The sequence below is a fragment of the Bacillus sp. N12A5 genome (assembly GCF_026790125.1).
Lineage (GTDB): Bacteria > Bacillota > Bacilli > Bacillales > Bacillaceae > Bacillus.
In genome coordinates this window covers 1-57,671 of record NZ_JALAMR010000008.1, presented here as the reverse complement: position 1 = coordinate 57,671, position 57,671 = coordinate 1, and the positions used below count along the sequence as shown (strand labels likewise).

The window sequence follows — 57,671 nt, the reverse complement described above, 5'->3', positions numbered from 1 at the left end:
CATTATATGTGAACACATGATCGGTAAGCTTGATGCATTAGATTCATTTTTCACCCAGTGACATTGACCTAGTCACTTATTAAGCTTATACAATATTCTTCCGTTCATATGTTCAATCTCTGTTCTTATTTTTAGTGTATACGAGGACAAGCCCGAATGACAAACAACAAACTGCGCTTGCTTGAATCAGAACATGTGTTGTGCTACGGTTACTGTAGAATTCATTAAAAAAAGGGGAATACCAGGCTTTCGCGCAGTTAGCAGACAGCCTAAGGGGGATTTATATGGCTAGTTTTCAATCATTTGGAGTACAAGGACAGATGGAAGTCATCAAAAAAGCGCTTGATCACGCGCGGGTCGGTGTGGTGATTACGGATCCCGCACTTGAGGACAACCCTATTGTCTACGTCAATCAAGGCTTTGTTCAAATGACCGGCTTTGAAGCTGAGGAGATTTTAGGAAAGAACTGCCGCTTCTTACAGGGGAAACACACAGACCCCGCTGAAGTATCCAACATCAGAACCGCACTGCAAAATAAAGAGCCGGTTACTGCACAGATCCAAAACTACAAAAAAGACGGAACAATGTTCTGGAATGAATTAAATATTGATCCGCTCGAGATCGAAGGCAAGACCTATTTTGTTGGAATTCAAAAAGACATCACCCAGCAAAAAGAGTATGAAAAGCTTCTAGAGGATTCCCTCACTGAAATAACTGCACTTTCAACGCCGATTGTCCCGATTCGCAACGGCATTTCGGCTCTTCCGCTGATCGGCAACCTGACAGAGGAACGATTTAATTCCATCGTCTGCACATTGACGAATATCTTATCAACATCCAAGGACGATTATTTAATCATTGATTTATCAGGATTGGCACAAGTAAATGAACAAACCGCCGACCAGATTTTCAAGCTGAGCCATTTGCTGAAATTGACCGGAACTGAACTAATCATTACCGGCATTAAGCCTGAATTAGCCATGAAAATGAATAAACTGGATGCCAATTTTTCATCGCTGAAAACATATTCAAATGTAAAGGATGCCGTTAACGTGCTCCCGATAATGTAAAAAGATCCCGCTCATCCGGCGGGATCTTTTATTATGAAGACATTGATGCCTGCTTATTTGTTTCTTTAGCCGCTTTTATCCGTTTGTCATAGAAAAGCGTTGTGGCAATACTGATCATCAGCAAAACCAAAAGAGATAAAACAAGTGCACGGATGCCGTAATGGTCGACAAGCACCCCTCCGAACAGCGGACCAATCATTCTGCCGCCTGTCGCCGCGCTGTTGACAAAGCCTTGATAAAATCCTTCTTTCCCTTTGGGGGCAAGCTGGTTGGCAATCGTCGGCACCGCAGGCCAAACAAGCATTTCCCCGATGGTCAGAATCACCATCGCAGCCAGAAACATGGGAAATTGCTTTGCCGTCAGCAGCATGCAGTAAGACACAATAAAAATGATAAAACCGATGACCATTTGCGCTTTCAGGGACTCCGCCCATTTTTTCACCACAAAGCTGACAAGCGGCTGGCCAAGCACAATTAAAATTCCGTTAACCGTCCACAGCACACTGTATAAGGAAAGAGAGATTCCAATGCTTTGTGTGTACGAAGCAATCGTGGTAGACCACTGAGAATAGGCCAGCCATCCAAGCACATAGCCGCTGCTTAATATAATGAGTGCAGCAAATTTTGCTTTGCTGTTTACAGCATCATAATCAAGCACAGACGTTTGAGACGCATCCTTCGTCTGAATATTTCGAAATCCGAAATATACGATAAAGAAAAAGACCAGATACAAAGCAGCATTCGCCAAAAATACATATGAAAACGAGAATGACGCCACGACACCGCCAAGCGCTGAACCGACCGCCACACCCGCATTTTGCGCGACATAAATCGCATTAAATGCCTTCCTTCCGCCTTCAGGCCATACCGATCCCGCCATTGCGTAGCTGGCCGGAAAAACAACACCAGAACCAAAGCCCACAATCGTCAGCAGTATAATATAGGCCGGCCAATCATGAAAAAAGACAAGGCCCATCAAGCTTGCCAACGTAATCGCAATCCCAAGCATAATCGATTTAAAGCCGCCGATTTTATCAAACAAAAAACCGCCGCATAAGTTTCCAGCCACACTGGCACCTGAATTCAGCATGAGGACAAGCCCCGCTACGGTTAATGACTTTCCTAAATGATTGTGGATATAAATCGTATTCAGCGGCCATAAAAAAGAAGCACCCGTCACATTAATAAACATTCCAATAATTAAAATTTTAAGAGCACGCGGCATACTCATCCCCCTTTCTTCCCTAAAAAAGCTCATGAAAAAAACGAAACCTAAAACGGCTCCGTACAAATCCAGTTATCATAGCACATTCATTCTATCTGTCTAGTTCACATTTTTCAACTGATGAGCGTGAAAAAATCTAACAAATATTGTTCGCAAAATGTAAAATAAAGAGAAAAAGGGGTAATTTCATGGAAATGATTTTAGCATTCTTAGGTTTTTTTGCATGTCTCATTTCGCTTGGCTACGGATTGTATCACCTGGTCAGATTTGTACTGAAAAAGGAAAAACGTTTCTCCAAGAGACTCTTTTGGACGCTTTTCATAGGAGGCCTCGTGCTGCTCTTCACCGGAGCAGGATTGTCAGAACCTGATACTGCCGCAGCAAATGCTGAGAAGAAATATTCAGCACTAAACGCCGAATATAAAAGTCTCTCAAAAGAGCATGAAGAACTTGAAAAAGAATATAAATCTGTCAGATCTGAAGCAAAGAAATTGAAAGACGATCCAGAAGATCAAGACAAGCTTAACAAGCTTGAAAAAGAAAATAGCGAACTTAAAAAGACTCAGAAATCATTAAAAGCTGAAATTAAAGAGCTTCAAGAAAAGCAAAAACAGCTCAAAGAAGATACAAAAACGATAAAAGCTGAAAATGAAACACTCCAACAAGATAAAACAAAGCTTGAAAAGCAATTAAAAGAGGCGAAAAGCCAAACTGCCAATTCTCATGAAGACACTGGAAGTTCTTCAAGCAATACCTATAAAAATGATGAAGCCAAAACAGCTGACACAGCAGAAGGCTGTAATATCAAAGGAAGCAAAAACGGCATCTACCACACGCCGGGCAGTACATACTATGACCGGACAACCGACCCGGCTGAAATGTTTTGTTCAGTTGAAGAAGCTGAGGCAGCAGGTTACCGAGCGCCAAAACGATAAACAAAAAGCTCCAGAATCTCTGGAGCTTTTGCATTTTACAACGAAGATTTAATAACCTTCTTATAATAAACAACTGACAGAAAACCAAAAATCGAATAGAGCGCAGTATATAACACCATCACCACGATCATCGGCGTCCACACCTCTGATCCGAATAAGAACCAGCCGGATTGGACGGCGAAGTAGCTGTGGAAAAGGCCGACAACCAGCGGAATGCCAAAGTTGTACATTTGTTTGATGCGTATCCCCTTTATCAGGTCCCCCTGCGTAAAACCAAGTTTTCTCAAAATCGTATAATTCGGTTTCTCATCTTCACTTTCACCCATTTGTTTAAAATAAAGGATACATCCTGATGTAATCAAGAACGTTAGTCCTAAGAAGCCGACGATGAACATCACGAGACCAAACAGAGATTTTTGCGCAATGCTTGTATCCATTCTTGATAAATGCTCGTTTTTCTTGTTCACCTGTTGAAAAAGCTCATTTGCTTTTTCAAGCTGGTCTTCATGCTTCACATTGATGCCAATAAATTCAGATTGCGCGAGCTGAATGCGGGGGTCTTTATCTTGGTTCAGCCGCTTAAACAAGCTGTCATCCACAATGACAGCGGGCATGCCCCCGCTTGTAAACGTGTAGGATACAAGAAACTCTTCTCTTAATCCTTTATAGTGTAATGGTTGCGTCTCATGCTTGCTTTTGACTTTGATCACACCCGAGTCTTTGAAAACCATTATTTTTTGCAGCAAGTCGGTGTATCCTGAGAAAACGGCATCTCCAGCCTCCACATCGACTCCTTTTACTTCTTTGTCGCTGACAACAGCAAGCTGCATGTTGCTAGGATCCCCCTGCATCTCTTTCGGAGTTCCATCCATGATATTTGCAATGTCAACATTTGCTTGCAGGACAGGGGTCACTTTTTTTACAAATGGGATGTTACGATCAATCAAACTGCTCTCAAATCGTTTGGCATCATTCTCATTCATGAATGAAAAATCAGCCGCTACATTTTGTTCAGCCGTTTTTTCTGCCGAGTAATACGAAATATAAGCGAGCGATAACAGCCCGATAGCGAGTGCTGAAACGGTTGTAATAATCGTCAGCAGCAACGCGTTCGATTTCATTCTGAACATGATTGATGACAGTGACAGGACCTCGGAAATATTTAAATAGCCGCCCTTGCTTTTTCGAATGATGTTCGAGATAAACGTAACCGATCCTCTATAAAAGAGAAACGTCCCGATTATTACGGTGCCCAGGATGAAGCTCATCGCAGCAAACAGTTCATTAATGGTCTTAAATTTTCCGCCGAACAGCTCAGAAGACACATAGTATCCTGTCAAAATCAGCACAATGCCTAAAGCGCCGACCAGCATCTGAAAAAATGATATTCTCTTCACTTTATCTTCAGTAGAAGACGCCACTTTAAACAAAGATAAAATACTCTGGTTTTTGATAAACGTATAATTCATGATCATAATCAAAAGATAAATGCCGCAGAACACAATGATCGTTTGGATCAAGGCTTGCCCGGAAAAATGCAGTTTCGCATCAGCTTCGACATCCACAATTTTGAACAGAATCATCAGGACAAGCTTCGATATCGAAAACCCAGCTACTACCCCGATCGCTAAAGAACCGAAATACAGCATGATATTTTCTGCACTTAAGATGCGAAAGATTTTATGCTTCGTCATTCCGATTAATTGAAACAATCCGATTTCTTTACTCCGTCTCTTAATAAAAATGGTATTGGCATATAAAATGAAGATCGCCACTACAGCGACAAGCAAAATCGAGGCGGTTTTAATGGCTGCGGCTCCCTTGATTGAAGCCTTCACTTCGTTAATCGCAGGGTCATATTGCAGTGTGACAAAAGCGAAATAAAGCGCCACGCTAAAGATGAGCGCAAACACATACAGATAGTAATTCCGAAGATTTTTTTTCAGATTTCGCAGGATGAGCTGATTAATGTTCATGCTGCACCCCGCCTAACACGCCTTGCGTTTTCATGATATCCTGGAAAAACGTCTGCCTGTCTTGCCCCCCTTTATTCAGCTGCGTATACATGAGCCCATCCTTAATAAAAATGACTCTGCCGCAGTAGCTGGCCGCGACAGGATCATGGGTGACCATAATAATCGTGGCGTTGCGTTTTTGATTGAGTTGGCTCAGCTTGTTTAATAGATCGGAGGCCGATTTTGAATCAAGCGCGCCGGTCGGTTCATCAGCGAAGATAATGCTCGGGTCATGAATAAACGCTCTCCCGGCCGATGTTCTCTGCTTCTGGCCGCCGGAAATTTCATTCGGATACTTATCCCGCAATTCATAAATTCCCAGTTCCTTTGCAACTTCCTCAAACTTGCGATTGGCTTCTTTTTTTGATAGTTTCGTGATCGATAAAGGCAGAAGAATATTCTCTTTCACGGTCAATGTGTCTAACAAATTGTAGTCTTGAAAGATAAAGCCTAAATGCTGTTTTCTAAATTCAGCGAGCTGCTTTTCCTTCATAGAAGTCATTTCGTTTCCGTTAATGTTGATTGTTCCGTGACTGACCTGATCAATCGAAGACAGTACGTTAAGCAAGGTGGTTTTGCCAGAACCGGAGGCACCCATAATACTGACGAATTCACCCTTTTCAATGTGTATATCGATGCCCTTCAGCACTTCTTGTTTATTCAGCTTGTTACCATAGCTTTTTCGAATTTTATTCGCTTCTAAAATTATCATTTCCGCAGTCTCCTTTGTATTGGATAATGTTATTATAAAAAGGATTGCCGGGCTTTTCCTTCGATTAGGCGAACAAAAAAGAAAAGCATGTGACATTTTCGTCACACGCTTATGACACGTTCGAATTGATTCCGCTTTGGGAAGGTTAAAGTAAAAACTGTCCCCGCACCGAACTCCGATTGCACATCAATATGGATCAATAACGGCTTCGCTGCTTTTTTCGCGAGGTACAGCCCCATGCCAGTGGACGCTTGATCATGGTGGTTCGTTGTGGATGTAAATCCTTTATCAAAAATACGCGGCATATCTTTTGGCGCAATGCCCCTGCCGAAGTCTCTCACTTCGAGGTGCGTCCGCTCTCCTTTTTGAAAGCTTTTGATTTCAATTTCAGAAGCTTCACTGTATTTCACTGCGTTTGTCAGCAGCTGCCTGATGATAAACGCCAGCCATTTTGCATCGCTCAGCACTTCCTCAGCCTCCAGCTGAATATCAAAGCCGATCCCTTTTTGAATACACCACGATTGTAAGTCTTTAATCTCCTTGAAAATCAAAGTCCGTAGCTTGATACATTCTACAGACAGATCATTTCCAATAAATGACATGCGTTTTTGATGAAGCTGCTGATCAAGAAGCAGGTGAATACGAAGCCATTCATATGACAGCTGGGATTTTAACGCTTGATCTTCCATTCTGTCGATGAGTAAATGCATTGCTGTTAATGGGGTTTTGACCTCATGAATCCATGCCAGCAGCTCATCTTTTTCATTTTCTAATGCCAAGCGATGCCGGGCTGCGGTTTGCTTCAAGTGTTCCGTTTGCCCGGTAATGCTGCTTTCAACCATTGATTCAAACGGCGTTTCCGGTTCATTTATTGCTGTCACATCAAGATTGTTTTCCCATGTTTTCAGGCTTTTATAAAACGCCGTTTCTTTCCGATAACGAAGCCAAAGGAATATCGTAAAAAATAAAACACACAAATATACCATATAGAGAACATTTTCAAATGAAATGGAGGGATCAACAAAAGCAATGAACAACATCAAAACCTGCTGAAACAAAAATGCGGCAATCCAGCTACGCCTTTCGGTAAGGAATGCTTTAATCATAGAAATGGTCCTTTTCCTTCGCCATGTAGCCTTGGCCGACCTTTGTCTCGATATATGCGCCAAGCTGCAGGTCATCCAGTTTTTTTCGCAGGCGATTGACATTGACAGTCAACGTATTATCACTCACAAAACGCTCATCATTCCACAAGCTTCTAATCAGCTCTTCCCGGCTGACAATCTTGTTTTTATGTTCTATCAATTGTTTTAAAATGAACATTTCATTTTTCGTCAGTTCAACAGAGCCCTTGTCATTGCTGACGAGGTTCTGCTCTGCGTCTATGGCAGCCCCGCACCATGTTTTGATCGTGCTCGGCTCCGTATTATAATGATGCACACGCCGGAAAATCGCTTGGATTTTCGCAATCAGCACATCAAAGTGAAATGGCTTTTGAATAAAGTCATCTGCTCCGAGCTGCATAGACATCACCATATCCGCAGGATGATCACGGGAGGATAAAAAGAGAATCGGAACATTTGACCGTGAGCGGATCAGCCGGCACCAATGAAAGCCGTCAAATTTAGGCAGCTGTACATCGATAATGACACAATCAGGCTTAACCGCCGCAAATTCCTGCAGCACTTGACTGAAATCCTGAATGCCGTATACATCATAGGACCATCCCGTTAAACGATCCTTCATTTCATGAAACAGCGATTCATCATCTTCAATCAGCAAAAGTTTAAACAATCGACTCACCGCACTTTTTCCTTTTTTATCAAGTGTATAGCAAAACGCCATTATGCGCTATAGAGAAAGCCGGCTGTCTCAGCCGGCTCGTACACATTATAATTCTCTTCTCAACGCTGTCAGCACGTTGGTTTTGGTTGCTTTTCTTGCCGGGTTCATGCCGGAAATGACTGCAACCCCTCCGCAAATCACAACGGCTATGATGACAAGGCTGACCGGGATGTAGGAGAAAGTGTAATTCAAATCGCCTGCATCGCCCCCGCTTGTCGCCGCAAGAATCATCGGAACAGCCAGGTTAACAAGGTAGCTTACGCCGTAAGAAATGATAATCCCAATCACACAGCCTAAAATCCCGATATACGCGCTCTCCATTAGGAACATTCGGCGAATGATAGACGGACTCGCCCCAATCGCTTTCATGATGCCGATCTCTTGCGTTCTTTCTGTAACCGCCATCGTCATTGTGTTAAAAATGCCGATCGCTGAGATGATAACCGCGATACATCCGACGAAGATCAGTCCGATTTTGAAGACCATGAAGAAGGTGTTAGCTCCCTCAAGCTCGGTAGTCACTGAAGTAACATAGTAACCGTCATCTGTTAGATCATTTGTCAGCTGTTCCACATTCTCAAATTTATCAGCAAATACGCCAATGTTTGTTTCAACATTCCCGCCTTCGAAGTCCAAAAATTCCGAAAAGTCTTTTTTGAATTGATCACTGATGAAGATGTTTGAGTCCTCCATCCAATCTTGAGATGGTTTTTTTGTAATACCGACAATTTTAAAGTCATATGTTTTTGTTTTTGTAACATCCCCTGTTTTAGGATCTGTCTTCGATACACTTAGTTCAATTGTTTTGTTCAGAATATCTTTCGTATAGCCCTTTGGTTCTTTTATATCTTCTGGATTTCCTTTTGCTTCTTCGATTTTTTTGTTATATTCTTCCGATTCTTTTTTCGTCAATAATCTCTTTGCGAAGTCGTATCCTACTACGATTTCATTTTCCGACTTTGCGACTCTACCCTTTTCCAATTCCATATTGGCCTTTAATTCATCATTCATATTGGTAAAGATGAGATTAGAGCTTTCATTTGTTCGATTGCCTAACGTAGCTTTGTTTGGTTCATATACTTGCGTTCTTTCTACAACTGACCTTACGTGATCATACTTCTCTAAATCAGCTTTTTTAATCGGCTTGTCCCCTTCCTTGCCCATTACACTGACTTTTGTTACAATCTGCTGGCTCATTGTCATATCTGTAATCGTCTTTTGAATCCCAAATCCAACCGACGACAGCACGACCAAAAACGCACACGCCATTGTTGTCGCCAGAATCGTCATAAAGACGCGAAGCCTGTTTTTCTTCATATTTCTTCTGATAAAATGGACCTGATCCTTAAACCTCAACGGTAATTCCCCCTTTTAGCACACCATCATGAAGCTGAAATTTTGAATGCCCGATAGAAGCGACTTCATCATCGTGAGTAATGATCACAAATGTAATGCCACGCTCGCGATTCAGCTGCTGGATCAATTCCAGCACTTCATGTTCCGTTTCTGAATCAAGGCTTCCCGTCGGCTCATCCGCTAAGATAATCGAAGGATTTAAAATCAACGCCCGGGCAATACTGACACGCTGCTGCTGGCCGCCTGACAGTTCATTCGGATAATGAGCGGCGTGATTTTCCAGACCGACGCGTTTCAGCATATCCTGCACCTTTTGCTTTCGCTCGGACGGTTTGATCCCTTTTAACGCCAGCGGCATTTCAACATTCTCATACGTCGTTAACCCCGGGATGAGCTGAAAGCTTTGGAAAATAAAGCCGAAATGGTCAAGGCGAAACTGCGCCCATTCCTTTTCATTAAACCCCGTAACATCAGTGCCATTAATGACAATCCGCCCTTTTGTCGGCGATATGTAGCCTGATATTAAATTCAAAAGCGTTGATTTACCTGATCCGCTTCGTCCGACAATACAGGCGATTTCCCCTTTCGCCACACGTAATGAAACATCCTTCAATACTGGAACTTCATTCTCACGGCCCTTTTTCCCGATCTTGAAAGAATGGTCAATATGCTGAACATCTATCATATGTTCTCTCTCCCTTACAACTGTTTTATTTTTTTATAAATCGCAAAATAACTAATGAAGAAACCAATCAAGGCACCTGCAGCCATGCCAAGGAGATAGCCGGCAAAGCTCTCGCTTGCAGAAAATCCAAAGTAGCCAAAGCCCAAGATTCCTATGATAACTACGATGATCTGCACCGGACGGTCAAGCGGCTTCCATAAGAAGAAATACCCGTTTCTTTCATTAGAAAGCTTGACAAAACTTATATAGCCGATGACGTAGAAGATGATAGTCATGATAGCCGGAATCACTAAATAATATGGTGAATTCTCAGCCCATTTCGAGTCTACATAAATTATCGGAATGAAATACTGCACCCATTTGGGTACTGGACCATGGATAAAATCGATTGACACGCCCAAAAGGATCTCGAGGTTGATCGCAGGCAGGCTGATGAGTAAAAACGGCGAAATGGCTACGGTAAATGAGACTAGAAGCTGTGCGAAACTATTGCCTGTCAAAGCTCCTCCGGCCATAACCAAAGAATAAGCCAGTATGCTAACAATGATCATTCCCAAGCTGTAGTTGTGAAAATAAACGGCCTGATCAGGCTTTAAAAACAAAATTAGCAAAACAGATAAAACATAACCTATGAGCTGCGGGATCACAATCACCATTCCGCCGGTGAGAAACTTCGCATGAAATATCTGCCCCCGTGTATAAGGAAGGCTTAATGTAAAGTCAAAGTAGCCCTTGCTTCGTTCAATCCCAAGCTGGCTGACCGCCAAAACCACACCCCAAATCCAAAATACTGAGATAAATGTGCTGTTTAAATAATCAACGCTGAATACGCAGGGGCCGACCCAATTTTCTTTTCCAGTGACACAGCCTTGATAGATGAGATACATATTTAAAATCGATAAAGGATTACCCAATATAAAAACCCAAATGGTAATTGCTAAGGCGACTTTATTCTGCCGCCATTCTTTATAAAGCAGTCCGGAATCCGGCAACTCACTTCCCTCCAAACCTAAGGCATTTCTTACACTTTTGTTTTCTTATAAATAGAGAAGTAGCTCACAAAGAATCCAGCCACTGCCCCAATGATCATTCCCATAATATAACCAATAATGGAATGTCCGGTAGAGTATCCAAATAAACCAAACCCAAGAATGCCGAAAGCCATAACCAGAATTTGCACCGGACGATCTAATTTATTCCATAAGAAAAAGTGTCCGTTTCGTTCACTTGGATGCTTTTTGAAGCTTATTAAGCCAATCAAGTAAAATAGAATGCTCATTACAGCTGGAATCAATAAAATATATTTACTGTCAGACAGCCATCCATTTTCAACGTAACTAATCGGTACTAGATAAGTTAAATTGCTTACCAGGGAGACATATGCCTCAGGGGAAGGAAACATTTCCCATATATTCACACCAAAAACAACTTCAAAGTTCCCAACCGGCAATGCAACAATTAAATATGGCAATGCCGCAGTAGCAAATGCCGTTAATAACTGGGCAAAAGCATTTCCAGTTAACGCTCCGGCAGCCATCAACAAACAATAAGCCATAAAACTAATCACAATTACTCCAACGCTGCTGTGCTCAAAAAAGTAGACGTGTTCAGGGTTATAGACAAGAATCAGCAGCCATGCAAGTAAAAAGCCAATCAATTGTGACAGCACAATCACAAAACCGCCCAGCCAAAATTTCGTCTGAAAAATTTGGCTTCTGTTATATGGGAGGCTTAATATAAAATCCATCGTGCCTTTCAAACGTTCCATTCCCAGGAAGCAGACCGCCAAAATGACACCTGGCACCCAGTTGATATCTATCAGATTGCTTACGTTATAATTCACAATAAAATCACAATATTGCGGGTCTTGATGAGCCAGGCACCCTTGATAAGACAAATACGTATTAACGATAGAAAGCGGATTTGCCAGCACTAAAAACACAATACTTAACAAAAGCATCACTTGATTCTGCTTCCACTCTCGATAGAGAAGGCCTCGGTCTACCATCTCCGCTTCCCTCCAAACTTCGCAATGAACACTTCTTCCAAGTTGACAGGAAGCTCATTCCACACTTTTGGCTTCAGCTCTCTTAAAAAGCTCTTGTTCTCTTCGTCGCTTTTCCGAATCAGCACCGTATAGAACACGCCGGCCTGATCGAGCATCGGAATGTTTTGCTCTCTGATGGCCAAATTGACATCTGTATCAAACGCCATTTGAATTTTGATGTATTCTTCTTTTAGCTCATCAAGATCCATCACATTCGTCAGCCTGTTATCTTCGAGAAAACCGATTCGGTTGCACATCCGCTCTATGTCCTCAAGCCGGTGAGAAGTGATCAGAATGCTCGTATCACGCTCTGCCACTTCATCGACCATCAGCTGCAGCACATCATGCCTTGTCACCGCGTCTATTCCATCCGTCGGCTCATCAAGGAGAATCAGCGCCGGTCTCGCCGCAAACGACAGAACGAGTGACAGCTGTTTTTTCAAGCCCGTTGACAGCTCACGGTATTTTTTCGTTTCCGGAATTTCGTATCTGTTCATCAGTTCATTCGCGTACGTAACATCAAATTTCGGATATATTCTTCTCAGGATATCGACAAGCTGCTTGTATGTATACTTATCGTAAAAAGGATTTTGGACAGGCATGTAGATGATATTCTGTTTCACCTTCGGATGCTTTTTAATTTCTACGCCGTCAAATAAGATCGTCCCGCTGTCGGCAAAAATGATTTGCTGGATTAAGCGAAGCATCGTCGTTTTGCCCGATCCATTGCGTCCAAGCAATCCAAAGATTTCTCCTTTTTCGATTGTTAATGAAACATCTTTTAATACTTGATTGCCATCAATCGCTTTTGACAGCTGCAGTAGTTCAATCATTTTTTTTGCCTCCCTTCACATCAGCGCTGATTTCCTTTATCCATTCGTGCAGTTTTTCCAGCTCAACCCCTGCATAGTGTGCATCGATGATGAGCTGTTTGAGTTGCTCTTTAATCATCGTCATCTTCCCTTCAACCAGTGTCGTTTTTGCATTCTCCGATATATAGGTTCCTCTGCCCCGAAGCGTTTCAATAATCCCCTCTCGCTCAAGCTCTTTGTACGCTTTGCTGACAGTGTTCGGATTCGCAATAATGATCGTCGCCAATTCTCTGACAGAAGGAAGCTTATCACCGGGCTTCATGATCCCTTTCAAACAAAGCTCTTTCATTTGCTGAATAATTTGTTCGTAAATGGGTGTTGAGCTTCTTGGATCGATTTGAATCATTTACTTCCCTACTTTCTATACGATCTGAACCTTTTATAGATAAAACTGATCAATTATACATTTTTGCCATTCAAAACCGATCATCACAAGGACAAGAAAAAAAGAACAAGCGATCACAGATGCAGCGATCAGCATTGGCACGTTACGTTTGTTTCGTTTTTTATGTTTCATTTCATAACTGCCTCCCTTACGTTCAATATATAAATGATTTGATATCAGTGTCTATAGTGTATTACTCCAATTAGTACACTTAATACAATAAATACTTTGAGGTACAAAGTCAATCCTTTTTTACAAAAAAACGGACCCTTATCAAAAGGGTCCGTTTCTTATACATCAAGAGGGTGCTGCAGGATCATATTATTTTGTAAAGCTTGCAGCTGAAGTCTCATTCTGTACAGCTGTTCTCTCTGCTGATCATTTGACGACAGCCACAGCTTATTCAAGGCATTTACCGCGTTTTCAAGCTGCATTTGTGCATCACTGTATTCTTGATCGTTATAATGCTCTTGTTTAGAAGCGACTTTCAGCTGTTCTTCAGCATAATCATACGCCTGCATACATTGCTGGAGATGTTCATCTACTGATTGTCTTGTTGCCACAGTAACCCCTCCTCTTGGTAATGGAAACAATCCATCATTCATATTGTAGCCCCATCTGGCTTCGTTCAATAAAGTAATTTATGGTCGATATTCATTTGTTCTCTTGTGAAATGCGTGCTACAATTTTAGGATGCAATTGTACGCAAGGAGGCACATGAATTGTGATGCAGAACAATCCTTTTCCTTATTCAAATACGGAAAAACGCTATCATACATTGAATTATCATCTGAGAGATCATTTTGGCCATAAGGTGTTTAAAGTGGCGCTGGACGGCGGCTTTGACTGTCCGAACCGGGACGGCACCGTTGCTCACGGCGGCTGTACATTTTGCAGCGCAGCAGGTTCAGGCGATTTTGCCGGAAATCGGGCCGATGATTTAATTACGCAATTCCATGACATCAAAAACCGCATGCACGAAAAATGGAAGGACGGCAAATACATCGCCTACTTTCAGGCTTTCACCAATACGCACGCGCCGGTTGAGGTGCTTCGTGAGAAATTCGAATCCGTCCTCGCGCTCGATGATGTCGTTGGCATTTCGATCGCCACACGTCCGGACTGTCTGCCAGATGATGTCGTGGACTATTTGGCAGAGCTGAATGAACGCACATATCTGTGGGTGGAGCTTGGGCTTCAAACGGTTCATGAACGAACTGCTCTTCTGATCAACCGTGCCCATGATTTTAACTGCTATGTGGAAGGCGTCAATAAATTAAGAAAACACGGCATACGTGTCTGCTCGCATATTATCAACGGACTGCCTTTGGAAGACCGGAACATGATGATGGAAACGGCAAAGGCCGTCGCAGATTTGGACGTACAGGGCATTAAAATCCATTTGCTGCACCTATTGAAAGGCACACCGATGGTCAAGCAATATGAAAAGGGAAAACTGGAATTCCTTTCTCAAGATGAATATGTGCAGCTCGTCTGCGATCAGCTTGAAATCATTCCACCCGAAATGATCGTCCACCGCATTACAGGTGACGGACCGATAGAATTAATGATCGGGCCGATGTGGAGCGTCAACAAATGGGAAGTGCTTGGCGCCATTAATAAAGAGCTTGAAAACCGCGGCAGCTATCAAGGAAAGTTCTTTCAGCGGCTTGAGGAGGAATCAGCGCTATGATGTTGAAAAAAATCCTTCCTTACAGCAAAGAGCTGCTGAAAATGGCCGCGGGAGAAGGAGATATCGTTGTAGATGCGACAATGGGCAACGGACACGATACGCAGTTTTTAGCAGAGCTTGTCGGTGAAAACGGCCATGTATACGCATTTGACATCCAAGAATCAGCCGTGGCCAATACGAAGGAACGGCTCGGTGACACATATCAAGCACGGACAACCTTATTTCACAAAAGCCATGACAAAATCGCCGAATCCCTTCCGCCGGAAACGCATGGAAAAGTAGCAGCTGCTGTGTTCAACCTTGGCTATCTCCCGGGCGGGGACAAATCGATTACGACGAACGGCCGTTCAACGATCAAAGCAATCGAACAGCTACTCAGCATCATGAAAGATGAGGGCCTGATTGTTCTGGTCGTCTATCATGGCCATCCGGAAGGCAAAGCTGAAAAAAACGATGTGCTCGACTTTTGCCGGGACTTGGACCAGCAAACAGCCCGCGTATTAACATACGGATTTATCAATCAGCAAAATGACCCGCCATTTATTGTCGCCATCGAAAAAAAAGCTCAAATCAGCAAATGATTTGAGCTTTTTTCTTTGAATTTTTGATCCAGGCCATTTTTTGAAATTTACGGTAGGCTCTTCCGTTGATATAGAAGAAAAAGGAGGTTTTGCCGCTTGCTTTGATGAGCTTTTTCGCGAGCCGGCCCATTTCCTTTTGGCCCGCCACTTTATCATCTGACAAATAAACGCCAAGCAAGCCGCGGTTGATTAAACGATGGAAGTTTTCATGCGGAATGCCTTGCAAATGTTCGTCGGCTTTATGGATAAAGTGTTCAAGCCGCTTCATCATTTCTTCATGCGACTGATAATACGAGCAGAAATTCAAATCCCCTTCCAGCAAGTCCTCCTCTTGATCAATCAAATAATCAAGCAGAATGTGAAGACCTTGTATGTAAGGAAAGTAACTATTGCGGATTTTTTTAGCGGTGTTTTCTGTGAAATCAGGCTGGAACGAATACGCGACAAGGCAGAAAATACCCAGCGTCGATCCTGCACAGGCTGAAAATTCATACCATTCCATCTCAGGCAGTTCAGGTGCATATTGAGTAAACCACTTCTCAAGACGCGGAACACGCTCATGCTCAATGACGTGCTTATGCACCTGCAAATCACAATAATAGCCGCACAGTTCAAGCAGATAAGGTTTAATCATGTCGTAGTGCTCAATGGAACCAAGTACACGCTGGCATGTTTTGACCAGTTCATGCAAATATCCGCTGTCATCCTGTTCTTCTCTGAATTGATAGTAATTTTGCGGTTCTGCTCCCACAGTAAGTGCGTCCTGCATTGAGGTGTGGAGCATCCGAAAATCCTGCGGATCAAGTGAGGTGCTGCGGTCACACAAATTGTCCAGATAATCACTGATCGTTTGATACGCAATGATAAACTCGACACATTTCTGCTTTTGATTGCCTGACAATAAGGCCAGTATGCCGCCGCCTTCACAGTGGAACGTTTTGTCTCGTATGCTTGCGGTTGCCTGTGCTTTTAATTCACTGTTATGAATTGATTCTGATTTTTGTTTCCATATGTCCAGCTCTTGATGAACGAGCGGAAAAATATCTCGATATACTTTTGCCATCAGTCCAAAAGGATGTTCCGGTACTGTCAACACATGCACCCCCAACTAGTTCAAATATATTGATCAGTAAACGCTCTTGCTGCTTTAAAGACATCTTCTCTTTCGGGTTCATTAAATATTTCATGATAAAGCCCTTCCCACTCTCTATACGCTTTATTGTGGGAAGCAACACCTGAAAACCACTTTTTAACCATCGTTTTGTCGACAAGCTTGTCGTCACCGGCCTGCATAACCAGAAGCGGGACTCTCAAAAACGCATCTGTCGGCACCATCGCTGACTCAATTGTTTTTAACAGTTCTCTGTACCATCTCACAGATACTTTCCTGACATACAACGAGTCATTTTGGTCAGCCTCGATCACTTCCTCATTGCGGGTCGCCATATCAATTGATAATCCCGAATCAACCTTAAGCGACGGAGCAATAACATTCAGTCCTCTTGATGCAAGGTCAAGTGCTTTATTGACTTTAATTTGCAGTCCAAGACACGGTGATGATAAAATAATTCCCGTAATGCGGGGATTTCTTTGCTGCTTAAACCATTCAATCGCGACCAGGCCGCCCATGCTGTGACCGAGCAGAAATACCGGCAGCTCAAAGGTTCGCGCTTTATCTATCCAAGTTTCTACTTCATCAATGTATTCTTGAAATGAGCGAATATGACCTCTGGCCCTCGTGGTTGTCCCCTGGCCCGGCAAATCGCCCATAACAACGTGATAACCCGAAGATCTCCACATTTCAATCAGCCATTTATATCGTCCGTGATATTCACTTGCTCCGTGGATCATCACAATCACTGCAACAGGTCTGTCTGCTTTCCAGGTCCACATGCTGTTCACCTCATACCATTTTAAATAAATAGAGAAAGAAGGATGAATGTTATGATCTACCCTTATAACGAACATAAGCCAGATATTCACCCAACAGCCTTTGTAGCTGATAATGCCACAATTACCGGTGACGTCGTGATCGGAGAACAGTCCAGCATTTGGTTTTCTGTTGTCATAAGGGGAGATGTCGCGCCGACCAGAATCGGGAACAGAGTCAATATACAAGATTTGAGCTGCCTCCATCAAAGTCCGAACCAGACGCTTCTCATTGAAGATGACGCCACAATCGGGCATCAGGTTACACTTCATAGCGCTATTATCCGAAAGAACGCCTTAATCGGCATGGGCTCAATCATTTTAGACGGAGCCGAAGTTGGCGAAGGTGCCTTTATTGGTGCCGGGAGTCTTGTCCCGCCGGGAAAAATCATCCCGCCTGGCCACCTCGCCTTTGGCCGTCCTGCAAAAGTCATCCGCCCTTTGACCGAAGAAGACCGAAACGATATGCAAAGAATACGGTCGGAATATGTAACAAAGGGCCAATACTATAAATCACTTCAACAAACATAAGACCAGCTTCGTCTTACTTTACCATTTTTCAAATTATGTTTGAAAGCAATAACCATTGTTTACCCGGACCTAATCAAAGTTCGGGTTTTAAATTCTCCATAAAACGTTCACATGTGACATCAAACGTATGACTTTTATCTTATCATAAAAACATGATCCGCAACTGAAAGCAGCCAATGCAAAAAACACATTCCTATTCTTTCCTGTTCTCTATTTTTCTATGTGCATACACAAAAAGAGCCCCCAAGGAGCTCTTTTTGTCAGCTGATATTTCGTTTGCTGTCAGCAGACGCATTTTTCTTATGAAAACCTTTTCCATAATACACAGCAAGTAAGATCAGAAACCATAGCGGCCCGACAATCACGGCTACTCTTGTATCCGGACTGTAAGCCATAAGAATAACGACAAATGCCAAAAATGCCAATGATACATAAGACGTAAACGGAAACAAAGGCATTTTGTATTTTAAATGTTTCTTTTCTTCCGGCTGCAAGCTTTTCCGGTAGCTAATTTGAGAAAGCAAAATGATCGCCCACGTCCAAATCGCTCCGAACGTCGCAATGCTTGTGACCCAAGTAAATACCTTTGCAGGTACAACATAGTTTAACAGCACGCCAACCAATAAAGCACCCGCTGAAGCCAGAACAGCTTTTCCCGGGATGCCGCCTTTTGTCAGCTGTCCGTAAGGTTTTGGCGCCTCACCCTGTTCCGCTAAGTTAAACAGCATGCGCCCTGTGCTGAATATGCCGCTGTTACAGGAAGACAGCGCGGCTGTCAAGACGACAAAATTAATGATGCCGGCAGCCGACGGAATGCCCACTTTTTCAAATGTGAGAACAAACGGGCTTCCCTTTGAGCCAATTTCCTGCCATGGATAAATAGACATAATGACAAATAAAGCACCGACATAAAAAATCAAAATACGCCAAAAAACTGTATCAATTGCTTTGGCTAATGATTTTTGCGGGTTTTTCACTTCACCAGCCGTCACTCCGATCATTTCGATCCCTAAATAAGCGAACATCACCATTTGGAGTGACAATAAAACTCCTTTTATTCCATGTGGGAAAAATCCTCCGTTGTTCCACAAATTGCTGATTCCGGTTGCAATGCCTCCATTGCCGACCCCTGCAATAATCATCAACAACCCGACAGCAATCATAGATAAGATTGCAACAATCTTAATCAAAGCGAACCAGAATTCCAGCTCTCCGTAAGCTTTAACAGCCAAGAAATTAACACCCGTCATGATGATCAGCGCGGATAATGCCCAAATCCAGTTCGGCACGTCCGGAAACCAGTACCCCATATAAATACCGACAGCAGTGATTTCAGCCATACAGGTGACAACCCATAAAAACCAGTAGTTCCATCCTGTGAGATAGCCTGCAAGCGGTCCCAAATAATCACGCGCATACCTGCTGAAGGAGCCAGCGACCGGCTTTTGAATAGCCATTTCCCCAAGTGCTCTCATAATAAAAAACATGATCAGGCCGCTTGCGGCATACGCTGCCAAAATTCCCGGCCCTGCTAATTGAATAGCTGATGCGGAACCAAGGAACAATCCTACTCCTATTGCAGCTCCTAATGACATTAAAGAAATATGCCTTTGCTCAAGTCCGCGGTGCAGCTCTTGTTTTTGTTTTTGCATGCTTTCTTCTCCCCTAGAAAAAATTATCAATAAAACATTTTTCTGAATCTTTCGTGTGGATTGGGTCATCAATGATGCTGGAGAAATAAAGGGATAATAACAAGGCTTTCGACGAATCGAAAGCCTTGTCTGTTATACAAAGATGACTTCTTTAGGCTGATGGCTCAGCTCTTCAGGCATATACCGTTTTTCAATATTGATGCTGTGCCAGATCATAAAGATCAGTACTGTCCAGATTTTACGGCTGTTATCGGCCTTGTCTGCACAGTGGTCTTCAAGAAGCTGAAGGACATAATCCTTGTGGATATAAGCATCTGTTTGGCTTTCCTGAATAATGTTCCGCACCCATGCGTTCATTTCGTTTTTCAGCCAATGACGGATCGGTACAGGGAAACCAAGCTTTTTGCGGTTTAATACGTGCTCAGGCACAATTCCTTCAGCTGCTTTGCGAAGAAGGTACTTTGTCGTGCCGTTCTTCGTTTTGAGCTCATCAGGAATCTTTGAAGCAACGTCAAATACCACTTTATCCAAGAACGGCACACGCAGTTCCAAGGAATTCGCCATCGTCATTTTATCCGCTTTTAACAAAATGTCGCCGCGCATCCAAGTGTGGATATCGACATACTGCATTTTGTTGATATCGCTGTATGAGCTGCTCTCTGTGAAGTAAGTCTTCGTCACATCGCGATATGAAAGGTTCGGATTATAATGCTTCAGCAGCTGTTTTTTGACAGGCTCTTCAAAGATTTTTGCGTTACCGATGTAACGATCCTGAAGCGGCGTGCAGCCGCGCTCAAGCAGGCTCTTTCCTCTCATTCCTTCAGGCATAACGGCCGCAACGTGCAGAAGCATCTTTTTCAGGCCGGACGGAATGCGCTCAAACGGTTTAAGCGAAAGCGGTTCACGGTAAATGTTATATCCGCCGAAGAGCTCGTCCGCACCTTCACCTGATAAAGCAACCGTTACATGTTTTTTCGCTTCTTTTGCAACAAAATACAACGGAATCGCAGCCGGATCAGCAAGCGGATCATCAAAATGCCATACAATCTTTGGAAGCTCATTCATGTATTCCTCAGGCGAAATGACTTTGCTGATATTTTCAATGCCCAGCGCCGCCGCAGTTTCTTTCGCTACATCGACTTCACTGAAGCCCTGCTGCTCGAATCCGACAGAGAAAGTTTTTAAGTTTGGATGAAATTCTTTCGCAACGGATACAATAAAGGAAGAATCAATTCCGCCAGACAGGAATGAACCGACAGGAACGTCACTTCTCATATGAACGTTTACAGAGTCATAAATCGCGTCTCTGACTTCTTTCACAAGCTTATCTTCTTCAGTCTGCACAGGCTTGAAGTTCGCTTTGAAATACGTTTTAAATGTGATATTACCGTCCGGGCGGATTGTAAACTGTGAACCCGGCTCTACTTTTTTCACATTGGCATCAAGCGTGCTTGGTTCAGGAACAAATTGGAAGGACATGTATTGCTGCAGTGCCTCTTTATCTATTTCAATCTCATTTTGAGCAACCATTAAACTTTTTCTCTCTGAGGCAAAATAAACCTGATCATTGATTGTTGTGTAGTACAACGGTTTGATGCCAAATGGATCTCTTGCTCCATAAAGCACATGATCGTTTTTATTCCAAATCAGAAAGGCAAACATACCGCGCAATTTGGACGCCGCTTCTTCTTTATAGTGACGGTAAGTCGCAAGAAGAACCTCTGTGTCCGAATCCGTGTTGAAAGTATACCCCTTAGCTTCAAGTTCTTCTCTCAGTTCAATATAGTTATAGATTTCTCCGTTAAAGATAATCCAATATGCTTCATCTTCATATGATAAAGGCTGTCCGCCATTTTCTACATCAATAATGCTGAGCCGTCTGAATCCGAATCCGACGTGCTCATCATGGTAATATCCATCACTGTCAGGACCGCGGTGAACGATCATTTGGTTCATTTGTTTGATTAGTTCTTCTTGATCAGCGGTTTGAGCTAACGGATGCTTGTTAAAAACCCCGACAAATCCACACATAGTATTGCCTCCATAATTAAAATTGTCATCATTGAACCCCTATTTATAGACGCTGTGAATAGTATTTGGTTTCACGGTTATGTAAAAAAATAAACATGAATACAACGTAAAAAAGGGAAAGCCGCTTAACCAGTAAGCGGCTATAAAATTATTCTCCTAACGCTTCTTTACGCAGCTGCTCCGCTTTGTCTGTGCGCTCCCAAGGAAGGTCAACATCGTGACGTCCAAAGTGGCCGTACGCAGCAGTTTGTTTGTAGATCGGACGGCGCAAATCAAGCATTTTGATAATGCCGGCAGGTCGTAAATCAAAGTTATTGCGAACAACTTCAATCAGTTTTTCCTCAGAAGCTTTTCCGGAACCGAATGTGTTGATTGAGATTGACACAGGCTGTGCAACACCGATCGCGTAAGCAAGCTGTACTTCGCAAGAATCAGCAAGCTCAGCCGCAACGATGTTTTTCGCAACGTATCTTGCCGCATAAGCTGCAGAACGGTCTACCTTCGTCGCGTCCTTACCTGAGAACGCGCCTCCGCCGTGGCGTGCATAGCCGCCGTACGTATCAACGATGATTTTGCGTCCTGTAAGTCCCGCATCCCCTTGAGGGCCTCCGATTACGAAACGTCCTGTAGGGTTGATGAAATATTTTGTTTCTTCATCAATCAGCTCTTCAGGAACAACCGGATTGATTACATGTTCTTTAATGTTGCGCTGAATTTGCTCAAGCGTAATTTCAGGATGATGCTGAGTTGAAATTACAATCGCGTCAATGCGGACTGGTTTGTTATTTTCATCGTACTCAACCGTTACCTGTGTTTTGCCGTCAGGGCGAAGGTACGGAAGAATATCTTCTTTACGGACTTCACTCAGGCGGCGGGCTAATTTATGGGCAAGTGAAATTGGAAGAGGCATAAGCTCTTTCGTTTCGTTGCACGCATAACCGAACATTAATCCTTGGTCACCCGCACCAATCGCTTCTATTTCTTCGTCACTCATTGTGCCTTCACGGGCTTCAAGCGCTTGGTCTACACCCATCGCGATATCAGCAGACTGCTCATCAATTGATGTTAAAACTGCACAAGTTTCCGCATCAAATCCGTATTTTGCACGTGTGTATCCGATTTCTTTAATGGTTTGGCGAACCGTTTTCGGAATGTCAACATACGTAGATGTTGTGATCTCTCCGCTGACAAGAACCAAACCTGTTGTCACAGACGTTTCACAAGCAACACGCGCGTTAGGGTCTTTCTTTAAAATTTCATCTAAAATGCTGTCAGAAATCTGGTCACAGATTTTATCCGGATGCCCCTCCGTAACAGATTCTGATGTAAATAAACGACGATTTTTACTCATGATTTGCTTCCTCCTGCACAAGGCCTCCCGAAAGACCTTGTATATATGATACGGAACTCGCTCCCTCTTATACAATGTAACTTTATATTAGAGAATGTTAATTGGCATATTTATGAAATAAAAAAACCTTTTCCATCGAGGAAAGGGTTTGGTCTTTGTGCCTTTCACTCTTATCGCTCAAGGAATCATACAACCTTGCAACAGGTTAGCACCTTGGTTGTCTCACATAGTTGAACATAATAAATCACAGAGAAACCGGTTGCTGGGCTTCATAGGGCCTGTCCCTCCGCCAGCTCGGGATAAGAGTATCCGCTCAATGAAATATCTTATCGTAAAAGGGTTTGCAATGTCAATATGATTCAAAAGAAATAGGCACCTATATCGAGGGAAAACATTGGAAAACGCACACACAAAAAATGATAAATAGTATAGACTATTTGAAAATATATGTTATACTAATTCACAATTAGCAAAACACAAAAAACGATAAAGGAAGGTTTCATATGAACTCAGTTGATTTGACCGCTGATTTACAAGCCTTATTAACAAGTCCAAATGTGCGTCATAATTTATCAGCAGCACAGCTTACAGAAAAAGTACTCTCCCGGAACGAAGGCATTTTAACATCTACGGGTGCCGTTCGGGCGACTACAGGTGCTTACACAGGGCGTTCACCTAAAGACAAATTCATCGTAGAGGAAGAAAGCACGAAAAATAAGATCGATTGGGGAACGGTGAACCAGCCGATTTCAGAAGAAGCGTTTGACAGGCTGTACACCAAAGTCGTCAGCTACCTGAAACAGCGGGATGAGCTGTTTGTTTTCGAAGGATTTGCCGGAGCAGATGAAAAATACAGGCTGCCAATCACCGTCGTGAATGAGTTCGCATGGCACAATTTATTCGCCAGACAGCTGTTTATCCGCCCGGAAGGCAACGATAAGAAAACTGTTGAACAGCCATTTACCATTCTTTCTGCTCCGCATTTCAAAGCAGATCCAAAAACAGATGGCACACATACCGAAACCTTTATTATTGTCTCTTTTGAAAAGCGGACGATTTTAATCGGCGGAACAGAGTATGCCGGCGAAATGAAGAAATCCATTTTCTCCATTATGAATTTCCTGCTCCCTGAAAGAGATATTTTATCTATGCATTGCTCCGCCAATGTCGGTGAAGAAGGCGATGTCGCTCTTTTCTTCGGGTTGTCCGGAACAGGCAAGACCACCCTGTCAGCAGACGCTGACCGCAAACTGATCGGTGACGATGAACACGGCTGGTCTGACACAGGTGTCTTTAATATCGAAGGCGGATGCTACGCCAAGTGCATTCATTTAAGCGAAGAAAAGGAGCCTCAGATTTTTAACGCGATCCGCTTCGGGTCGGTTCTCGAAAATGTTGTGGTTGATGAAGATACACGCGAAGCCAATTATGATGATTCTTTCTATACTGAAAACACGCGTGCAGCTTACCCGATCCATATGATTGACAACATCGTGACCCCAAGCATGGCTGGCCATCCTTCAGCAATTGTCTTTTTAACGGCCGACGCTTTCGGAGTCCTGCCGCCGATCAGCAAACTGACGAAGGAGCAGGCGATGTACCATTTCTTGAGCGGCTATACGAGCAAGCTTGCCGGAACCGAACGCGGTGTGACATCTCCTGAAACGACGTTCTCCACATGCTTCGGCTCACCATTCCTGCCGCTTCCAGCTCACGTCTATGCTGAAATGCTCGGCAAAAAGATCGATGAACACGGCGCAGACGTTTTCCTGGTCAATACCGGATGGACCGGCGGCGGCTACGGCACAGGCGAACGGATGAAGCTTTCTTACACTAGAGCGATGGTCAAAGCAGCGATTGAAGGCAAATTAGAGGATGCAGAAATGATGACTGACGATATTTTCGGCCTTCACATTCCACTTCACGTTCCTGGCGTTCCTGATCATATTCTTCAGCCTGAAAACACGTGGACCAACAAGGAAGAATACAGAGAAAAGGCTGTCTACCTCGCAAATGAATTCAAAGAGAATTTCAAAAAGTTCGCACATACAGATGCCATTGCACAGGCAGGCGGCCCTCTCGTTTAAAAAGCAAAAGCCAAGAGCAATTACGCTCTTGGCTTGTTTTAATTGACAGAATGCAAAGAAGTCAGCTTGTACGTAATGATGGTCCGGCCGCCTTCCCATTGAAGCTTCTGCACCTCAGCTGTGCCCGACTTTTCGCCGAACTTTGTTTTGCGCACATCCATTGGGATCTCCATCGGATATACTCGGTATCCGTCTTTTTCTAACGTGAATATATTTTCATCTATGCGAACTTCTTTTCCTTTTGTCACAATCAGTGTATTAAATTCAACAGGCATTCCCAAAGTGAAATCCCCTTTCGTTCTCTTTTTTCTTTATGATAACATATTTCACCTTCAGCGGTTTCTCATCCATTGTGTGAGCTGCCGCACGATACGCCGGTTTTCTTTCGGGGGAAAATAATGTGTGAATTTACTGTAGTACCACGTCTCTACCGGCTTATGCAGCTGTTTTAGTTTCTCCTCAAATAAATAGGAATGCTGAATCGAAACGTTTTGGTCTTTTTCTCCATGGATTAATAGCACGGGGGCCTGAATTTTGTTTATTTGGTCAAATGGTGTTCTCCATTTGTATTCCTCAGGCACCTTTTTCGGTGTTCCGCCGATGACTCTTTTCATCATTCGCCGTAAATCCTCCCGCTCCTTATATGTAAGGATCATATCACTGACGCCTCCCCAGGAAACAAATGAAGCCGCCTGCTGCCCCATTTCAATCGCAGTGAGCATTCCCATAATTCCGCCGCGGGAAAACCCGAAAATATGGATTCTGTCCTTCTTGACATTTGGATGCTGCTGAAGCAGGCGAAATGCAGAAAAGGCATCCTCCCTGTCTTCTCCCGCAAAATCCTCGTTGCCCTCTCCCCCTTGATTCCCCCTGTAAAAAGGAGCAAACACAACAAATCCTTGGGATGCAAACTGGATAATCCGGCCCGGCCGAACCATGCCCACGCTTTTAATTCCGCCGCGCAAATATAAAAATCCGTCATATTGTCCCGGTGCCGTCGGCTCAGCCAGAAGGCCCTTTACCCGTAAACCATTTGAAAGATAGCAGATCGTATACAGTCGCACATGCTGACTTGGCGACGGAAATCTTCTTTTCTCAACAATCAAAGCAGCCGCCTCCTTTCTCTATATGTTTTCCTTTCTCCAAAATGGCATCCGGAGAAACCTGATTAGGCATTCACACATTTTTATACCCATCATACGATATGTAAAGCAAAAAAGGATATTAACTTGATGCTAAATAAGGAGGTTGTCTATGTGAACAAATGGTTAAGGCTGGGCTGCGCCTGTGTCTGCAGTATATTTCTGATCATCGCCCTGACAGGTTGCAAGAAGGAAGAAACGCTCACCAAAGTCAAAGTAGCTGAAGTGACCCATTCGATTTTTTACGCGCCTTTATATGTTGCTGAGTCTAAAGGATTTTTCAAGGAAGAAGGGCTTGATGTGGATGTAAATACGACCTGGGGCGGCGACAAAACGATGACATCGCTTCTTTCAAACGGCTCAGACATCGCACTTGTCGGGTCAGAAACATCTATTTATGTCGAAGCACAAGGGGCCAAAGACCCCGTCATTAACTTCGCTCAGCTGACTCAGACAGACGGAACATTTCTAGTCGCAAGGGAAGATGTTGAACACTTTGATTGGGATCAGCTGAAAGGGAAAACGTTTCTCGGCCAGAGAAAAGGCGGCATGCCGCAAATGGTCGGCGAGTATGTGCTGAACAAACATAAAATTGATCCGCATAAGGATATTGACCTGATCCAGAACATAGACTTCGCCAATATCGCCAATGCATTTGCATCTGGAACCGGCGAGTATGTACAGCTCTTTGAACCGCAAGCTTCCCTCTTTGAGAAAAAAGGGATCGGACATATCGTAGCTTCTTTTGGAGAAGAATCCGGCCAGGTTCCTTATACGACTTTTATGGCGAAACAAAGCTATCTGAAGAAACATGAAGATACAGCCGTCAAGTTTACAAAAGCCATTTATAAGGCGCAGCAGTGGGTGGAAAATCATTCGGCAAAGGACATCACAGACGCCATTAAAGATGAATTTGATGATACTGACCCAGAAGTGATCGAAACATCCATCGAACGTTATAAAAAGCAGCAATCGTATTCGCCAGATCCCCTGCTAAACGAAAAAGAATGGGAGCTGCTCCAAACCATTATGGATCAATCGGGAGAACTGCCGAAGCACATTCCATATAATCAGCTTGTAAATAAACATATTGCCGAAAAAGTCACCTCGGAAAAATAGGAGGCGCCATCTATGTCTTTCTTACATGTCGACCATGTAACCCATACTTATTTTTCTGTTAAAGAAAAAACGACGGCCGTGCGGGATATTCATTTTGATGCAGCAAAAGGTGATTTCATCTCATTTCTCGGCCCGAGCGGCTGCGGAAAAACGACACTGCTTTCCATTATCGCCGGCCTGATTGAGCCATCGGAGGGCAGAGTTCTGATTGAAGGCCGTGAGCCGAATCAAAAAGAACATAACATTGGCTACATGCTTCAGCAGGATTACTTATTTCCCTGGAAATCTATCGAGGAAAATGTGCTTCTCGGTTTAAAAATCGCCGGCACATTAACGGAAGAAAGCAAGGCAGCTGCACTCGGCCTATTGCCAGAGTTCGGCCTCATAGATGTGGAGAAAAAATATCCGAAAGAGCTGTCAGGCGGAATGCGCCAGCGGGCCGCACTTGCAAGAACACTTGCGCCAGATCCAAGTCTGCTTTTGCTGGATGAGCCATTTTCCGCGCTTGATTTTCAGACAAAGCTGGCATTGGAAAACCTGGTATTCCGCACATTAAAGGAGTATCAAAAAACAGCAGTGCTAGTCACACATGATATAGGGGAAGCGATAGCGATGAGCGATACAATCTATTTATTTTCAAATCAGCCGGGCACCATCCATCAGATTTTTACCATTCCTAAGGAATTGGCCGCGATGATGCCTTTTGATGCCCGCCAGGAGCCATCCTTCCAGACGCTGTTTCAGACGATATGGAAGGAGCTGAATTCTCTTGAGAAACAGCAAAGAAACCATTGATCTGCTTCACGAGCAATATCAATTAAAACAGAAAAAGGAAAAATGGAACGTCCATTCTTTTCAGCTAGCCATATTCATTCTTTTCTTCTCGGGTTGGGAAATCTCCAGCAGGCTCGGCTGGATTGATCCGCTGATCTTCAGCTCTCCGTCAGCTGTATGGCATTTATTGCTGGAGAAACTCGGTGACGGGTCTTTACTGTCACATATCGGCGTCACTTTATTCGAAACGGTGCTTGGCTTTTTGCTTGGAACGTTTGTGGGCACGTGCCTCGCTGCTTTGTTATGGTGGTCTAACCGGCTTGCCAGAATTTTAGATCCGTATCTCGTTATTTTGAATGCAATGCCGAAAGTGGCGCTGGGCCCAATCCTGATTGTTGCGCTCGGTCCGAGTTTTATCAGCATTATTGCAATGGGAGCCATCATCAGCGTCATTATCACAACCATCGTCGTCTACACCGCCTTCCAAGAGGTTGACGAAAACTATTTAAAAGTCATGAAAACATTCGGCGCCAAGAAATGGGTCATTTTTAAAGAAGTGATTCTGCCGGCCTCCTCTCCCGCTATTATATCAACACTGAAAGTAAATGTCGGGTTATCATGGGTTGGCGTCATTGTAGGGGAATTCCTTGTCTCTAAAGTCGGATTAGGATATATGATTATTTATGGTTTCCAAGTCTTCAATTTTACGCTCGTCTTCTTAAGCCTGCTGATCATCGCCATATTCGCCACTCTGATGTATCAGGGCGTAGAGCTCCTGGAAAAGAAATGGACGAAGGGCAGGACATAAAAAACCCGGCAAAAATGCCGGGTTTTTTATTCGATCCATCCAGCTTCTTTCAGTTTTTTCAAACTGATCGGAAGAACGGAATCCTTCATAATAAAGCTGAATTTTTTATTGCGGGAAAGGTTTTCCGGAAGCTCTTGAAACAGAACCGGGCCTTTCGTTTCAAAGTAATCCGCTTGCTTTTCGAGCTTTTCTATATCTGCAAAATATATATTTTTTACAATCACTTTTTCTTTCCCGAGAACTTTATACTGTCCGAGGTACTTAAGGCTTTTCACTCTCGCACCCGTCTCTTCCTTTACTTCCCGGAGCGCTGCCTCTTCTGCGCACTCCATCGGCTCTACTTTTCCGCCTGGAAACTCATAGCCTCTGTCCTCATGTTCTGTTAAAAGCCATTTGTCGCCAAAACGGCAAATCACCCAGACATGCTTCGGGCTGTCCGAGAAGGGCTGATCGTCAAAGGAAAGCTGAACAGTATTCTGATAATAATCTTTAAACTCGTACATGTTTATCCCTCAAATCCGTTCCTAGCTATCTTCCATACATCATACCACAGTTATGTTTCTTCGGAAGCCTTTTATCAAAAAATAAGGGAAACCCAGCACGCCATCAGGGTCAAAGCATACAAGACCAGCTCGTACAGTTTTTTGCCGTGCCTTTTGCCAGAATGTGCGACTGGCGCCTGGGCTTTATTATGACCCGCGAACAGGTAAAAGTTACGGTTTGCGCTTGAATTTATTTTTTAACGTTTCTAAAAGATCGACGAGCATCTGAGGAACCGGTATGCCAAGAGAGCTGGCTGTCACTACAATTTGCACAGATTCATAAAGAATATAAAACATAATTGCCAAGTCACGCATTGACCCCTGTGTATTCAGCAGCTGATCAAAAAAGTGGCATACAGAGATCAGAGCCAGCGTGACTAATTTTTTGACAAGCCGGGTAAATACCTTTTTAAATGCCAGCTTGTGAATAATCGTTTCCTTCAAGGTCGTACTGATAAATTCAATGGCCATAAGAGAGAGCAAAATCAGGAATGAATACTGAAAACCTCCGAAGAAAAACCCCGCTGCTGAAACGCTGACTGCGAAAAACGAAAAGATGCCAAAGTCTCTATCCATTTATACCAACATCCTTTCACAGAAACGGCCTTACATTATTCTATGGAAAACAAGCCGAACGGATTGGATTTTTCAGAAAAATGGACTAGTTGTCGCCTATTTTTTTCGTTACAAAATCAAAAGCCGGATGTCTTTTATAAGACATCCGGCTTATCTTTTTTGGATTTATCCGAGGTAAGCTTTCAGCATCCAATTGTGTTTTTCAATATTTTGATGGATCGCAAGAAGCATGTCCCCTGTTGTTTCGTCTCCGACTTCGTCAGCTAAATCCATGCCGTTTTTGAGCTCTTCCGCGATGACTGTGAAATCATCATATACGCTCTGAACCATTTGCTCAGCCGTTTCATTTCCTTCCGCTTCTTTGACAGAAGCCGTTTCCAAGGATTCCTTCATTGTCGCAATCGGTTTTCCATTCAGCGCCAAAAGACGTTCTGCTAAGTCATCAATATAAGTTGCCGTTTCGTTATACAGTTCCTCAAACTTTTCATGAAGAGTGAAAAAATCTTTCCCTTTCACATACCAGTGATAGTTATGTAATTTCACATACATGACTGTCCAGTTCGCTACTTGTTTGTTTACCGCTTGAATCAATTGTTCTGACATGTTTATCTTCCTCCTTGTTATATGACTATGTATACCCCTTATATCGTTCGTTAAAACCTCTTTTTTACCCTTATCTGTCACGATTTCTTTTATTATGCTACAATTGTTAAAAAACGGGAGGTGGAATGTCATGACGCTTCTCATTACAGTAAGTATTTTGATTGTGCTGGCTGTATTGCTTGTAACCATTTGGACGACTGTGAAAGCCTACAATGTAAAGCACACCATTGATCCACCGCAAGAAACTCGCTCTGATACAAAACGTCAATGATTGTGTGAATGCTCGTCTTCAGACTGGGCACTGGCAGCATCGGCGTCTCCGACTTGGACTTTTAACGTCGGCATGCTATGCTGTTTTTTTGCTGTGACATGGGATTGGACAGTGTATACACCATCTTCCTTAAACGTTGTTTTCAATTGATATACACCTTTTTCTTGTTTCGCTTTATACATGTGGCTATCTTCTTTTTCTCCTTCTTTCCACACTTCAAACTCCACTTCATCGGCATCCGTCACCGCTTCGTCACCATAAGATACCGCTGCTTCATAAACGGCACTTTCTCCGGGATTTACTTTTTCAGGACCGGTCAGTTTAACATCCAATACTTCTGGCGCCTCAGCTGTGTTTGCTTTGTTTTCGCCAGATCCGCACCCGCTAAGCAAAAAAGCAGAAAAAAGCAGAACAAGCAACATTTTTTTCATGCCATCACCCTTTCATCGTTTACCTAAATAGTAGCAAACGCTTACAGCAAATGGTACAGAAAATAGGAGACGTCACAAAAAAGACCTTTTTGCTTATCCGCAAAAAGGTCACTTTCTGTTTAGCCAAATACTTTTAACAATTCTTCTTTATCCTGTGACAGCCAGAAACGCATTAAACGTTTAGCGCCTTCCAGATCATGAAGCTTTGCCTGGCCGCACTGCTTTTCATTTGCAGCCGGAATTTCCGTAATGTCTACCGCTTCCTTCATTGTATCTTCAAGCAGATCAACGATTTCCGCTGGTGTCGGCTCTCCGCTCACAACAAGATAATAGCCGGTTTGGCAGCCCATTGGAGAAATATCAATGATATCAAAATGATCATATTTCTCAGCGTGAGTGCGAATCGTAAACGCGAGCAAATGCTCAAGTGTATGAATGGTATCAGGCTTCATCGCCTGTTTATTCGGCTGGCAAAAACGAATATCAAATTTATTAACAACGCCGTCTGTTCCTACTTTGTGCACACCGCAGTGTCTTACGTATGGAGCAACAACCGCATTATGGTCAAGCTCAAAACTTTCTACTGAAGGCATAATGGCACTCTCCCTTTTTTAAAAATGTAAATCCATTATAACATACCTTTCCGATAAGAATTATCGAATAACTTTTCAATCTGCGTTTTTTTTCTTATACTTGCATCAGAAAGGTTGCTGAAGACATATGAAAACCCTATTTATCGCTCTGATCAGGGGATATCAAAAATTCATCTCTCCCCTGACACCGCCAACATGCCGCTTCTATCCGACTTGTTCCCAATATGGAATTGAAGCGATTAAAACACATGGCGCCTTAAAAGGCGGATGGCTGACCATCAAACGAATTTTAAAATGCCACCCGTTTCATCCGGGAGGAGTCGATCCCGTACCTGAAAAGAAACAAAAACATTAATTGTTATAGCCGTTTACGACAAGATCCAGTTTGCCGGTTTCAGGGTCAATGACTAAGCCATGGACCGGAACGTTTTCCGGGAACAGCGGATGATGTTTAATAACGTTTACGCTGTCCTTCACACTCGCTTCCACCGAATCAAAGCTTTTAAACCATTGATCAAAGTCCACACCGGAGTACATTAATGTTTTGATGCGCTCTTCGGGAATTCCTCTTTCTTTGATTTTTTCAAGCATGCTTTTGCTGCTGATTTTGCTCATGCCGCAATCATGATGCCCGATCACGCATACCTCATCAGCGTTCAGCTCGTACACTGCGACAAGCAAGCTTCTCATGATGCTCCCAAATGGGTGTGTCACTAGCGCACCGGCACTTTTAATGATTTTCACATCACCGTTTCGCATATTCATCGCATGCGGCAGCAGTTCAACTAAACGAGTATCCATGCAAGAAAGAATCGCCATTTTTTTATCTGGAAATTTTGACGTCTGATACTTTTCGTACTCCCTTTGTTCAGTAAATGTCTTGTTAAATTCAAGAATATCATTTAGTAGGCTCATATCTAGTTGACCCTTTCTGTCTTTTTACTCTTAAATATATCACAGTGCCTGACTGTACGTCACCTTACCGAAATGAAACTCGGCATAAAAAAAGACAAACCCTCAGGTCTGCCTCATTTCCCCATATTATAGCGTTTTTTGAACTGCTCCACTCGTCCGCCTTTTTCATTGAATTTCTGGCGGCCTGTATAGAACGGATGCGTGTCAGAGCTGACCTCTACTTTTATGACCGGATATGTGTTGCCATCTTCCCACTCTGCTGTTTCATTAGATGTTTTAGTAGAGGTGCTGAGAAAACGGTATCCGCTGTTGACATCCTGAAAAATGACTTTGTGGTTCTTTGGATGAATTCCTTCTTTCATGTGTATCCCCTTTCTAAATCGTAATAATTACGTTTTATTTTATATCCTGACAAACGATTTGTCAATCTCCTTACATCCTTCCCTGCGTTTTCACATCGTAAACCTCACGGCATTTAAGAATAGGAAGAATAATCTAACCGTGGAAGCAAATAATAAACCCAAAATACATACAGAACGTCTTTCGAAAGGTGGTTTACGATTGTGGATGATTTAGTTTTGGCCAGAAGCCTTTTTGGCACAACAATGGGCTTTCATATCATTTTCGCAACGCTTGGCGTCGGTCTGCCGCTCATGATTTTAGTGGCTGAATTGATCTATCAAAAAACGAAAGATGACCATTATGCGATTATGGCGAAGAGATGGACGAAAGCACAAGCCGTTTTGCTGGGGGTCGCCATACCGACCGGGACGATAGCGGGCACTCAGCTCGCACTTTTATGGCCGGGATTTATGGAAGTCATCGGACGGGTCATGTCCCTGCCGTTTCAAATTGAAATCTATGCTTTTTTTGTTGAAGCTCTATTCATGTCGATTTATGTATACGCCGCTGACCGCTTGTCACCGGCGATGAGGATTGTTGCTGTTTTCTTTGTGTTAGTCGGTGCCGCTGCGTCGGCTGTTCTGATCACAAATGTTCACGCCTTTGAAGGTACGCCGGCCGGCTTTAAAATTGTAAACGGAAAAATTACAGATGTTGATCCTTGGGCCGCGTTTTTTAACCCGAGCTTTTTTGTTACTGCCGGCCATGTCGTACTGTCTGCATTTATGACGGGGGCCTTTATCGTTGCTTCTGTTGCCGCATATAAAATGATCCGGTCGAGAAAAAAGGAAAACGTCTATCGCTTTCACCGAAAAGCCCTTTTGCTTGCACTGACAATTGGCGGAATCTTTTCATTGGTGACAGCACTGAACGGGCACGAATCAGCTCAGATGCTATACGAATATCAGCCCGAAAAACTAGCCGGCGCGGAAGGGTTGTTTGAAACAAGATCTCATGCCCCTCTTGCTATCGGCGGTTTTACCGACCCGAATGAAGAAAAAGTCAAATGGGCCATCGAGATTCCATGGGCGTTGAGCTTTTTGGCAGCGAACCGCTTTGACACTGTTGTAAAAGGGTTAAATGCATTTCCAAGAGACGAATGGCCGCCGCTGTTCATTCACACGCTGTTTAATGCAATGGTCGGAGTAGGAATGCTGCTGATCCTTTATTCCATTATCGGTGTCGTCTGGAGAAAGGTGCTAAAGAAAGACCGTTTCCCGACGTGGCTATTGGTCATTTTTATGACAGCAGGACCTTTTAGCATCATCGGCATTGAATTTGGCTGGATTTTCGCCTGTACCGGGCGGCAGCCTTGGGTCATCTATCATCTCCTGAAAACGTCGGATGTCGTGACAACGACCGGCTCCATCGGGGTGCTCTTCTTATTTTTCACATTTGTTTACGCCGTGTTAGGCGCTGCTGTTGTCTACGTGCTGCTGTACTATTTCCGCAAGCACCCGGTTGACGAAGATTTAAATACAGCGGAGTCGTAATGGCTCCGCAAACAGGAAACCAAATGGAAGGAAGATCGACAAATGGACATCTCAACTGACGCTCTGATCGCCATCTCAATTATCTGGGGCTTTGTGTTTATCTACGCCGTCATGGCGACAATGGATTTTGGAGCGGGATTTTGGTCTATGATCTATTTAAACAAGGAGCACATGAAAGCCACCGATATTGCGAACCGATTTCTGTCCCCGACTTGGGAGGTCACAAACGTCTTTATTGTGGCCATCGTCGTGGCGCTTTTCAGCTTTTTCCCTGGCGCGACATTCGTGCTCGGAACCGTTTTATTAATTCCCGGCAGCATGATTTTACTGCTGTTAGCGATCCGAAGCGGGTTTCTCGTTTTTTCAAACACAGCGAAAGAACGAAAATTACTAAGATATATTTCCGGCATCTCCGGCTTTATCATCCCTGCTATTTTAATTTTGGTGCTTCCGGTAACACACGGGGGATTTATAGAAAAAACGGACGGAATCTATAACTTGAACATGTCTAACATTTTTTCAAGCCCCAACGCCTATTCATTTATCGGGTTTGCGATTTTAAGCACTTTATTTTTGTCCTCGCTGCTGCTTGCTGATTTTTCAAATGTGGCGGAGGAACAGGATGCGTACCGCGCTTACAGAAAGAGCGCCATGATTACCGGCCCGATTTCACTCCTGTTTGCTGTATGCATTATGCTGACAATGCGAAATGAAGCGAACTGGCTTTATACCGGAATGATGAATGATTTCTCTTGGATTATTGCATCGTTCATTACATTTGTCATTGCGGGGATTGCTCTTTTTCTGCCTAACAAGAGCTTTGGCCAAAACATCGGAAAGCCGCGGCTTGCACTAGTCGCGATTGCGGTACAGTACTTTCTGGCAAGCTATGCGTACGGTCGGGCGCATCTCCCTTATATGATTTACCCTGATGTAACAGTCATGTCGGGCTTCACAGAGCCGGCAACGTTCAGGGCACTGTTTGCGACGTATATCGTTGCATTTATCATTCTCTTTCCGGGGTTCTATTTCTTCTGGAAGATGTTTATGCGAGATAAACGGTATATCCGCCAGGAGGAATAGAGGACCAGCCCGCCGGCTATACTAAGCCAGAACCTTTATAAGGAGGGGATGGCATGGAGCAGAAAATTCTATGTGAAGTCAACAACTGTTCTTATTGGGGCAAAGGAAACAAATGTACCGCTGATGCCATTTATGTTGTCAGCCATACGGGTGAAACAGCTGAAAACAGCCGGGAAACGGACTGCAAAACGTTTAAGCCGCATGATTTGTAATCAAAAGAAAGAGCTGCATCAGCCAGCTCTTTCTTTTCGCATGTTCAGTGTCCTCATCTTTTTTACCATGACCCCGTTTGAAGGTGAAAACAAAAAGGCACCTGCATAACATACACCTGTCATGGCTGCCATCGCTCCGGAAATCGAAACATTAAGCCACGTTGCAGCGAAATAGCCCATGACCGCTGATAGCCCTCCAATCACCGCACTGAGGATCAGCATAGAAAGCAGCCTGTCAGTCAGCAAATGAGCCGCAGCAGGCGGGACAATCAGCATTGCCACAACCAATACAGCACCAACCGAATCAAAGGAAGCCACAGTCGTCAGCGACAGCATCCCCATTTGCACATAATGAATCAGCAAAACCGGTATACCCAGTGCCAAAGCCATTTGCGGATCAAACGAAGCGATCTTGAACTCCTTATAGCACACACTTATCAACACTACATTTAAAACCAAAACAGATGCCAGCATCCAAAACGCTTGCGGCCCGATGTCCACTCCGAATACCGTGACCGTATTCCACGGCACAAAAGCGATTTCTCCCATTAACGAGTGCTCAATATCGAGATGGACATTCGCTCCATACACAGAAAGCAGAATGACGCCGACTGCAAATAAGGATGTAAATACAACTCCTATTGCGGCATCTGATTGAACCCCCTTGCTGTGAAGAAGCTGAACCAAAAATGCCGTTAACAGACCAGATACGGCAGCGCCGATAAACATAGGAATTCCGTCAAGACTTCCTGTCACAAGAAAAGCACCGACGATGCCAAGCAACACGGTATGGCTGATTGCGTCGGCCAGCATCGCCATTCGTCTCAACACGAGAAATGTGCCGATCAATGCGCAGCTTACGCCGACTAATACACCAGTAGCGATAATCCATGCTTCAAAACTCATTTGCGATCTGTCCCTTCTCAGCATCAGGAGACGCCCTTCGAATCTCAGGCATCCGTCCATACAGCTTTAAGAGTGAAAAAAGCCGCTCTCTCGTTTCCATAGGCAAACGCTCCAGGACAAAATCCTCCTGATCGAATTCTGTATCCGCAAGCTCCATTTCATGCATGAGGTACACTTCATACATCCGCTGCTTCAAAGCAATGGAATAGCCTTTTTCTATCCCCGTGCGAGTCACTTGCCAAATCCCGTTTTCGATACGCACGATGAAGCTCTCTTTTTCCATTTCATTCAATACCTTACGGCACAATGAAGGGGATAACTGCCTTTTCTTTCTTATGCCTTCAGCCGTTACATAAAGATCATTGTTTTCATATTGCTCATAAATTGTTAGCAGCACCTGCTCCCGGCTTGTTCTGCGCCGCAGCCTTATCAGCCTTATCGCTTTTGCCGCCAATCCACGCTTAGGGGCACAAATCATGGAAAAGAGAAACATCATTGTTGCTGATAAAATCATTAATGGCCCCGTCGCCATGCCATTCATCGTCGTGCTCAGCAAGGTTCCGGCCACGCCGCTTATACCGCCTACGATTCCGGCAATTACCACCATTCCGGCTAATCGCTCGGTCCAATACCTTGCAGCTATGGCTGGCGTAATTAGCATAGCCGCCATTAAAATCACACCAACTGTCTGAAGCCCAATAACGACAGCACAGACAATAAGGAAAGCCAAAAGCCCGTTTAAAAAGCGCACTGGCAGGCCCAATCCCTTTCCAAACGCAGGATCGAACGTAATCAACGTGAACTCCTTAAAGAATACAATGCAAAGGAACAGCAATACAGTGGATATGCCTCCAATCAGCATGATATCCTGTCTGACCAATGAAGCCGCCTGGCCGAATAGAAAAGAATCAAGCCCGCTTTGGCTTCCCGATCCCTGCTGCTGGATATATGTCAGCAGTATGATTCCTACACCAAAAAACACAGAGAGAACAATCCCGATCGCCGAATCCTCTTTTGTTTTTGAAAGCCGCGGAATCAGCTGAATAAACCATGTCCCGAGCAAACCGGCAAGCGCTGCTCCCAGCAAAAAGAATGGCAGTGATTTTTGCCCGGTGAACAGAAAAGCGAGACATACTCCCGGCAGAGCTGAATGAGCCATCGCATCCCCGATTAAACTTTGCTTTCTAAGCAGAACAAAGCTGCCCAAAACACCGCTTGCCGCCCCGAGCAAAAGCGTACCCGCCAGCACCCACTGTGTATTTGGATGCTGGAGCTGCAGCCACAAACTATCAAACAATGTGCTCACCCCTTCTGTCCTTCTGCCAGCACTTTATCTTTTAGGAACGTCAGCCTTCCTCCATACGTTTTTTGGAGGTTATCAATCGTAAAAACGTTTTCTGCCGGTCCGAAAGCGATTTTTCTTAGATGAAGCAGTAAAATCCAATCGAAATAATCCTCTGCGGTCTGCAGGTCGTGGTGGACGACAAGCACTGTTTTCCCTATTTCTTTGAGTTCTGCCATAAGCGTCATAATCGCCCGCTCTGTCGCTGCATCAACGCCGGCAAACGGTTCATCCATAAAATAAATGTCGGCGTCCTGGCAGAGCGCCCGGGCAAGAAACACCCGCTGCTGTTGGCCGCCTGACAGCTGGCTGATCTGCCTTTTCGCATAATCGAGCATCCCGACTTTTGCTAAAGCAGCCTTTGCTATTTCCACATCGGCTTTTTTGGGCTTTTTCAATAAGCCGATTCGGCCGTATCTCCCCATCAGCACGACATCGAGCGCGCTTGTGGGAAAATCCCAGTCAACCGAGCCGCGCTGCGGAACATACCCGATTCTTGTCCGCTGATCCTTATAGTCTTTGCCGTAAATAGAGATGTCTCCTGAAGCCCTTGGCACAAGACCGAGAATGGTTTTGATCAAGGTTGATTTTCCCGCGCCGTTTGGACCGATAATGCCAATCAGTTTCCCTTCCGGCACCTGCAGTGAAATGTCTTGGAGAACAGGCTTTTTATGATAAGCAACCGTAACATTATCGAGCTCAACAGGGAACATATCCTTCACCTCTTTTCTTTATTTAAGCGCTTTGGTAATTGTGTTGATATTGTGGCGGAACATTCCTTCGTATGTGCCTTCTTTTGTGCCTTTTTCACCCATGGCATCCGAATAGAGCTGTCCGCCGATTGTGACGGTATGGCCTTTTTCTTTAGCCCCTTCTGCTACTGCATTTATCGATTTTTCAGATACACTGCTTTCTACAAAAACAGCTTTTATTTGTTTATCCGTCAGGAGATTGACCAGTTCCTGAACATCCTTTAATCCGTAATCTGAATCTGTGCTGAGTCCCTGCAGGCCTTCCACCTGAAATCCATACTCTTTCCCAAAGTACGCAAAGGCATCGTGAGCCGTCACAAGCACACGGCTTTTCTCCGGAATGCGGGCGATCTCCTGACGCGCCCATTTATCTAAATATTCCAAATTCTCTTTGTACTCCTTGGCATTTTTCTGAAAATCTTCCTCATGCTCAGGCATCGCTTTGCTGAATTGCGCTTCGATTTCATCCACCGCATAGATCCATAACGGAATGCTGAACCAAACGTGGGGATCGTACGTCTTGCCTTCTCCGGCAGAAATAAGCTTGCTTTTCGGAATAGCCTCGCCGACTGCCGCTGCTTGTTTTTGTTCACCGATTTTTTGGAGAACGCCCTCCATTTTCCCTTCTAAATGCAATCCGCTGTATAAAACAACATCGGCTGACATTAATTTTTGTGTGTCACCTTGTGAAGCTTTGTAAAGGTGCGGATCGACTCCCGGCCCCATTAAAGAGGTGACTTTTACATGATTTCCTCCGATATTTTCAGCTGCATCGGCAATTTGGGATGTTGTTGCCGTTACCTGCAACCGCTGATCAGCCCTTTTTCCGGCTGAATCGGTTCCGCATCCCGTTAAAGCCATGCAAGCAAAAAGCAATGCCGCCATCAGTCCCTGTTTCATATTTTCCCTCCTCATTGCCATCAATGTCCGATTGTATTATTTTATGTTTTCATTTCTTAGACATGTGACATTTAATTAGACAAAAGCACATTTTATTTAGACGAGACAAAAAGTTTCCTTAGTGCAAAATTATCGCGTTTATCCACTTTTGTCAAGCTCTAATTGCACTAAAAAAAACCGGCTGCTGGCAGCAGCCGGTCCAAACGAGAAGGGATGTATTCAACGAACGCTTTTACTATAACAGCGCACTGGCGTTCTCTCAAACAGGCAAAATGCTTTTTTCTTACCCATGCTGCGTGAAAACATCCATTTTGGTCACGTATTTTCGCATAATGTCCTGGTTCACTTCAACCCCTAAACCAGGCTGGTTTGACACAGAAATAAATCCATTATCAATATGGATATCAGGAGTCACAATATCCTCATCCCAATAGCGGGAGGATGAGGAGATGTCTCCGGGTATTGTGAATTGCGGCAGTGAAGCAAGCGCTACGTTCTGGGCTCTGGAAATGCCTGTTTCCAGCATGCCGCCGACCCAAACCTGCATATGATGCTCTCTGCATAAATCATGAATTTTTAAGGCTTCTGTTAAGCCGCCGACACGGGAGGGCTTAATATTAATGATTTTGCAGCTTCCGAGCTCAATCGCCCGTCTCGCATCTTCAGCTGAACAAATGCTTTCATCAAGGCAAATGGCGGTTTTCAAATGTTTTTGCAAGTGGCGGTGGTCCACAATGTCGTCAGCTTGGAGCGGCTGCTCAATCATCATTAACTGATACTCATCGAGCTCCTTTAAACGGCTGATATCCTTGAGCTCATAGGAGGAATTGGCATCAGCCATGAGCGGGATGTTTGGGAATCGGCTGCGGATGGCCTTGACCAACTCCACGTCCTGCCCGGGCTGAATTTTAATTTTTATTCTTTGATATCCTTCTTTTTGATAGCTCTCAATTTCCTTCAGCATATCATCAAGAGGCGCCAGGCCGACAACCACCCCGGCAGGGACTTTATCTCTTGTCCCGCCCAATGCCTCGGCAAGAGGTATGCCCTTCTTTTTCGCATAGATATCCCAGACTGCCGATTCAAGTCCTGCTTTTGCCATCCGGTTTCCTTTGAAGCGCGCCAGACTGTCCGGCACTTCGGAAGGATGCTTAAATTCACGTCCGACAATATTGGGAATAAAAAAATCCTTTAACATATGCAAACATGTTCCAATGGTTTCCTCGGTGTACCAAGGCGAAGAGAACGCAGATACTTCTCCCCAGCCAGTGATACCGGATGTATCAATGGCTTCCACGATTAGAAATTTTCGTTCTTGAAGCGTTTCAATACTGTTTTTGAACGGTTTCTTTAAATTCATGCTCAAATGGTAAAGCGTAATTTTCTCTATTTCGATCATAGCAGTTCTCCTTTACGCGCATCCTTCAGCTGATTTCGCAAGAGCTTATTAGACGCATTGCGCGGCAGGCGGTCAAGGACAAAGAATTTTGCCGGAATTTTATACTTCGCCAAGCGGTCTTTGCAGTAGGCGGTCAACTCTTCTGCACTCACAGGCTTGTGAAGAACAAGATAAGCGTGGGGGACTTTCCCCCATTTCTTGTCCTCAGCACCTGAAACACCTGCTTCGGCTACAGCGGGGTGCGAGAGCAGCACTGACTCCACTTCAGCAGGGTAAATGTTTTCTCCTCCAGATATGATCAGATCTGAACGTCTGTCTAATACATATAAAAAGCCGTCGCTGTCCAAATACCCAAGATCACCTGTTTTAAGCCAGCCCTTTTCAAAGGATGCTTCGTTTGCGCTCTCCCGCTTAAAATAGCTTTTCATGACATTCGGGCCTTTGACCATGATTTCACCGTGTTCAAACGGCTTACACGCCTGACCGTCACGCTCTATTTTGATCTCGCATGAAAACAGCGGTTTCCCCGCAGATCCGAGCTTTTCCATACTGAATTCCGGCGACAGGGTAACAATTTGTGAGCATGTCTCTGTCATTCCATATGACTGAAAGACGGGGAATCCTTTCGCACGGCATTCCTCAAGCAATGGCAACGGTGCAGGGCCTCCGCCGAGCAGAATGCATCTGATCGATTCAGGACAGCGGCTCGTTTCTTCCAAAAGACTGGCCAGCATTGTCTGCACCGCAGATATCATTGTCACTTGATGTCTGTTGATAGAATCCAGTACATCGCTTACGGAAAAACGCTGGTGAAGCACGACAGCCATTCCGTAAATCACAGATTTAAATAACGCGGACAAACCGCTGATATGAAAGAGCGGCAATGCGATAAGCCAGCGGTCTTGTTCTGTTATACCCAAATTGAGCGCGGACGACACCGCACTGAAATAATGGTTTCCGAACGTTTGCTGAACCCCCTTGGGCTTTCCTGTGGTACCCGACGTATACATCAGCGTTGCCGTTGCATCCATATGCATATAAGGCTGGATCTCAATTTCCCCTGCGGCTTCTTTCATCAGTTCATCGACATCAATGGTTTGAACGATGTGCTCATAATCTTGTCTTTTAAAGCTTGAATCTGTCAGTAAAAAGCGGGCGCCTGAATCCTCCAGCTGAAACAGTCTTTCATGTGTTGACAGTTTTGTATTCAGAAGCACTGCTTTAACACCGAGCAAAAAACAAGCGTGAACGGCGTATACCATTTCTGCACGGTTTTGGAGCAAAATAGCGGCAGTGTCCCCTTTCCGGACCGAATGGGCAGCAAGCTGCGATGCCATCCGCTTAGACGCAGCAAACAATTCTGCAAATGTCACAGTTTGGTCTTCATAGATGAGAGCGATTCTCTCAGGTGTCAGCTGTGCCCGCTGCATGAGCCAGTTGGGCTGTTCTGTCAGCATGTCATCATCTCCGAGGTAAAATGTCTGTATTGAAAAGAAAACAGCTTGGACCGCAAAGTCTCAAGCTGTTGGTTTACTAAGTATTGCTGATCACGGGAAACGAGGGAACTGTCCGAAATCAGGTTTGCGTTTTTCCTTAAAGGAATCACGGCCTTCTTTTGCTTCATCAGTTGTGTAGTAAAGAAGGGTAGCATCCCCTGCAAACTGCTGAATCCCAGCAAGTCCGTCTGTATCCGCGTTAAACGCAGCTTTAAGAAAACGAAGTGCGGTTGGGCTTTTTTCAAGCATTTCTTCACACCATTTAATCGTTTCTTCTTCAAGTTGTTCCAAAGGAACCACAGTATTCACAAGACCCATGTCAAGCGCTTCCTGTGCGTTGTACTGACGGCACAGATACCAGATTTCACGGGCTTTTTTATGTCCTACGATTCGAGCCAGGTAGCCAGAACCGTAACCAGCGTCAAAGCTTCCCACTTTAGGGCCTGTTTGTCCAAAAATGGCGTTGTCAGCAGCGATTGTCAAGTCACATACGATGTGAAGCACATGGCCTCCTCCGATGGCATATCCGGACACCATCGCGACAACCGGTTTCGGAATGACGCGAATTAAACGCTGAAGATCCAGAACGTTAAGACGAGGAATTTGGTCATCTCCTACATAACCGCCGTGGCCGCGCACTTTTTGGTCTCCGCCAGAACAAAATGCTTTGTCTCCGGCTCCGGCAAGCACGATAACCCCGATATTTTGATCATCTCTTGCGTCAGCAAACGCGTCAATCATTTCAGCAACCGTTTTAGGCGTAAACGCGTTATGTACCTCAGGGCGGTTGATTGTTATTTTTGCAATACCATTATACGTTTCATACAATATTTCATCGTATGTCCGTTTTGTTTTCCATTCTGCAGCCATATGATGACCTCCTTTAATTCTCTATGCGAATGAGTCAGATGCTTGTCAAAAACTCACTCACTATTTTACCAAAAATTCGCGGCTGTTCCACATGGACCGTATGGCCGGCTTTTGGAACAATCTCTATTCTACTAGATGGAAGCTTCTTATGCACCTCTTGATTAATGGTGCAAAATTTTTCGTCCCACTCCCCGCAGATCAGCAGTGCAGGCACGGATATTTTTTCCACACGGCTCCACAAGGAAGGCTGCGAGCCGGTGCCCATTCCGGTTAAGCTGTTTGCAAGACCAATCTTATTGTTTCGCAGACGGCCTGACCGTATTCTGTGCCGAATATCATCAGCCAGCTGCTGCTGGGATGAAAACAGAGGGATGCTCTCCCAATACTGCACAAATGCTTCGATTCCGTCACGCAAAATAAAATCAGCAAGCTTCCGGTCTCTCATGATCCGTTCCCGCCGTTCCTCAAGCGTTTTGAGCCCCGGCGTTGTGCTTTCAAGCACAAGTGCCGATACCCGTTCGGGATATGCTGCCGCAAAAGAATAAGCAAGCCTCCCTCCCATAGAATACCCAATCAATTTCACTTTGTGAAGTTTTAACTGATCAAAAATCTCGGCAAGGTCAGAAACTTGCCTGCTTGTGCTGTATCTTCTTCCATTCAGCGGGGCATCGGTTTCACCATGCCCTAAACAATCGATTTTGATCAAACGGGAATCAGGCAGCAATCCAGCAAGAAAACTCCATGATTGTTTGCTGCCGGTAAACCCGTGCAGACAGACGACGGCTACGGAAGCATTCGGCCCCTCGTCTGTCACAGCATATCGGACACCATCTGAAACTGTTATGTTTACAGTTCCCATTGTTTTTTCACTTCCTGCACAGCCTCATTCAGCATATCACGATGAAGCTGTACTCTTGATTGGCGATCCGTTTTAATTTCTATCAAATGCAGTCCGGGCTTGTCTGCCTGCGGCGCGTAAGTTGCTTTGAATTCATCCCATGATGCCGGGCATGAATACGTTCCGCCGTAAAGTGCGGACGCGTGCTTGAAATCCAGCCCTGTCGGCGTGCCGAACAAATCTTCAAAGTGTGCTTTTTCAGCCGCCTGAGGCAAAAATGAGAAAATGCCTCCGCCGTCATTATTCACGAGAATCACAGTAAGTGGAATGCCCAGCTTTTTGGCCGCCAGCAATCCGTTTAAATCGTGATAAAAAGATAAATCTCCAATCACGAGGGTGACAGGCGCTTTTGTTCCTTCATACACCCCCATGGCAGAGGAGACGACACCGTCTATCCCATTTGCGCCCCGGTTTGAATAAATCCGGAAAGGGCGGTCCTGCTTTTCAAAAAACGTATCAACATCCCTAATTGGCATGCTGTTGCCGACAAAGAGAGAGCTGTTTTCAGGCACAAGGTGCTGAAGAATGCGATAGAGATTGCCTTCAAACGAAACCTCTTCACTGCTGATTGTTTGCAGATGCTCTCGGAACCGTTCATTGACAAACTGCCACTTTTCCAGCCATTCTGATGATCTGGCAATGCCTGCAAGGCCAGCCATAATTGCTTCAGAAAAAGCAGACGCATTGCAATGAATCATGTGCGCACTTGCCTGTGTCGGGTCTCTCCACCCTCCATCCTCGTCAATCACTATCTGCTGAATCGCAGTATCATCCTTTAGCCATAAAAAAACCGGTTTTGAAACAGGCATCGGCCCAAAACGGATGACAACATCGGGACGCAGCCTCGCCTTCAGCTCATCATCTTTCAAAAATGAATCGTACGCATCAATGACAGTGCTTTTATCATGAACGCCGTTCCGCAGATTAGACAGCGGGTCCGCTAAAATCGGATACTGAAGCGTCTTTGACAGCGCAATAATGTTTTCCTTATCCGTTTCACTGTGAAGCTCTCCGCAGACGATCATTCCTTTTTCAGCCTCTGCCAAAAGCTCAGCAACATCAGAAAGAGATTCGCGGTCAACGGACTGCGTACCCGTTTTGACAGACACGTGACGGCCTGTTCTCATTCGTCCAAACGGCTCAGCTGATAGATCCGGCATCAGCGGCTCACGGAGCGGCACATTCACATGCACAGGCCCCATTGGGCGCTTTTGCGCTTCTCCGGCGGCGCGGCCGGCCAGCGTCCGAATATATCTCAGCATATGAGGAGACTCTTCTGGAAGAGCAGAGTCTGTGAAAAACTTAACAAAGTTACCGAATAAGAAGTGCTGATTAATAGCCTGCGGTGCGCCTACTTCGCGCAGCTCGTGAGGCCGATCAGCAGTTAACACAATAATTGGCACTCTTGAATAATGGGCTTCAATCACAGCCGGATAAAAGTTGGCCGCTGCTGTACCCGATGTACAGATCAAAAGCACGGGACGCTGCTTCGCTTTTGCCAGCCCTAAAGCAAAAAATCCGGCAGATCTTTCATCAATTTGCACGTGGACACTGATATCGGGATGAGCCGCTGCAAGAATAGCCAGCGGTGTAGATCTTGAGCCCGGGCAAACGACAGCGTCCGTGATTCCAGAAAGGGCGAATTCATCAATAAAACTTCCGATGTAATGTGTAATCGGGTTGGCTGTCATCGCCCCTCACCTCCTAATGCAGAGACCATCGGCTTTAATTTAATCTGCGTTTCTTCATATTCCGATTTCGGGTCTGAGTCTTCCACAATACCGCACCCGGCAAACAGCCTTGCTGTGCTCCCCTCGATCAGTCCTGAACGGATGGCCACCGCGAATTCCCCGTTATCATGGCTGTCAATCCAGCCGATAGGGGCTGCATACCAGCCGCGGGACATCGGTTCGATCTCTCTGATCACTTCGACAGCTTTTTTCTGAGGTGCTCCCCCAAGCGCCGGCGTAGGATGCAGTTTCTCAATTAAGTCAAAAAGTGAAGCAGACTCACGAAGCTGCCCGACAATCGGCGTATATAAGTGCTGAACGCTTTTTGTTTTGTACAATACAGGTTCGTCAGGCTTTTCAACGTCAGAACAGCTTGATACAAAAGCGTTATGGATCATGCCTACAACAATATCATGCTCCAGCAAATTTTTCTCATCGTTTAACAATTCAAGGCCGATACGGCGGTCTTCTTCTTCATCGGCGCCGCGCTTTATGGAGCCCGCCAGACAAGTAGACATGACAGTGCTGCCGTCTCTTTTGATCAGTCTTTCCGGAGACGCGCCGACAAAAGTTTTGCCTTCCTGTTCGATTGCAAAAACATAGCTTGTCTGCTGATCAGTCAAAAGCGTTTTAAGCACCGGTTCAATTTTAACCGGGCCTTCAAATGTAAGCAGCAGCTCTCGTGCAAGAACAACTTTATCATATTGTTTCTCTTTTATTTGGCTTGTTGCCGTTTCAATTGCCTTCAGCCAATCATCCTTATCCAGCTCTTGAGATGCTTCGATCACAGCCTGATTTCCCAGATCTAAATCAGGAACAATGAATTCGACTGCAAGAGCTTTTAAGCCTTCCAAAACAGCCTCTGCATCTTCTTCTCCGCTTACCCATCTGTTGACTGTTAAGAATGGGCCTTCAGCAGTCATTGTCAGCATAAGCGAAGGCACAAAGAAATCCCCTTCCGAGAAATGGTCCCATTGTGTACCTCTTTCTTCGCAAGGGTCAAAAGAAAATCCTCCGAATAACACAGGTCCCACTGCAGAATGCTGCAGCTTTTCTTCTTCATAAATATGAAAAGCCGTCTTTTTAAAGCGCTCCCATTGTTCAAAAACCTCGCGATACCGCTCGCTGCTTTTTTGATTTGTCTGGAAAACCGCTTCTTTGCCAAGACCGACTATTGTCAATTCACTTTCAGGATCTGACCAAAAAAATCGATTGCCTGTATATTTTTTTGCTCCGTAATTGAAAAATGATAGAGGGTCAAGAGACTCGATTTGTCTCGAATAGCTTATTAAGACAGCATGGTTGACTTCTTTGGCTTTATGTAATGCATGTAGAACTTCCTTTCGGAACATACGCTGCACCGTTGTCACCATGAGACATTCCTCCATAATCCTTAAAATGCTTTTAATACCATACACCTGTGTCTCCTTTGTGTCAAACACACACAGATCATGCAGTCCAAATGGCCTGCCCTACCTATTATAAACCTAATTTCAGAAATGAAAAAGAAACAAACCTTAAATTTCTTTCTCCACTGATAGCAAAGGTTGTATCCGCTTACCATTTAAGGGAAATATCCTATATTCCTCCATCCGTTATTTATGAAAGTTCTCAGGCGATCTGTTCATACTAAAGGTATGCATTACAGAGAAACGAGGCGATCACATTGCTTACCAAAGACCAGCTGCAGCATTTAAAAAATGAATTGGAACAAACGAAAAAAGATATCTTAAACCGTTTCAAAGACAATGACCATTTTCAGCTTAACTCAGCCTTTCCTTATGATTCGTGGGGTGAGCTTTCGGCATACGACAACCATCCCGGCGATCAGGCGACAGAACTTTACGAGCGTGAGAAAGACATCGCTCTAGACTTGCATGAGCGTGAGCATCTCCGCGACATTGAGCATTCATTGAAGGCGATAGAAAACGGTACGTACGGTATTTGTGAGGTCAGCGGAAAGGAAATCCCTTACGAACGTCTTGAAGCGCTTCCGACTGCTACAACGCTCGCAGAGTATTCATCACAGGATGTCGTTTCCAAAGACCGTCCGATCGAAGAAGAAACACCTTTCGGGCAATTTGAATTTGACGATGATGAAGAAATCAGGGCCCCTTATGACAGTGAAGATTCCTACCAGGACGTCGAAAAATACGGAAACTCGCAAACTCCGCAGGATATGGAAAACCCGCCGCTCAGCTATGATGATATGACGATGAATGCCGAAGAAAATATCGGCAATACAGAGTCATACGAAAATTTCATCGCTACAGATATCACAGGCAAAGAAATTACTGTCTATCAAAGCAGGGCTCATGAGCGTTATGAGGAAGAACTAGATGAAGAAGGAATCATGACAACATTCGGCGATCTCCACGCTGATTGAACCCCCGTATTGGGGGTTCTTTAACGTTTGCTGCATATGAGGGTTTGATCTTTTTTAAGATAAAGGGTAAGTATAATTGTAAAATAAATACATACGGAGGGTTCAAACATGAAGAAGATTGTCGGCACCATAGCGGTTTTTATCATTACATACGCGCTTTTCTCAGCCGCAAACTACCTATTTCCGATTGACCAAGAATGGTACAATTCATTGAAAAAACCGGACTGGACGCCAAGCGGATCTGTGATTGGCATTATTTGGGCCATCCTGTTTGCCTTGATCTCTCTTTCAGCTGCCATTGTGTTTGCTGCGTTTTCAGTAAAAGAAGCGAAAAGCTTTTGGATTACGCTTTTGATTAATTATGTGCTTAATCAGGCATTCAGCTTTTTTCAGTTTACACAAAAGAATTTGCTCGCTGCCTCGATTGACTGCCTGCTTGTCGCCATTACTGCACTCCTATTAATGATCGCAGCGAACAAATACAGCAGAGCCGCAAGCTATCTTCTGTTGCCTTATTTCTTATGGAGTTCATTTGCAACGTTCTTATCCTTTACAATCTATTCAATGAATGTGTAAAACCAAAAAGCCGCTGTAAAAGCGGCTTTTTCACATCATCGGTTTGATTCCCCAAATGTCTTTTGCATATTCCCGGATTGTGCGGTCGCTGGAAAAATACCCCGAATGGGCAATGTTTAAAATCGAGCGCTCAGACCATTTCCGCCGATCACGATAATCAGCTTGAATACGTTCATGGGCATCTGCATACGAACTGAAATCCTTCAGTACAAAATACTCATCATTATGCGGAAGCAGCGAGTCATAGATCGATTCAAATTCATCAGCTTCTCCTTCAAAAAAACCGTTGATCAGCTGTTCCACCACCTGTCTGATCCTGCGGTCATGCTGAAAATACTCCCTCGATCTATAACCGCCGTTTTCCTGATACGATAATACGTCATCCGCCTTTAAACCGAATGTATAAATACAATCAGGCCCCACCCGCTCAAGAATTTCAATATTTGCACCGTCATGCGTGCCGATCGTCAAAGCGCCATTCATCATAAACTTCATATTTCCTGTACCAGATGCTTCCTTGCTTGCGGTTGAAATTTGTTCACTCACATCGGACGCCGGAAAAATCCGCTCAGCCATAGAAACTCTGTAGTTTTCCAAAAAAACAATCTTAATCAGCTGTTTGACTGCCGGATCATAGTTGACCTTTTCTGCGACCGAATGGATCAGCTTAATGATTTTCTTGGCATAATGATAGCTTGGTGAAGCCTTTGCCCCAAAAATAAAGGTTTGCGGATAAATTGAAAATCCCGAGTCCTCTTTGAGGCGGTTATACAAATACATAATATGAAGAACATTCAGCAGCTGCCGTTTGTATGCATGAAGCCGTTTCACCTGAACGTCGAATATGCTGTCAGGATTCACAACCACCCCAGCCGTGCAAAAAATCAAATCGGCAAGCTCTTGTTTTTTCCTGCTTTTGTTGTATTGAAACTGCTCGATAAAAGCGGGATCAGAGGCAAACGGTTCTAATTTGATCAGTGATTCCGGCTGTTTCACCCATTCATTGCCGATCGCCTCTGTAATGATGGCAGACAAGCCGGGATTCGCTTTTAACAGCCAGCGCCTGTGGGCAATTCCATTCGTCTTATTGTTAAAACGATTCGGGAACAGTAAGTGAAAGTTGCGCATCTCCCTTTCCTTTAAAATATCAGAATGAATTTTGGCAACGCCGTTTACACTGTAGCTGCCTACGATGGCAAGATGAGCCATTTTGACAACACCATGCGCCGTAATCGCCATGTCCTCTATTCTTTTCCAATCTCCAGGATATTTTTCCCATACCGCTCGGCAAAATCTTTCATTGATCTCTTCAATAATCATATACATTCGCGGGAGCAGCGGCTTAAACAAATGAATCGGCCATTTCTCAAGCGCTTCTGACAATGTCGTATGATTTGTATAAGAAATCGTATGTACGGTAATGTGCCAGGCCTCTTCCCAGCTCATGTTCTCTTCATCGAGCAAAATCCGCATCAGCTCAGGCACCGCAAGCGCAGGATGGGTGTCATTAATATGAATGCTTACTTTTTTATGCAGGCCGGATAAAGATTTATTCGTTTTTCGGTAATTGTTTACAATGCTTTTTAAGCTTGCGCATACTAAGAAATACTGCTGCTTCAGCCGCAAAATTTTCCCCTCATCATGGGTGTCATCAGGGTATAAAAACTCAGAAACAGCTTCTGTTTCCCGCTTATAAGCCAAAATATTGCCGCCATGATAATGCGCATAAGGCTCGGCATTCCAAAGCCGCAACGTATTGACGGTGCCCGTTTCATAGCCGATGATCGGAATGTCATAAGGAACGGCGGTAACGAATGTTGCTTGTTCGTGTCGAAAATGCAGATGCCCGTTTTTTTCAGTCATATGCACCTCGCCCCAAAACGGAACGTCAACCGCCTGATCAGCATTTCTCACTTCCCACACATTCCCGTTTTTAAGCCATTGCTCAGGCAGCTCCACTTGATGCCCGTCAACGATTTTTTGCTCAAATAAGCCATGCTTATAACGAATCCCCATTCCGTGCCCCGGCAAATTCAACGAAGCCAAAGAATCTAAAAAGCAAGCAGCCAAGCGCCCAAGCCCGCCGTTGCCAAGGCCTGCATCGCTCTCCACCTGAAGGATCTCTTCTAAATTGATGCCAATTTCCTTCAAGCCTGCTTCTACAACCTCACGAACGCCAAGATTCATTAAATTTTGTTCAAGGAGCTGACCGAGAAGAAATTCGATCGACAAATAATACGTCTGCTTCCCGGAATTGGACCTGCTCTTTTCATTCGTCTGGATCCAATCAGCGCTGATATACTCTCTGACCATATTGCCCAACGTTTTATATTGATCAAGCTTGGCAGAGTCTTTAAAGCTTTTTCCGCACGTCATTTCCAGACGCTTTAAAAATAAGGCTGCAAAGCGTTCTTTACTCGAGAACATCCCGTCCACTCCTTGTCACATGCTCGAAAATGCGCTGATACTCTTTCGCTGACTGCTCCCAGCTGTAATCTCCATTCATTGCGGTCTTCATGATGCTCTTCCATACATCCTTTTGGCGATAAAACGACAGCGCTCTCTCAATCGTAAATTTCAGATCATGCGCATTGAAGGCAGAGAACGTAAATCCATTCCCCGTTCCCTCCTTCTCCTGATAAGAACGGACAGTGTCATAAAGCCCGCCCGTCTCTCTGACAATCGGAATGGCGCCATATTGGAGAGCAATCAGCTGGCCTAAGCCGCACGGCTCAAATTTTGACGGCATCAGAAACATATCAGAGCCCGCATAAATTTGATGGGCAAGCGGCTCATCAAACCCAATATACGCCCGGCATTTGTCATGAAAAGCAAATTCTGCATACCGGAAATAATCTTCAAATTCACGTTCCCCTGTGCCCAGCACAATCAGCTGTATGTCCTGCTCATCAAGAAGTTCGTGCATAATTCTGCGGACAAGATCAAGTCCCTTTTGTTTAGTGAGCCTTGTCACCATACTGATCAGCGGAATATCGCTTCGCTCTGGAAGCCCCATCCTCTGCTGAAGCTTGGTTTTATTTTCTTCCTTGCATGTGAGATGATCCGAATCGTAATGCGCCTCTATATAAGGATCGCTCTTCGGCTGGTAGAAAGAATCATCAATGCCATTTAAAATGCCGGTTAAGTCATTTTCTCTATATCGCAGAACCTGCTCCAGCTGTTCACCATAATAAGGCGTCAATATTTCATTTCTGTAAGTAGGGCTTACAGTTGTCACATGATCTGCCGCAATGATGCCCGCCTTCATAAAATTAACAAATCCGTTGCATTCTAACCTTTCATAATGAAAATGATCCATCTTAAGACCAAGCAAGTCATGGGTGACATCAGGAGGAAATATGCCTTGAAACTGCAGGTTGTGGATCGTGAGCACGCTTTTCATCTGTTCATAAAAAGGATGTTTTCTGTACTCCTCTTTCAGTAAATAGTTGACCATCGCTGTATGCCAATCGTGAGTATGAACAATATCGGCTTGAACATTCACAGCTTTGGCGGCCTCCAGTACAGCTCTTGAAAAAAAGGCAAACCGCTCACCGTCATCATAATGCCCGTACAATGAATCCCTGCTGAAATAATACTCATTGTCAATGAAGTAATAATTCACATCATCTTCAGCCATATGTTCAATTCCGCAATATTGCTGACGCCAGCCGACGGCAACCGTACACTCTGCCTTTTTTTTCATGCGCTTTTTCCACAGCTCAGGTATTTGGCTGTACTTCGGCAGCATCACAGCAACTTCATTGCCTAATTCCGCAAGTGCCTTTGGCAGAGCGCCGGCTACATCAGCAAGACCTCCTGATTTAACAAATGGGGTGCATTCAGACACAGCAAATAATATCTTCAAGAATTCATCAGCTCTCCTTGCACCAAACCTTTTCTTAATACAAGCGGATGGTCAGCTGTTCCCGCAGCCTCAGTCGCATTTCCGATTTTAACATCCTTATCAGAAATGACCTGCTCAAGCAGACAATCCTCGCCAATCTGCGTTTTCTGCATAACAATGCAGTTTTTCAGCTTCGTCCCCTTTCCGACATGGACCGCCCTGAACAAAATGCAGTTTTCAACCTCTCCTTCAAGCACACAGCCGTTTGCCACCAAGGAATTTTTGACAGTGCTGTGTTTTCCGTATTTCGTCGGCGGCTCATCCTTTACTTTTGTATAGATCGGCTGCTGCGGCAAAAACACCTGCTGCCAAAAACGAGGCTGAATAAGCTCCATACTGTGGGTATAATACTTTTCCACCGAATCAATGACAGCAGCATAACCTGTATATTCATAAGGACAAATGGTCAAGGAAGCTGATTCCTTTTCAACAGCCTCCTGAATGGTTTTAAAGCCTTTCTCACTATGTCCGTAGATCAGGTCCTTCAAAAGCGCTGTAGACATGATATAGATTTGCAGCGACTGGCCGTCCTGAAATACCTCGGTAATGTCACAGCCAACCTCTTGATGGCGTTTCAGCACAAATTGAAATTGGATGTTGCACACGGTATGGCTGTTTGTGATAACAGCATATTGCTGTGTGCTTCTGTGGAAGTAGTCTAGATGGTCCGAAAACTGGCGAAAGGAACCGAATTCATCGTATTCGTGATGAAGATGCGGAGACGGGAAAAAAAAGAGGCCGTCTTTTTTTCGATGCAAATCCCACTCCTTACCCGCTCCAAGATGATCCATAAGCGAACGATAGCGATACTTCGGAAAAATGGCAACACTTCTAATATCTGCGTTCACCATGTTGGAAAGCATAAAATCAATCAGACGGTACCTTCCGGCAAAAGGGATGGCACCAAGCGACCGCTGTGCCGTTAAATCCTGAAGAGAATGCTTATATGTGGTTTCATCTATAACACCTAACATTTGATTATTGAACAATGGCTTTGCCCCCTCTTCAGTATTAAATCAATTCTTTTTCTACAAAATCCTCTGAAACGAGCAGCACCTCCTGAATGTCTTTTTCGGATCGAATCACTGTGCCATCCGGAAGCACAAGACCCTTAGGAACGATGGCATTTTCAATCACTACATGCTCGCCGATCGTCACATCCGGCATAATGACCGATGATGTGACAGACGCATGCTTACCGACAGTCACACCTTGAAAAAGAACAGAGTGAGACACATTTCCATACACAACACACCCTTCGTTCACAAGCGAATCATGAACCTGTGCGTCAGATGAAATAAATTGCGGTGGCTGATTTGGATTGACGGAGTAAATTTTCCATTTGCGTTCAAACAGCTTGAGCTCCGAGTCTTCCTTTAACAAATCCATATTGGCCTCCCATAAGCTCTGAACAGTTCCGACATCCTTCCAATATCCTTTAAACGGATAAGCGGAAAGCTTCTTTTTCTCCTCCAAAAGCAGAGGAATAATATCTTTGCCGAAGTCGTGGCTTGAATAAGGGTTCCGGTCATCTATCTCAAGGTACTGTTTCAAAAGCGGCCAATTGAATATATAAATGCCCATTGAGGCAAGATTGCTCTTAGGGAATTTGGGCTTTTCATCAAAATGTGTAATCGTCCCATCTGCATCGGCCTTCATGATGCCAAAGCGGCTTGCTTCCTCCCAGCCCACCTCGATGACAGAGATCGTTACATCCGCTTTCTTTTCAATATGAAAATCAAGCATTTTGCCGTAGTCCATTTTGTATATGTGATCTCCTGATAAAATCAGCACATACTCAGGATCGTACTGATTCAAATAATTAAGATTTTCATAAATGGCGCTTGCCGTCCCTTTATACCATTTGACTTCTGATGACTCGGCATAAGGGGGTAACACCGTCACGCCGCCATTATATCTGTCAAGGTCCCATGCACTGCCGATTCCAATATAGGAATTCAGCTCAAGCGGCTGATATTGCGTTAAAATCCCGACTGTATCTATACCTGAGTTGGAGCAGTTGCTGAGCGTAAAATCTATAATCCTGTATTTTCCCCCGAAAGATACAGCCGGTTTGGCCATATGTTTTGTTAATCCGCTGAGACGGCTGCCCTTTCCGCCGGCAAGGAGCATGGCTACACATTGTTTTTTGATCATTTTATCTCTCCTCTTTTTTTAACCGCCCGTAAAATCGAAATGCCGTAAGGGGGGATGGTCATCGTGATATAAAACGGTTTATGATGAAGCGCTCCCTTTTCAGCCGTTAACGGCTTCTTATTGATTTGTCCTGAGCCTCCATATGTTTCACTATCGCTGTTCAGCACTTCGATGTATTGGGTTAGAAAAGGAACACCAACATCATATTGATGATAGACCGAGGGTGTAAAATTACAAATGATGATCAGTGCCTCACCGTGCCTTTTGCCATAACGAATAAAAGAAAAGATCGATTGTTCATCATTATGGACATCAATCCATTCAAACGACTGGGCATGATGATCATGTTCATAAAGGATTTTGCTTTTTTGATAAAAGCGGAGAAGATCTTGCGTAAAAACGCTGGCTTTCTGATGCATGGGGAAGGAGTCCAAAAACCAATCTAGCTGCTCTGTGTCTTTCCATTCATCAAATTGGGCAAATTCTGATCCCATAAAAATCAATTTCTTTCCGGGATGAGCTGTCATATATCCGAGCAAAAGCCGATACTGGGCAAATTTCTGCCAGTAGTCGCCAGGCATTTTATGAAGAAGTGATTTTTTTCCGTATACAACTTCATCATGAGAAAATGGCAATACAAAATGTTCGCTAAACGCATACAGCAATGAAAAAGAAATAAGCTCGTGACGATAACGCCTTTCTTCCGGCGGCGTCTCCATGTATGTCAGCACGTCATTCATCCAGCCCATATTCCATTTAAAATGAAAACCGAGCCCCCCTTCCTCAACGGCACCCGTCACTTGAGGCCATTCTGTAGAATCTTCCGCAATCATCATGACATGCGGAAAAGTCTCTCTCATGGTTTGATTGAGTTTTCTTAAAAATTCAACAGCATATGGATTCGTATGGCGTTCATCCTGATTTGGCCAATACAGGATATTAGCCACTGCATCAACCCTAAATCCATCTATATGATAGATTTCGGCCCAGTACAACGCATTAGAAATTAAAAAACTATGAACTTCCGGTTTTCCCAGGTCAAAGTTTGCTGTGCCCCATAGCCAGTTCTCCCGATCACGTTCTTCTTGATATTCATAAAGGGGCTCTCCATCAAACATATAAAGGCCATGTGCATCTTTACAAAAATGTCCGGGAACCCAATCCAGAATGACTCCGATGTTTTCTTGATGGCATTCATCCACAAACTGCATCAAATCATGCGGCGTGCCAAACCTGCTTGTGGGGCTGTAATATCCCGTACCTTGGTACCCCCAAGAACGGTCATAAGGATGCTCATATATCGGAAGAAGTTCAACATGGGTAAACCCATGCTTTTTAATATAAGGGATAAGCGACTGACTTAATTCTTGATAGGAGTAATGCCTGCCATCAGCATGTTTCTTCCACGAACCGAGATGAAGCTCATAAATAAAAACAGGCTTCTCATATACCGTCTTAGCCTTTTGTTTCTTTTGCCATAATTGATCTTTCCAGCTGTACTTACCCAGATCGTAAGTAAGTGACGCTGTATTGGGCCTGACTTCTGAATAAATAGCATAAGGATCTGCCTTCAGCCTGATCTCGCCGCTATTCGTCACGATTTCATACTTATATCGTTCCTTTTCTCCCAAACCTGGAATAAATAACGTCCAGATGCCGCTATCGCTTACTCTGTGCATCACATGCTGTTCTCCTGCCCAGCTGTTAAAATCCCCTGCCACTCGTACTTCTGACGCATGAGGCGCCCACACACAAAATTCATATCCGCTTTGGCCATTCAGCTCGCGAAAATGCGAGCCAAACAGCTGATAGCTTTTAAACAGACTGCCTTCGTGAAAAAGATAAACATCATGTGCTGTCGGGCTGGCAGCGGCCATGTAATCATCCTTCCTGACATCATAGTTTTCATTTATAGTATTTATTCGAAGAAATAAAAAAAAGCCCTTTCATGAAAGCGCTTATACTTATTGACATTTACCTTCATTTTCCGAAGAAAAACGAAATATATGGGGATTTTTGTTGTCTATTTATAGAATAATGGATGAAATCTAAGACATATGATAATTTATAAAAAATAAAAAAACCCTGCATTTTCTGCAAGGTTTCTGGATGACCCGTACGGGATTCGAACCCGTGTTACCGCCGTGAAAGGGCGGTGTCTTAACCGCTTGACCAACGGGCCGATAGTTGAGAGCTTATCTATCTGTAATCATATGGCGGAGAAGGAGGGATTTGAACCCTCGCGCCGCTTACACGACCTACACCCTTAGCAGGGGCGCCTCTTCAGCCACTTGAGTACTTCTCCAATATGGCTCCACAGGCAGGATTCGAACCTGCGACCGATCGGTTAACAGCCGATAGCTCTACCACGGAGCTACTGTGGAAT

Annotated in this window: 58 protein-coding genes, 3 tRNA genes and 1 riboswitch; of the genes, 16 read left to right on the top strand and 45 right to left on the bottom strand. The window is 44.3% G+C overall.

Annotated elements, in window-relative coordinates; all coding sequences use genetic code 11:
• Window positions 1–284: 284 nt before the first annotated feature.
• Window positions 285–1,070, top strand: a complete 786-nt coding sequence (locus tag MOC09_RS09680) for a blue-light photoreceptor (protein ID WP_268359505.1) — start codon at window positions 285–287, stop codon at window positions 1,068–1,070.
• Between the two features lie 31 nt (window positions 1,071–1,101).
• Here MOC09_RS09680 and MOC09_RS09675 read toward each other — a convergent pair whose 3' ends face one another.
• Complete coding sequence (locus MOC09_RS09675; protein WP_268359507.1) at window positions 1,102–2,295, bottom strand: MDR family MFS transporter; 1,194 nt, start codon at window positions 2,293–2,295, stop codon at window positions 1,102–1,104.
• Between the two features lie 188 nt (window positions 2,296–2,483).
• Here MOC09_RS09675 and MOC09_RS09670 point away from each other — a divergent pair, with 188 nt between their 5' ends.
• Entirely contained in the window at window positions 2,484–3,230 is a 747-nt protein-coding gene (locus tag MOC09_RS09670) for an LMBR1 domain-containing protein (protein WP_268370367.1), read from the top strand.
• A gap of 35 nt (window positions 3,231–3,265) precedes the next feature.
• On the opposite strand, the gene MOC09_RS09665 is transcribed toward MOC09_RS09670, so the two are convergent.
• The 12 genes from MOC09_RS09665 to MOC09_RS09610 all read right to left on the bottom strand — a co-directional run bounded on the left by MOC09_RS09665 (window position 3,266) and on the right by MOC09_RS09610 (window position 13,710).
• Window positions 3,266–5,206 (bottom strand): ABC transporter permease, encoded by a 1,941-nt coding sequence (locus MOC09_RS09665; RefSeq protein WP_268359519.1) that lies wholly within the window; start codon window positions 5,204–5,206, stop codon window positions 3,266–3,268.
• The gene (bceA, locus tag MOC09_RS09660; protein WP_268359522.1) at window positions 5,196–5,957 is read right to left on the bottom strand and encodes a bacitracin ABC transporter ATP-binding protein BceA; all 762 of its coding nucleotides are present in this window, start codon (window positions 5,955–5,957) and stop codon (window positions 5,196–5,198) included. The genes MOC09_RS09665 and bceA overlap by 11 nt, the downstream gene beginning before the upstream one ends.
• Window positions 5,958–6,058: 101 nt before the next feature.
• Window positions 6,059–7,063 carry a HAMP domain-containing histidine kinase gene (locus MOC09_RS09655; protein WP_268370366.1) on the bottom strand — a complete coding sequence of 335 codons (1,005 nt, stop codon included), beginning with the start codon at window positions 7,061–7,063 and terminating at the stop codon, window positions 6,059–6,061.
• On the bottom strand, window positions 7,056–7,751 hold the full coding sequence (gene bceR, locus MOC09_RS09650; RefSeq protein ID WP_268359926.1) for a two-component response regulator BceR: 696 nt from the start codon (window positions 7,749–7,751) through the stop codon (window positions 7,056–7,058). The genes MOC09_RS09655 and bceR overlap by 8 nt, the downstream gene beginning before the upstream one ends.
• 96 nt (window positions 7,752–7,847) lie before the next feature.
• Entirely contained in the window at window positions 7,848–9,158 is a 1,311-nt protein-coding gene (ytrF, locus tag MOC09_RS09645; RefSeq protein ID WP_268370365.1) for an ABC transporter permease YtrF, read from the bottom strand.
• Window positions 9,148–9,843 carry an ABC transporter ATP-binding protein YtrE gene (gene ytrE, locus MOC09_RS09640; RefSeq protein WP_047183063.1) on the bottom strand — a complete coding sequence of 232 codons (696 nt, stop codon included), beginning with the start codon at window positions 9,841–9,843 and terminating at the stop codon, window positions 9,148–9,150. Before ytrE ends, ytrF begins: the two co-directional genes overlap by 11 nt.
• Window positions 9,844–9,857: 14 nt before the next feature.
• Entirely contained in the window at window positions 9,858–10,835 is a 978-nt protein-coding gene (gene ytrD, locus MOC09_RS09635; RefSeq protein WP_268370364.1) for an ABC transporter permease YtrD, read from the bottom strand.
• A gap of 29 nt (window positions 10,836–10,864) precedes the next feature.
• Window positions 10,865–11,851 carry an ABC transporter permease YtrC gene (gene ytrC, locus MOC09_RS09630; RefSeq protein ID WP_268370363.1) on the bottom strand — a complete coding sequence of 329 codons (987 nt, stop codon included), beginning with the start codon at window positions 11,849–11,851 and terminating at the stop codon, window positions 10,865–10,867.
• Window positions 11,845–12,723, bottom strand: a complete 879-nt coding sequence (ytrB, locus tag MOC09_RS09625) for an ABC transporter ATP-binding protein YtrB (RefSeq protein ID WP_268370362.1) — start codon at window positions 12,721–12,723, stop codon at window positions 11,845–11,847. The genes ytrC and ytrB overlap by 7 nt, the downstream gene beginning before the upstream one ends.
• Complete coding sequence (gene ytrA, locus MOC09_RS09620) at window positions 12,716–13,108, bottom strand: GntR family transcriptional regulator YtrA (protein WP_003229121.1); 393 nt, start codon at window positions 13,106–13,108, stop codon at window positions 12,716–12,718. The genes ytrB and ytrA overlap by 8 nt, the downstream gene beginning before the upstream one ends.
• 33 nt (window positions 13,109–13,141) lie before the next feature.
• Complete coding sequence (locus MOC09_RS09615; protein ID WP_268359917.1) at window positions 13,142–13,279, bottom strand: hypothetical protein; 138 nt, start codon at window positions 13,277–13,279, stop codon at window positions 13,142–13,144.
• 158 nt (window positions 13,280–13,437) lie between these two features.
• A complete protein-coding gene (locus MOC09_RS09610; RefSeq protein WP_268359915.1) occupies window positions 13,438–13,710 on the bottom strand; it encodes a YtzC family protein in 273 nt (90 codons plus the stop codon).
• Between the two features lie 161 nt (window positions 13,711–13,871).
• On the opposite strand from MOC09_RS09610, the gene MOC09_RS09605 reads away from it, so the two are divergent.
• On the top strand, window positions 13,872–14,840 hold the full coding sequence (locus MOC09_RS09605) for a TIGR01212 family radical SAM protein (RefSeq protein ID WP_268359914.1): 969 nt from the start codon (window positions 13,872–13,874) through the stop codon (window positions 14,838–14,840).
• The gene (locus MOC09_RS09600) at window positions 14,837–15,421 is read left to right on the top strand and encodes a tRNA (mnm(5)s(2)U34)-methyltransferase (RefSeq protein ID WP_268359912.1); all 585 of its coding nucleotides are present in this window, start codon (window positions 14,837–14,839) and stop codon (window positions 15,419–15,421) included. The genes MOC09_RS09605 and MOC09_RS09600 overlap by 4 nt, the downstream gene beginning before the upstream one ends.
• On the opposite strand, the gene tbcS is transcribed toward MOC09_RS09600, so the two are convergent.
• The gene (tbcS, locus tag MOC09_RS09595) at window positions 15,411–16,514 is read right to left on the bottom strand and encodes a tetraprenyl-beta-curcumene synthase (RefSeq protein WP_268370361.1); all 1,104 of its coding nucleotides are present in this window, start codon (window positions 16,512–16,514) and stop codon (window positions 15,411–15,413) included. The genes MOC09_RS09600 and tbcS overlap by 11 nt on opposite strands.
• Window positions 16,515–16,534: 20 nt before the next feature.
• Entirely contained in the window at window positions 16,535–17,314 is a 780-nt protein-coding gene (gene ytpA / locus MOC09_RS09590; RefSeq protein ID WP_268359908.1) for a phospholipase YtpA, read from the bottom strand.
• Window positions 17,315–17,365: 51 nt separating this feature from the next.
• Here ytpA and MOC09_RS09585 point away from each other — a divergent pair, with 51 nt between their 5' ends.
• Window positions 17,366–17,881, top strand: a complete 516-nt coding sequence (locus MOC09_RS09585; RefSeq protein ID WP_268370360.1) for a gamma carbonic anhydrase family protein — start codon at window positions 17,366–17,368, stop codon at window positions 17,879–17,881.
• Between the two features lie 260 nt (window positions 17,882–18,141).
• Here the strand turns inward: MOC09_RS09585 and alaP are convergent, their stop codons facing one another.
• The 3 genes from alaP to metK all read right to left on the bottom strand — a co-directional run bounded on the left by alaP (window position 18,142) and on the right by metK (window position 22,915).
• Window positions 18,142–19,533: an alanine permease AlaP gene (gene alaP / locus MOC09_RS09580; protein ID WP_268359904.1), complete on the bottom strand. Its 1,392-nt coding sequence runs from the start codon at window positions 19,531–19,533 to the stop codon at window positions 18,142–18,144.
• 132 nt (window positions 19,534–19,665) lie between these two features.
• Window positions 19,666–21,564, bottom strand: coding sequence for an asparagine synthase (glutamine-hydrolyzing) (asnB, locus tag MOC09_RS09575; protein WP_268370359.1), 1,899 nt, complete (start codon window positions 21,562–21,564; stop codon window positions 19,666–19,668).
• A gap of 148 nt (window positions 21,565–21,712) precedes the next feature.
• Window positions 21,713–22,915 (bottom strand): methionine adenosyltransferase, encoded by a 1,203-nt coding sequence (gene metK, locus MOC09_RS09570; protein WP_003229102.1) that lies wholly within the window; start codon window positions 22,913–22,915, stop codon window positions 21,713–21,715.
• Window positions 22,916–23,082: 167 nt separating this feature from the next.
• Window positions 23,083–23,221: riboswitch (SAM riboswitch) on the bottom strand.
• A gap of 197 nt (window positions 23,222–23,418) precedes the next feature.
• On the opposite strand from metK, the gene pckA reads away from it, so the two are divergent.
• Window positions 23,419–25,002 (top strand): phosphoenolpyruvate carboxykinase (ATP), encoded by a 1,584-nt coding sequence (gene pckA / locus MOC09_RS09565; protein ID WP_268370358.1) that lies wholly within the window; start codon window positions 23,419–23,421, stop codon window positions 25,000–25,002.
• Between the two features lie 38 nt (window positions 25,003–25,040).
• Here pckA and MOC09_RS09560 read toward each other — a convergent pair whose 3' ends face one another.
• Both MOC09_RS09560 and MOC09_RS09555 read right to left on the bottom strand, forming a co-directional pair.
• Window positions 25,041–25,283 (bottom strand): DUF2584 domain-containing protein, encoded by a 243-nt coding sequence (locus MOC09_RS09560; RefSeq protein WP_268289626.1) that lies wholly within the window; start codon window positions 25,281–25,283, stop codon window positions 25,041–25,043.
• A 51-nt stretch (window positions 25,284–25,334) separates the two neighbouring features.
• Window positions 25,335–26,108, bottom strand: coding sequence for a prolyl oligopeptidase family serine peptidase (locus MOC09_RS09555; RefSeq protein ID WP_268367251.1), 774 nt, complete (start codon window positions 26,106–26,108; stop codon window positions 25,335–25,337).
• A 150-nt stretch (window positions 26,109–26,258) separates the two neighbouring features.
• Between MOC09_RS09555 and MOC09_RS09550 the strand changes: the two genes are divergently transcribed.
• The 3 genes from MOC09_RS09550 to MOC09_RS09540 are packed head-to-tail and all read left to right on the top strand — an operon-like array spanning window position 26,259 to window position 28,845.
• Window positions 26,259–27,263, top strand: coding sequence for an ABC transporter substrate-binding protein (locus tag MOC09_RS09550; RefSeq protein WP_268367250.1), 1,005 nt, complete (start codon window positions 26,259–26,261; stop codon window positions 27,261–27,263).
• Between the two features lie 12 nt (window positions 27,264–27,275).
• Window positions 27,276–28,058, top strand: a complete 783-nt coding sequence (locus tag MOC09_RS09545) for an ABC transporter ATP-binding protein (protein WP_268367249.1) — start codon at window positions 27,276–27,278, stop codon at window positions 28,056–28,058.
• Window positions 28,033–28,845: an ABC transporter permease gene (locus tag MOC09_RS09540; protein WP_268370357.1), complete on the top strand. Its 813-nt coding sequence runs from the start codon at window positions 28,033–28,035 to the stop codon at window positions 28,843–28,845. The genes MOC09_RS09545 and MOC09_RS09540 overlap by 26 nt, the downstream gene beginning before the upstream one ends.
• A 26-nt stretch (window positions 28,846–28,871) precedes the next feature.
• On the opposite strand, the gene ytkD is transcribed toward MOC09_RS09540, so the two are convergent.
• The 3 genes from ytkD to MOC09_RS09525 all read right to left on the bottom strand — a co-directional run bounded on the left by ytkD (window position 28,872) and on the right by MOC09_RS09525 (window position 30,566).
• The gene (gene ytkD / locus MOC09_RS09535; protein ID WP_268360285.1) at window positions 28,872–29,348 is read right to left on the bottom strand and encodes an RNA deprotection pyrophosphohydrolase; all 477 of its coding nucleotides are present in this window, start codon (window positions 29,346–29,348) and stop codon (window positions 28,872–28,874) included.
• Window positions 29,349–29,558: 210 nt separating this feature from the next.
• Entirely contained in the window at window positions 29,559–29,963 is a 405-nt protein-coding gene (locus MOC09_RS09530) for a phage holin family protein (RefSeq protein WP_268360286.1), read from the bottom strand.
• 165 nt (window positions 29,964–30,128) lie between these two features.
• The gene (locus MOC09_RS09525; protein WP_003238042.1) at window positions 30,129–30,566 is read right to left on the bottom strand and encodes a Dps family protein; all 438 of its coding nucleotides are present in this window, start codon (window positions 30,564–30,566) and stop codon (window positions 30,129–30,131) included.
• A 130-nt stretch (window positions 30,567–30,696) separates the two neighbouring features.
• On the opposite strand from MOC09_RS09525, the gene ytzI reads away from it, so the two are divergent.
• Window positions 30,697–30,837: a YtzI protein gene (gene ytzI / locus MOC09_RS09520; protein ID WP_268360288.1), complete on the top strand. Its 141-nt coding sequence runs from the start codon at window positions 30,697–30,699 to the stop codon at window positions 30,835–30,837.
• Here the strand turns inward: ytzI and MOC09_RS09515 are convergent.
• Entirely contained in the window at window positions 30,831–31,268 is a 438-nt protein-coding gene (locus tag MOC09_RS09515) for a FixH family protein (protein WP_268360289.1), read from the bottom strand. The two genes, ytzI and MOC09_RS09515, sit on opposite strands and share 7 nt — an antisense overlap.
• 119 nt (window positions 31,269–31,387) lie before the next feature.
• Entirely contained in the window at window positions 31,388–31,861 is a 474-nt protein-coding gene (locus MOC09_RS09510; RefSeq protein ID WP_268360290.1) for an S-ribosylhomocysteine lyase, read from the bottom strand.
• A 127-nt stretch (window positions 31,862–31,988) separates the two neighbouring features.
• On the opposite strand from MOC09_RS09510, the gene yidD reads away from it, so the two are divergent.
• A complete protein-coding gene (yidD, locus tag MOC09_RS09505; RefSeq protein WP_003229076.1) occupies window positions 31,989–32,216 on the top strand; it encodes a membrane protein insertion efficiency factor YidD in 228 nt (75 codons plus the stop codon).
• On the opposite strand, the gene MOC09_RS09500 is transcribed toward yidD, so the two are convergent.
• Window positions 32,213–32,776, bottom strand: coding sequence for a beta-class carbonic anhydrase (locus MOC09_RS09500; RefSeq protein ID WP_268360291.1), 564 nt, complete (start codon window positions 32,774–32,776; stop codon window positions 32,213–32,215). The genes yidD and MOC09_RS09500 overlap by 4 nt on opposite strands.
• Before the next feature lie 113 nt (window positions 32,777–32,889).
• The gene (locus MOC09_RS09495; RefSeq protein WP_003219346.1) at window positions 32,890–33,138 is read right to left on the bottom strand and encodes a type B 50S ribosomal protein L31; all 249 of its coding nucleotides are present in this window, start codon (window positions 33,136–33,138) and stop codon (window positions 32,890–32,892) included.
• A 201-nt stretch (window positions 33,139–33,339) separates the two neighbouring features.
• On the opposite strand from MOC09_RS09495, the gene MOC09_RS09490 reads away from it, so the two are divergent.
• From MOC09_RS09490 to MOC09_RS09480, 3 genes are read left to right on the top strand one after another with little or no spacing between them, the layout of a single operon-like run.
• Entirely contained in the window at window positions 33,340–34,671 is a 1,332-nt protein-coding gene (locus MOC09_RS09490; RefSeq protein ID WP_268360292.1) for a cytochrome ubiquinol oxidase subunit I, read from the top strand.
• Between the two features lie 42 nt (window positions 34,672–34,713).
• Window positions 34,714–35,754, top strand: coding sequence for a cytochrome d ubiquinol oxidase subunit II (locus tag MOC09_RS09485; protein WP_268360293.1), 1,041 nt, complete (start codon window positions 34,714–34,716; stop codon window positions 35,752–35,754).
• A 53-nt stretch (window positions 35,755–35,807) separates the two neighbouring features.
• Window positions 35,808–35,966 carry a DUF1540 domain-containing protein gene (locus MOC09_RS09480; protein WP_003229069.1) on the top strand — a complete coding sequence of 53 codons (159 nt, stop codon included), beginning with the start codon at window positions 35,808–35,810 and terminating at the stop codon, window positions 35,964–35,966.
• 18 nt (window positions 35,967–35,984) lie between these two features.
• Here the strand turns inward: MOC09_RS09480 and mntD are convergent, their stop codons facing one another.
• From mntD to MOC09_RS09430, 10 genes are all read right to left on the bottom strand, one after another.
• The gene (gene mntD / locus MOC09_RS09475; RefSeq protein ID WP_268370356.1) at window positions 35,985–36,872 is read right to left on the bottom strand and encodes a manganese ABC transporter permease MntD; all 888 of its coding nucleotides are present in this window, start codon (window positions 36,870–36,872) and stop codon (window positions 35,985–35,987) included.
• A complete protein-coding gene (locus tag MOC09_RS09470; RefSeq protein WP_268370355.1) occupies window positions 36,862–38,169 on the bottom strand; it encodes a metal ABC transporter permease in 1,308 nt (435 codons plus the stop codon). Before MOC09_RS09470 ends, mntD begins: the two co-directional genes overlap by 11 nt.
• 5 nt (window positions 38,170–38,174) lie before the next feature.
• Window positions 38,175–38,927 (bottom strand): manganese ABC transporter ATP-binding protein MntB, encoded by a 753-nt coding sequence (mntB, locus tag MOC09_RS09465; RefSeq protein ID WP_268370354.1) that lies wholly within the window; start codon window positions 38,925–38,927, stop codon window positions 38,175–38,177.
• An 18-nt stretch (window positions 38,928–38,945) separates the two neighbouring features.
• Window positions 38,946–39,866 (bottom strand): metal ABC transporter solute-binding protein, Zn/Mn family, encoded by a 921-nt coding sequence (locus MOC09_RS09460; protein ID WP_268360296.1) that lies wholly within the window; start codon window positions 39,864–39,866, stop codon window positions 38,946–38,948.
• A gap of 283 nt (window positions 39,867–40,149) precedes the next feature.
• Window positions 40,150–41,265, bottom strand: a complete 1,116-nt coding sequence (menC, locus tag MOC09_RS09455) for an o-succinylbenzoate synthase (RefSeq protein WP_268360297.1) — start codon at window positions 41,263–41,265, stop codon at window positions 40,150–40,152.
• Window positions 41,262–42,722 carry an o-succinylbenzoate--CoA ligase gene (locus tag MOC09_RS09450; RefSeq protein ID WP_268370353.1) on the bottom strand — a complete coding sequence of 487 codons (1,461 nt, stop codon included), beginning with the start codon at window positions 42,720–42,722 and terminating at the stop codon, window positions 41,262–41,264. Before MOC09_RS09450 ends, menC begins: the two co-directional genes overlap by 4 nt.
• A 90-nt stretch (window positions 42,723–42,812) precedes the next feature.
• Complete coding sequence (gene menB / locus MOC09_RS09445) at window positions 42,813–43,631, bottom strand: 1,4-dihydroxy-2-naphthoyl-CoA synthase (protein WP_268360299.1); 819 nt, start codon at window positions 43,629–43,631, stop codon at window positions 42,813–42,815.
• Between the two features lie 34 nt (window positions 43,632–43,665).
• Entirely contained in the window at window positions 43,666–44,490 is an 825-nt protein-coding gene (gene menH, locus MOC09_RS09440) for a 2-succinyl-6-hydroxy-2,4-cyclohexadiene-1-carboxylate synthase (protein ID WP_268360300.1), read from the bottom strand.
• Window positions 44,478–46,220, bottom strand: coding sequence for a 2-succinyl-5-enolpyruvyl-6-hydroxy-3-cyclohexene-1-carboxylic-acid synthase (gene menD / locus MOC09_RS09435; RefSeq protein ID WP_268370352.1), 1,743 nt, complete (start codon window positions 46,218–46,220; stop codon window positions 44,478–44,480). The genes menH and menD overlap by 13 nt, the downstream gene beginning before the upstream one ends.
• Window positions 46,217–47,632 (bottom strand): isochorismate synthase, encoded by a 1,416-nt coding sequence (locus MOC09_RS09430; RefSeq protein ID WP_268370351.1) that lies wholly within the window; start codon window positions 47,630–47,632, stop codon window positions 46,217–46,219. Before MOC09_RS09430 ends, menD begins: the two co-directional genes overlap by 4 nt.
• A 293-nt stretch (window positions 47,633–47,925) precedes the next feature.
• Between MOC09_RS09430 and MOC09_RS09425 the strand changes: the two genes are divergently transcribed.
• Both MOC09_RS09425 and MOC09_RS09420 read left to right on the top strand, forming a co-directional pair.
• Window positions 47,926–48,645, top strand: coding sequence for a yteA family sporulation protein (locus MOC09_RS09425; RefSeq protein WP_268362838.1), 720 nt, complete (start codon window positions 47,926–47,928; stop codon window positions 48,643–48,645).
• A 108-nt stretch (window positions 48,646–48,753) separates the two neighbouring features.
• Window positions 48,754–49,221 (top strand): TspO/MBR family protein, encoded by a 468-nt coding sequence (locus MOC09_RS09420; RefSeq protein WP_268370350.1) that lies wholly within the window; start codon window positions 48,754–48,756, stop codon window positions 49,219–49,221.
• Between the two features lie 30 nt (window positions 49,222–49,251).
• Here the strand turns inward: MOC09_RS09420 and glgP are convergent, their stop codons facing one another.
• The 8 genes from glgP to MOC09_RS09380 form a co-directional block, all read right to left on the bottom strand.
• Complete coding sequence (gene glgP, locus MOC09_RS09415; RefSeq protein ID WP_268370348.1) at window positions 49,252–51,648, bottom strand: glycogen phosphorylase GlgP; 2,397 nt, start codon at window positions 51,646–51,648, stop codon at window positions 49,252–49,254.
• Window positions 51,635–53,089 carry a glycogen synthase GlgA gene (gene glgA / locus MOC09_RS09410; RefSeq protein ID WP_268367246.1) on the bottom strand — a complete coding sequence of 485 codons (1,455 nt, stop codon included), beginning with the start codon at window positions 53,087–53,089 and terminating at the stop codon, window positions 51,635–51,637. The genes glgP and glgA overlap by 14 nt, the downstream gene beginning before the upstream one ends.
• A complete protein-coding gene (gene glgD, locus MOC09_RS09405; RefSeq protein WP_268370346.1) occupies window positions 53,086–54,117 on the bottom strand; it encodes a glucose-1-phosphate adenylyltransferase subunit GlgD in 1,032 nt (343 codons plus the stop codon). Before glgD ends, glgA begins: the two co-directional genes overlap by 4 nt.
• A 22-nt stretch (window positions 54,118–54,139) precedes the next feature.
• Complete coding sequence (locus tag MOC09_RS09400; protein WP_268370550.1) at window positions 54,140–55,282, bottom strand: glucose-1-phosphate adenylyltransferase; 1,143 nt, start codon at window positions 55,280–55,282, stop codon at window positions 54,140–54,142.
• Window positions 55,282–57,162 (bottom strand): 1,4-alpha-glucan branching enzyme, encoded by a 1,881-nt coding sequence (gene glgB / locus MOC09_RS09395; RefSeq protein ID WP_268370344.1) that lies wholly within the window; start codon window positions 57,160–57,162, stop codon window positions 55,282–55,284. Before glgB ends, MOC09_RS09400 begins: the two co-directional genes overlap by 1 nt.
• A gap of 233 nt (window positions 57,163–57,395) precedes the next feature.
• Window positions 57,396–57,467 (bottom strand) — tRNA-Glu (locus tag MOC09_RS09390).
• A 32-nt stretch (window positions 57,468–57,499) separates the two neighbouring features.
• Window positions 57,500–57,590, bottom strand: a tRNA-Ser gene (locus MOC09_RS09385).
• 4 nt (window positions 57,591–57,594) lie between these two features.
• Window positions 57,595–57,669 (bottom strand) — tRNA-Asn (locus MOC09_RS09380).
• Window positions 57,670–57,671: the final 2 nt, after the last annotated feature.

Coding starts and splice junctions, on each gene's coding strand:
- MOC09_RS09680 (WP_268359505.1), top strand. CDS start 285: ATGGCTAGTTTTCAATCATTTGGAGTACAAGGACAGATGGAAGTCATC.
- MOC09_RS09675 (WP_268359507.1), bottom strand. CDS start 2,295: ATGCCGCGTGCTCTTAAAATTTTAATTATTGGAATGTTTATTAATGTG.
- MOC09_RS09670 (WP_268370367.1), top strand. CDS start 2,484: ATGGAAATGATTTTAGCATTCTTAGGTTTTTTTGCATGTCTCATTTCG.
- MOC09_RS09665 (WP_268359519.1), bottom strand. CDS start 5,206: ATGAACATTAATCAGCTCATCCTGCGAAATCTGAAAAAAAATCTTCGG.
- bceA (WP_268359522.1), bottom strand. CDS start 5,957: ATGATAATTTTAGAAGCGAATAAAATTCGAAAAAGCTATGGTAACAAG.
- MOC09_RS09655 (WP_268370366.1), bottom strand. CDS start 7,063: ATGATTAAAGCATTCCTTACCGAAAGGCGTAGCTGGATTGCCGCATTT.
- ytrE (WP_047183063.1), bottom strand. CDS start 9,843: ATGATAGATGTTCAGCATATTGACCATTCTTTCAAGATCGGGAAAAAG.
- ytrC (WP_268370363.1), bottom strand. CDS start 11,851: ATGGTAGACCGAGGCCTTCTCTATCGAGAGTGGAAGCAGAATCAAGTG.
- ytrB (WP_268370362.1), bottom strand. CDS start 12,723: ATGATTGAACTACTGCAGCTGTCAAAAGCGATTGATGGCAATCAAGTA.
- ytrA (WP_003229121.1), bottom strand. CDS start 13,108: ATGATTCAAATCGATCCAAGAAGCTCAACACCCATTTACGAACAAATT.
- MOC09_RS09615 (WP_268359917.1), bottom strand. CDS start 13,279: ATGAAACATAAAAAACGAAACAAACGTAACGTGCCAATGCTGATCGCT.
- MOC09_RS09600 (WP_268359912.1), top strand. CDS start 14,837: ATGATGTTGAAAAAAATCCTTCCTTACAGCAAAGAGCTGCTGAAAATG.
- ytpA (WP_268359908.1), bottom strand. CDS start 17,314: ATGTGGACCTGGAAAGCAGACAGACCTGTTGCAGTGATTGTGATGATC.
- MOC09_RS09585 (WP_268370360.1), top strand. CDS start 17,366: ATGATCTACCCTTATAACGAACATAAGCCAGATATTCACCCAACAGCC.
- alaP (WP_268359904.1), bottom strand. CDS start 19,533: ATGCAAAAACAAAAACAAGAGCTGCACCGCGGACTTGAGCAAAGGCAT.
- asnB (WP_268370359.1), bottom strand. CDS start 21,564: ATGTGTGGATTTGTCGGGGTTTTTAACAAGCATCCGTTAGCTCAAACC.
- metK (WP_003229102.1), bottom strand. CDS start 22,915: ATGAGTAAAAATCGTCGTTTATTTACATCAGAATCTGTTACGGAGGGG.
- pckA (WP_268370358.1), top strand. CDS start 23,419: ATGAACTCAGTTGATTTGACCGCTGATTTACAAGCCTTATTAACAAGT.
- MOC09_RS09545 (WP_268367249.1), top strand. CDS start 27,276: ATGTCTTTCTTACATGTCGACCATGTAACCCATACTTATTTTTCTGTT.
- ytkD (WP_268360285.1), bottom strand. CDS start 29,348: ATGTACGAGTTTAAAGATTATTATCAGAATACTGTTCAGCTTTCCTTT.
- MOC09_RS09530 (WP_268360286.1), bottom strand. CDS start 29,963: ATGGATAGAGACTTTGGCATCTTTTCGTTTTTCGCAGTCAGCGTTTCA.
- MOC09_RS09525 (WP_003238042.1), bottom strand. CDS start 30,566: ATGTCAGAACAATTGATTCAAGCGGTAAACAAACAAGTAGCGAACTGG.
- ytzI (WP_268360288.1), top strand. CDS start 30,697: ATGACGCTTCTCATTACAGTAAGTATTTTGATTGTGCTGGCTGTATTG.
- MOC09_RS09515 (WP_268360289.1), bottom strand. CDS start 31,268: ATGAAAAAAATGTTGCTTGTTCTGCTTTTTTCTGCTTTTTTGCTTAGC.
- MOC09_RS09510 (WP_268360290.1), bottom strand. CDS start 31,861: ATGCCTTCAGTAGAAAGTTTTGAGCTTGACCATAATGCGGTTGTTGCT.
- yidD (WP_003229076.1), top strand. CDS start 31,989: ATGAAAACCCTATTTATCGCTCTGATCAGGGGATATCAAAAATTCATC.
- MOC09_RS09500 (WP_268360291.1), bottom strand. CDS start 32,776: ATGAGCCTACTAAATGATATTCTTGAATTTAACAAGACATTTACTGAA.
- MOC09_RS09495 (WP_003219346.1), bottom strand. CDS start 33,138: ATGAAAGAAGGAATTCATCCAAAGAACCACAAAGTCATTTTTCAGGAT.
- MOC09_RS09485 (WP_268360293.1), top strand. CDS start 34,714: ATGGACATCTCAACTGACGCTCTGATCGCCATCTCAATTATCTGGGGC.
- MOC09_RS09480 (WP_003229069.1), top strand. CDS start 35,808: ATGGAGCAGAAAATTCTATGTGAAGTCAACAACTGTTCTTATTGGGGC.
- mntD (WP_268370356.1), bottom strand. CDS start 36,872: ATGAGTTTTGAAGCATGGATTATCGCTACTGGTGTATTAGTCGGCGTA.
- mntB (WP_268370354.1), bottom strand. CDS start 38,927: ATGTTCCCTGTTGAGCTCGATAATGTTACGGTTGCTTATCATAAAAAG.
- MOC09_RS09460 (WP_268360296.1), bottom strand. CDS start 39,866: ATGAAACAGGGACTGATGGCGGCATTGCTTTTTGCTTGCATGGCTTTA.
- menC (WP_268360297.1), bottom strand. CDS start 41,265: ATGATCGAAATAGAGAAAATTACGCTTTACCATTTGAGCATGAATTTA.
- MOC09_RS09450 (WP_268370353.1), bottom strand. CDS start 42,722: ATGCTGACAGAACAGCCCAACTGGCTCATGCAGCGGGCACAGCTGACA.
- menB (WP_268360299.1), bottom strand. CDS start 43,631: ATGGCTGCAGAATGGAAAACAAAACGGACATACGATGAAATATTGTAT.
- menH (WP_268360300.1), bottom strand. CDS start 44,490: ATGGGAACTGTAAACATAACAGTTTCAGATGGTGTCCGATATGCTGTG.
- menD (WP_268370352.1), bottom strand. CDS start 46,220: ATGACAGCCAACCCGATTACACATTACATCGGAAGTTTTATTGATGAA.
- MOC09_RS09430 (WP_268370351.1), bottom strand. CDS start 47,632: ATGGTGACAACGGTGCAGCGTATGTTCCGAAAGGAAGTTCTACATGCA.
- MOC09_RS09420 (WP_268370350.1), top strand. CDS start 48,754: ATGAAGAAGATTGTCGGCACCATAGCGGTTTTTATCATTACATACGCG.
- glgP (WP_268370348.1), bottom strand. CDS start 51,648: ATGTTCTCGAGTAAAGAACGCTTTGCAGCCTTATTTTTAAAGCGTCTG.
- glgB (WP_268370344.1), bottom strand. CDS start 57,162: ATGGCCGCTGCCAGCCCGACAGCACATGATGTTTATCTTTTTCACGAA.